Consider the following 53,413-nt stretch of genomic DNA (forward strand, 5'->3'; position numbering starts at 1 on the left):
CCGGCGCTCGATACCCCCAACATCAAGTGGCCTGGTTTTGCGCCGCCCAATGGCCGACTTTTACCCCGCCGTTGACATGTCTCTTGTTTCTCGCATGGAGGCGATACGCGGCTTGAGCGTTGCTACCATCGGCCTGATGGTCTTGAGGCGGGCCATGTCACTCCTGCTGATCGCGCTTGCGGTCATAGGCGCGCTGCTGGGCTTGCCTGCTCTGCTGAGCAGCGGGCTTGCGGGATGGGGGCTTGCGGGGCATGCTACTCAATTGGTTTGGAGGGCCAGGCATGCGCTGGACGCTGCATTACCACGCCACGGACTCGCCAGAGGAAAGCGAGCACTGGTGGACCTTATGCCGAGTAAAGGGCGAAGCCGCATATGTGGAGCACACTTGGCTGATAACAGCTTCTGGAACTTCCTCTGAGGGAACAACCCGATATTCGATCACGCAATCGCTCAAGCGCGCTCCGCCGGAAGCCATCGCCAAGCTGGCAGAAATCCTGGCTACTGAGGACATCAGAGAAGTTGAGGGCCTTCCCAAATCCCCCCACTAGATGAGCATACGCCAATTGGCGAAGCCTGGCGCCCGATGTGGCTCTACGCCGCTGAAACTGATGCGGGGCTTCTGTTGCCAGGTGCCCGCGAACCCCGATGCTGATGCATCATGACGGCAGGGCCTTGCCCCGCTGCGTGCTTGCCACCAGTTACCCCGTGGTGTCGTGAGGCGCGGTATTTGGCTGGTCCGCTCCGTCGAGCCCTCCTGCCTACTGACCGCCTGTCGTCCGCCTCAGGCATCTAAGGGACCGTCTCCCTACTCTGCCCCGGACGCTCCGAGAATCGCTTACCCGGCCAGCTTGTCGGAAGCGCCTGTACCGGGAGTATCGCAGGTTCTGGGCCTGCAATGGAGATTGCGACCGGGTCTGTCGCATTGCCCTTTCGGGTCACTACGGCTTCCACTCGTCGCAAATCGATTGAATTGGGGGCAGCGTATTGCGTCTCTCGACCTGCACGAAACCCCTACGCGCCGCTTTCGCCCTACGGTCAGGTTCGGACTACTCGCGTTCCCCAAACTGAATTGCCGGCCAACATGCCTAGACGGCAAGATTCGCTATCGCCACAATTTAGGACTACGCTCACTCAGCGCCAGCCGATGCGGCGGGCTGGCACTGAGAGATTGAGACCCGACAAGAGGTTAACTTTCGCCGTAACCACGGAAGGAAACGTTATGCCCCATGCGATCTTGTCTGACCGAGTGGCCACCTGCCCTGAATGCCTATCCGACAATGAACTGATCGGAAGCGAACTGGTGCCCGGCATCGAAATCCACTGCTCTCAATGCGGGGCATTGATCGGCCGTTGGTCTGATACGCGAGATAGGCACGTTGACAGTGTCCCGCATCTCGATGAAGCAAAAAGGCCCACCGAAGCGAGCCTTAATCTATAGTCACATTGACCACCAATATCTGATCACTACTATGATTTGGCCCCCTTCGCAAGGGGGGCCAGCGGGGGGCCAGCCTATGCCGCCTCCTCGGTTTGCACCGGATTTCCATCCTCGTCACGAACGATCTCGACCTTGCTTCCGTCGCTCCAGCGGTGTGGCCGGGTCTTGGCTGGCGGGTCGAGTTTGAAGAACACGACAAGTTCCTCGACCGCCGCCAGCAGGTCCGCCTCAGCCTTGCGCCGGGCCTTGCCGCTCTCGCCATATTCGAGCTTGGCCGCGAGCTTGCGAATGGAGGCGCCGCCAATCACCACCATGTCGACGATGCCGGCCGACCGTGTCCCGAGGGCTTTGCGGGCATTGGTCAGTTCGCGCCGCGCATCGTCCTGGGCGCCGCTGATCTGATCTTGCTTCGGGCCCGAGGTATCGACCTTGACCTGTTCATAGTCCGTCGCGCGGGCGCCACCGATCTGGGCGCGGTCAAACAGGTTGCCGTACCGGATGGCGGCGAGCGTCTGGGCCTCGGTCCTCGCCTTCACCCGTGCCAGCCCGCCGATCAGGATGACCATGTTGTGCGGCGTGAACTTGCGCTCCTGGTGCTTGGTCTGAACCTCGCCATTGGCCACCGCCTCCAGCAGTCCCTTGGTGACACTCGGATCGTCCGTCAGGCGGCTGGCGATGACCTTCTTGTCGTCGCCCGTGCCTTTGTTGACGATAGAGACGAGCTCGTTGTATCGGCGGCGGGCCAGCTCGCGCTGGGCAGCCTCTCGCGCCATCGCGTCGTAAAGCTGGCGCAAGTGATCCATGGCCAGCATGTATTCTGGGGAATGCTCGGTTACAGCCGCGCTCAGCGCCGCCTGGGCAGCGGGGAGGGCGGCAAGGGCCTGCTCATAGGTGAGCGGCTTGGTCTTGGGGCCCGAACGGGGCTTAGACATAGATCGACCTCTCGGTTGAATGAGAGGTCGGGCAGTCGAAGTGAGAACAACAATATGGAGCATTCGACTTAACGGATCAAGCGCAAAGCGAATCCGCGAACAATCGCAGGTTATCGACCCCTGGCGCTCGGGAACGCGGTCTGGTCTCCGCCGTTCCGGTGTTCCAACAAAGGAGTTTAGCGACCATGTTCATGCGTGTGGACCGACTGATAACCGACCTGCCGCCTCCCAAAAAGCAGGATCCAAATGCAGCGGCTGCCTTGCAGGAATTGCTCGGGGGCAAGTACGGCGAAATGTCGACGCTCGGAAACTATATGTTTCAGAGCTTCAACTTCCGAAGCAAGGATAAGCTGCGCCCATTCTATAGCTTGGTCGCTTCGATCACCGCCGAGGAACTGGCCCATGTTGAACTGGTAGCCAACGGCGTTGCCATGCTCAACAACGGACCGGAAAAGCCCGGCCAGGATGAGGGAGACGGGGGCGACATCTCCAAATCGCCATTCGAGGCGATGCAGGATATCCGGCTCGCTTCGGCGTTCCTGTCGAATGGCGGCGGCGCGACGCCCGTCAATTCAAACGGCGTATCCTGGAGCAATGACTGTGTGACCACGACGGGTAACGTCCTCTTCGATCTGCTGCACAATTTTCATCTCGAATGCGGGGCGCGCATCCACAAGATGCGGGTCTACGAGACCCTTAGCGATCCGACCGGCCGCGAGGTTTGCGGATATCTCCTCGTTCGCGGCTCGGTGCATGCCCACTCCTATGCGCTGGCGATCAAGAAGCTGACCGGCGTGGAAATCGAAAAGATGCTGCCGACGCCGAATATCCCGCTTGCGAAGATACCGGAATGTCAAAAATACCTGGATGAAGGCTCGCATCGCCGGCTCTACACATGGAGCGAGACTGACTATGCCGAAATCGCCGGCATCTGGTCAAATGATGAGGTCGCGCTGCCTGATGACCCTCCAGGACCGCTAGAGGTTGTCGAAGGAATGCCGGACGGCGGCAAAATACATCAACTGGCTGGCGTACCTTCTGCATTCACGCCCGACTACGCACCAGAGGAGTTTTACGAGATCGCGGCGAAGCTCTACAAGAAGTCGTTGTGAGCATGTTGGCGGCCCTCCCTTCCAGGATTAGGCCGCTTTCCTCTTTTTCCGCGTCTTCCTGAACCACACCGAGGCGAGCGCTCGACCGACCGGCATGCGGTGGGTCTTGGCAAATGCCTTGGCCTCGATGCTGAATTCCTCGCCATTGCCGCTCAGCGCCTCCGATAGCGCGTCGGGCTCGACACTGTGCCGGAACTCGTCATCGGTCATCAGGATTTCCGCTGCCCGAACATGCTCGCCCTTGATCGGTGCGAGTTCGGCTTTCGCCAGAACCTCAAGGATTTGCCGTGCCCGCATGGCGCCGCGCTTGTCGACGAGCGAGCGGATCGCGCTGACGGCCACGGTTTGGCCCGGCTCGTACTGCGCGCCGGGATGACGCATGATCGTGACGCCGGCCCTGTTCGTGACCTGGGCAATGGTCAGAGCCTCAGGATCGTCCGCGGCCAATTCGGCCCAATACATTTCGAGGGGTGAGACGTTCTTGCGGTTGGCGTTGACCGTGACAAACGTTTCAGCCTCGGCAACGGTACCTCCGGCCTCGATGATCGTGCAGGGCACCAGCGTGACGCTGGGATGGCGCTTCGCCGCCTCAAGGCGGTGCTGGCCATCGATGGCGTGATACCGCCCGCCCTCGATCTTGGAGAGGGTCAGCGCGCCGAAACTGCGCCAGGAGAACCAATCGAGGATTTTCTGAACTCGGTTCTCGTCGATCCCGCGTTGATAGGTCGGGTCGACGTCAATAAGGCTCACGTCGATCCAGTCCAGGTCGGGCAGAGGCCCGGGGTCTCGATGAAGTGTCTCGGTCATGATGCACCTCCTTCGGATTTATTGCGCACTTTGGCGAGCATCATCGGATCGACATTATGGAGGTCAGACACCTCTTCCTGGGTCGGGATGCGGGCATTGAAAAACGCCAATACATCGGGGAATTCCCACAAGATATCCTGATGCCCCGATGCGATCACTGCTGAAACAACCTTGCGCAGGAGCTTCGCAGGATCGATGTCGATTTCTCCATCGATACCGAACGGTCGCCCATCTACCATCTGCGAGGAACTGCCCTGCATCATCTTTGCGATTGCTCGGATCGTGATGTCAGCCGGCTGACTGGCGGTCGCTTGCGAAGTAACGGTCGCCGCGTTTCTATGGGCACGCTCCGAACGGCCTTTCCGACCAAGCGCCGTCAGGGCGTCCGCCATCTCGCTACACGTCGCCTGGACGGGCACATCGAAAAGCTGCGCTGCAGCAGCGATCAGATTTTCTGTGGTTGCGAATTGGCCAGTTTTGATGCCAAAGGCGCCTACATAGGCCTCCAACTGCGGGCCTCCCGATTGGGATTTCCAAGGTTTACCTGTCATTTGCAATCTCCGTCTTTTTCGCTTTTCCTAACCTTTAGGGCACTGCATCACCCGCCTAATAGCACTTCCTCCAACGGGTTAAGACCTTGAGGGAAGGTGTCAGGAGACACACTACGCCCAGCGGACTGGGCGCAATGATCGATAAGACCTCTCGGTCGGGACTATCGACGCAGTCGGATACCGTTTGTCCTTGCTTAAGGGCGCGTAGCGGCGGGCTTTGACTACGCATGAACGGCGCTCGCAGGCCGAAGCCTCCCAGCGGCACTCGCAACCAGCCATCCGACCGACAGGGTTGCGCGTCCCCGGCATTATCCGGGATCTAGTGCGGGAACGGGTAAAGCAGTGCCCCTCTTGCTGCGTCCGGCCGCGGTCTCGACCCGCATTATGGCCATGTCACCCCTTGCGAGGGCTTCGACTCTCTTAAGCAGCTATGGCCGATCCTTTCAGGCGATCGGGTTGGCGGCGTTCCATTCCGCCATGCCTTTCAGCTTCCTCGTGGCATTCTGCCTGCCACGTCCCGGAGGGTTCGGGTCCGCTATGGCCTGCCGTTCACCGCTGTCGCGCTACCGGCTCCCGTTGCGGGCGGTCGGGGATCAGCTCATGGCCGCGCCTCCCGGATCAGCTTGGACAAGACACGCTGAACGGCAAAGATGCCCTCCGACTGGTGCATGTCGTTGAAGTCGTCGCCCATCTCAGGCGGAATGGTGTAGGGCCTTTCGGCCTGCCGGGCGAAATATTCCCCTGCCCCCAGCCCGCCGAACTGCTCCGGCTTGACCTTGGGCGGGGCGTCGTGGTCGGCCGCAATAAAACAGCGTCCAGAAATGGCGCGCGCCACCTTCACGATATTGGAAGCTGAGAACCCGACCAGCACGGCATCGTGGCGATTGAGCCCGCGCAGGGCCGCGCAAACCGTCAGCGCGGTCGCATAGCCCTCGCATATCCACGTAACTCTTCCCGAGGCGACCGTATGAAAGGCCCCGGACATTTCGCCGCCGAACAGGAATTTTTTGGTCCCGTCCTCCCAGATCAGTTGTACGCTCGAAATGCGCTTGCCGATCTGGGCCGGCACCACAATCGCCGATCGGCCGCCAGCAGGGACAAGATATTCACCACCAAGGGCCCCGATAATTTCGGCGGAGGCAACGAGCGCTTTTCCCGAAGGAAACCCCTTGGCCGCGAGATAGCCATGCGTGTCGAATTTTGCAGCCCTGATGATCAGGGCTGCGATTGAAGCCGCTCGCGCCGCCCTCTCGCGATCATCGCGCCGGTCCCTGGCTCGGCGCTCTGCGAAACGCTTCTTTTCGGCCGGGGTGAATTCGGATTTCACCCAGACCGTCGCTTTGTCCCCTGTCTGCCAGTTGACGCAGGTAACGCGATCCTCATCACAGATCAGCCGGCCATCACCCTTGCCGTTTTTGGCCGTGGTATCGGCCTGCACCCATCGCCTCATGGTGATCCGCCCTTTTGGGGGCACCACGCCCACCGACGAGCAGGCTTCAACAATGGCCTCTTCCAAAGTCATGCTGCATGCCTCCGATTTTGCTTCCGGAAGCGTTTCACCTCGCGCTCAACCAGCCCATAGTCATCAACCGAGACCTTCTGGGCCTCGTGCTTCATGTCGAAAAGTCCATGCGGGAGCTTGCATCCCGGATAGATGCCAACCCAAATTCCGTAGGCCCACTTCCGCGCGGCCTCCGGGCCCTTGCGAGAATTCGCGAAGCAATAGGTCAACGCCGCGTTCCAGATCCTGCGCGGGTCTTTGAGGCAATCTGCGCGCAAGCCCTTCCGGGGCTGAAAGGCGCTTTTTGTCGAATGCTCAAAGTCGATCAGTTCGCCGGCGACGGTCTGGATTTCGCCGCGCGCCGGCCGCTCCCATCCGCATTCGCAACGATCCGCAGCTGGCTCCATCTGGGTGCCGCACTCTCCACAGAACCGTTCACGCTTAATCTTTTCGGATGGCTCGCGAACCTCGCTGTCCTTCGCTTGTGCGTTCGAGAGGCTGTCGACGCCATATTCGTAGAGCCAGGCCGTGTCGTCGGCGAAGGATATGCAGTTGCCCGAATGATCGAGCCACAGGCCGAATTCCTTGCCGGGCGCGATCCGCATGACGCGCCCCATCTCCTGAATGTGACTGGAAAAGGATTTGCGATACGGGCGGCAGGAAATGCCACAGAGCACGTCAGGGACGTCGAAGCCCTTCGTCAACACCTCACACGACACCAGGCCGTCAATGGCGCTGTCGGGCTTGCGGAACTCCGCAATCTTGTCCTTGCGGTCGGTGGTGCCGTTATCGAGATAGCTGATCTGCTGGAAATTGTACCCGGCCTGGGCGAACTGCCGGCAAAGCTCAGCGCCGTGCTTGACCGACGGAGAAAATACGATCGTCTTGACGGGCCCGCCGAAATGTTTGGCGGTCTGCGCGATCCAGGTCTGAACCACGTCACCAATGATCGTGATGCCGCGCTGCCCGGCCTCTTCCTCCTCGTACTCGCCGCTAAACTTTTTCTTTGCGCCCTTCATGTCGGGCGAGACGCAAGCCTTGATCTTAAGGGGCGCGAGATACCCCTGTTTGATAAGCGCGTTGACGGTGATCGAGTTGACCAGCCCGTCCCATTGCTCCGCCATGCCGGCTGTAAATGGCGTGGCCGTCAGCCCAATCGCTTTGGCGGCCGCGGCGCGCTCGATCAGATCCGTGACCGACTTGTAGCGCGAGTGGCATTCGTCCCAGATGATGAGGTCCGGTAGATCCCGGACCGAGCGCCGACCGAGCGTCTGGGCGCTGACGATCTGCACCTTCTTGCTGGAATCCGTCAGCCAGTGATCAGCCTGCATGACCCCATACTCAATTCCGTAGGGGTCAAATCTCTCCATCGTCTGGTCGACAAGCGTCACCCGGTCGACGATGAACCAGATGCGGGAACCCTTCGCGATCGCTTCCAGGATCAGCTTGATGGCGGTTTCCGTCTTTCCCGAGCCGGTTGGCGAGACAAACACCTGCCGGCGCCTGCCCTGCCTCACCCCATCGCGCAGGCTCTCGATCCCATCTTCCTGATAGGGTCGCAGTTCGATCTGCTTGGGCTTGAACAGCATCATGCCGCCACCTTGGGAGCTTCATCGATCATGCGGCCGCACGTGCCGAGGAACCACGACCATTCAATTTCGGAGACGTGGGCGGGCTTTGTGCGCGTGAGAAATCGGGCAAAGGCTTCGGCCCACTCGCGAGGAGCGCCGGCATCGAATTCGACGATTGCCGCTCGCTCCTCGAACGATGCCTCGCGATCGCGCCGGAGGAGGTCTCCGATGGCCTCCCGATGTTGCGCGAGAAAGGCCCGAGCCTCGGCGGGCAGCTTGCGGCTATTGATCAAACGCAGCTGGTCGCCGTCGAGCACGACGTTGGCACCGAATGACCGGATGCGATCGAGGATGGCGGCAGCATCAGCCATTGCCACCGCCTCTCGGCGCGAGCGGGATCACATCGTCATCGCCATACCCCAGCTTCTCGGCTTCGGTCTTCCAGAACTTGGCCGATTTCATCCAACTGACCTTGTCCGCACTCTCGGTTTCGAGCCGGGTTTGAAGGACGCGGATTTCTTCGTCCTTGTCGGCGATGACCTTCTCGAACCCGCCCCGCTCGAACTGGACCTTCATCTCCTGCCATTTGGCGTTGTCGACCTTGAACGCGGCGACCTCGGCTTCGAGCGAGGCGTTGGCTTCGCGCAGTTCGTCGTTCTCGGCCAAGAGGAATTCGATCCGTTCGGCGTCGTCAGCCTTGGTGGCGCCGCGCGCCGCGATACGCTCAACCTTCCGCGCATTGTAGGCCTTGAGGTGGTCGGGCAGGTTTTCTTGGTTCGCTTCGCGCTGGCGGTCGAACTCGGCTCTTTCGTCCTGACGCTGTGCCTTCTCCGCCTCTCGCCGCTCCTTTTCGGCGGCGACACGCTCAGGGTTCAGGGCGCGCTCGACGGTGGATTTGGAGAGACCCGTTTCATCGGCAACCTTGGAGGCCACGCCTTTCGGTCTGTGTCCCTTTCCGTCCTCCCTCTGACTTTCAATCGCGTCAATTTGCGGCGATTGATGCTCGCGCAATTCGATCAATTCCGCGTATCGCCGGATTTGTTCGTCCCGTTGCTGCTTCGTCAGGCCCGCCCGATGCAGGTTCTCCGCGAGGGCCCACATTTCGGTCAGCACATCGATATCGCCAAATTCCGGGATCGCCCCGTTTTCTTCGAACCGGATGGTTTCGATTTCCGTCCAGCCTAGTGTGCGAGCGGCGGCGATGCGGTGGCGGCCAGTGACCACACGATAGATGAGCCGGTCGTTGCGACCTCGTTCGTCCGTATCGAACCGCTCGAACGTCACGACAACCGGAGTATGCATCCCGATTTCCGACATCGATCGCGCCAATCGCGAAACCGCATCAGGCTCAATAGGACGCGGTCCCTCGTCGAGGACGATATCGGCCAAAGGAACAATCGTGATCTGCCGAGACTTGATCATAGCCGCGCGACCCCGCTCGCATCGCAGAACCGGTTGAGGGCGCGGCGCAATTCCAACTTGGAAAAGGTGCTTTTGGCAAACACGCTGATATGACGCAGGCCGCCGTTCGGCCCAGGAGCGTCAGCGCACGCATCGATGAACTGCACAAGTGCCGCCCTGAGTTCCATCGCCCTGGCCTCACGTGGCGCTATGATTTTCGGCGCAGCTTCGCCGGTCGTGATCTCGTCACGCATTTTTCATCCTCGATGTCTGGGGTCTGGCGCGGATCTCACTTCGACTGCCCGACCCGGTTAAATTCGTGTCAGGCGGCGCGACTTGGCTCCGGCACCATGTCCGGCCACTCCACGCCATCAGGCCAGTGCTCAGCGAACCATCTCACCGCCAACCGATAGCGACCGGTCGTCAGATCGGCACCGCCGCGTAAAAGGGCGAGCTTCTTGCTTTCTCCAAACAAACGGTTGCTTAGGGTCGTTTCTCGAAGACCCGTTGCCTTGAGCCAGATATCGGCTAGCGCGATGATGTGTGAAACATGGGGCATAGCGCCGTTATCGGTTATTTAACCGAGTATGTCAACGGTCTTCTAACCGATGGCGGTTTTAAAACCCATTCAATAGGATGGGCGCCATGTTGAAAGATGTTCTCGACCGGATCGAATCTCGCCTGGATGCGCTGGGGCTTTCAGCGACGGCAGCGTCTCGACGCGCCAATCTCTCACTTGATGCCATTCGGAATATGCGCCGCAAGGTTCAAGCCGGAGACATACACGCCGGGGTGAGTTCGCGCACGATCGATGCACTTGCTCCCGTTCTGGGAACAACGGCATCATGGCTTCTGACCGGCGACGGACCGGCGCCGGAAGGAGCACCTGCTCCGGCCAAGCCCACGACTTCCTTGATCCCGGGGCATGAACTTCTCGGCACCGGGACCATGCCTGTCTATGCTGCCGCGATGGGCGGTGAAGGCCACATCATCGTTACCTTTGATGAGATCGATCGTGTGAAGCGCCCCGCCGAGCTTGAGAACGTCAAGGGCGGCTACGGCCTGCTTATCAAAGGCGATTCAATGGTGCCAGCCTTCGATGAGGGCGATATGGCGCTGGTCAATCCCCATCTGCCACCAGCGCGAGACAAGAATGTGATCTTGTATCACACCCCCCCTGACGGTGCCGAAGCCGAGGCAATGGTGAAGCGCCTCCTGAACTGGACCGACAAGGAATGGACCTTGCGCCAATACAACCCACCGATGGATTTCAAGGAGTTCCGGCAGGAGTGGCCGGTGTGTCATAGAGTGGTTGGAAGGTATGACGGCCGATGACCCCCGAACGCTACGTCCAATGCCTTGAGATATTGCGCTGGACCAACGAGACACTGGCCGAAGCGCTGGGGTGTGATGAAAGCCTGACGGAAGCCTATGCTGTTGGGCTTGCGGAGGTGCCGATGAAGCTGTCTGCCTGGCTGGAAGTTGCGGCGCAGACGCATGAAGCGCTGGAGACCGAGCTGCCGACATCGCTCAAGGGGAAGCGCTTCACCGAACGGGAGCTGTAATCAGTAAGGAGGCCACGTGAACCAGAAGGAACGCGACTGGATTATCATCGGGCTCTTGGGCCTGCTCTGCGTATTGGCAGTCATCCTGATTTTCCTGTTAATCTATGGGTTCCGGTTGTGACCACAAAGCCAGGAGACGGCATGAAACGACTGATCATTGCGGCGGCGTTTATGACGCTGACCATGCCGACGCTGGCGCAGGAGATCCATCCTCCTACAGATACCCAGCCGCGCTGCTGGCTTGGCAGTGCCAGCTTCTCACCGGGCGCAACGGTTAAGGCCGGCAACGCGGTACTGGAGTGTTCATCGGATTACCACTGGATTGCTACCGAACAATGGTCTGCCGGCTGCTATCACAGCGGTGCCTTCTTCAGTACCGGCGCTATTCAGAACTCATCAAATCAGCAGCAAGTGCTCACCCGCTGCGAGCCTGACGGCACATGGGCGATCTACACGCCGGAGAGATGATAGAGCAGCATTTGAGGTAGGCTCCGGCGAGATGTAAATCCGCAGACAGACCTATGGGGGAAATATGCGGTTACAGCAGGTAAAGATCAGTCCTAAGACGGCGATAAAAATTGGCGCGTGGTCGGACGAAAAATTAAAGGCCAAGGATTTTCCGTTATCGAGGAAATCAGGCGGCCGTTATCCGCTGACCCGGCGCTATCGCTGGCAAGTTATAACGTTCGAGTGCCATAGCCGATCGTTTCGCGTACTTTGCGCTTACCACCAGCAAATACCGGAGTTTTTCGCCGTTCTTGCGGAACAGTCTGACGGGGATTGTAAGGTAATCCTGCGCGTGGAATGGCACCAAAGCCATCCAGGCTGGCACATACATTCGGTGTGCGGCCATTTTGAGGACACGGTTTCAGGTATATCTTCACCGAAGCAGATGAAGCGAATCCCCGACAGCAAATCCGGCCATAGAAGGAAAACATTCCTTAACACCGGGCACGTTATGGGGGATAATGTCGCGACTGCCTTAGCCTGCGAGGCGCTAGGCATCCAGTACGACAAGGAACTTTACGTCTACGGCGCTCTATCATGGTGAGCAAGAAAGATATCTGTCAAGCATTCTGCCAGTCCGTAGAGGTTAGCTCCTTTTCGGGCGGCTTGGCCGTGAGTACGCCGTACCTCAACCATCTTGGCGATCCAATCGGCATCTATCTTCTCGGCAACGATGGCGGCCCCTATCGGATCATCGACAATGCAATGACCGTCGCATATCTGGAGGCCGAGGGTGCAACGCTCGATAGCGCGACCCGGCAGCAAGCATTCGTGCAATTGCTCAATCAATACGGGGCATCCTATGACGCTGAGAACGGTGAGTTGTTCATCGACGCCGTGAGTGAGGCAAAAGCGCCAAAAGCGATCCTCGACTTTTCGGCACTCCTGCTCCGGCTCAATGACATGCTTCTGCTAACTCCAGAGCGGGCGGCCAGCACATTTACTGACGATGTGAAAAAGGCCCTTCTGGGAGAACTGAGCGGTAACGTGCCCTACACCGAAGGCGAACCTGTTTCCGACTCGATCAAAGAAGTGATCCCTGACCTTACATTCTATCCTGAAGGCCGGGACCCTGTTGCTTTGTTTATAGTCACATCAGAGCCGAAAGTTTGGCAGGCCATCCATCTCAGGATGGTGGCCGATCATGAGGCGCATGTTCCGCTTTCGATCATGGCGGTACTCGAAACAGACAACTCTGTGACTTCATCGCTCCGGGTTCAGGCGGACAATAGACTAGATGCCGTACCAAGGTTCAGAAACGAACCGCAGCAGGCGCTAAAGCGGATGGTGACTGAGATCGTCGGCAGGCACGCAACGGTTCACTAAGCGCCCACTCAAAGCAGAACCCACCCCGCTCCGGCAGCCTTTCTTTTGCCCGATGGGCGCTGTCAGCGCGAATTGCGCCATGCCTCTATGTCTTTGCAGAAGAACGGAATGATGATGCCGCTTATCACAGGCCGGTCTTGGCCGTCCGGTGTGAACTCATAAATTGCATCGTTCACTGCATCCCATGTCCCGAGGTATTCGCCATCGGCCGTGACGACTGATCCATCATCGAGAAGGTTGATCGCGTATGGAAGGGCTGGACTGGTCATCCAGTCAGAATAACCGACCTATCCCGTTTGTCAGCCCCCCTACCCCAGTCCGCCCCTTACGGGCTTATCGCCTCCAACGAAAGTTCAAGCCCCCCCGCCCTTTACCTCTCGGGCTCAATGGCTAAGCTTGGCAGCGTCATAATGGACGTTTCCTCCCTACCCCGCCCTTTGTGGTGGGGTCTTTTTTAACGGGCCGACCTGCCGATACTTGGGGGCTTCTCGACAGGCCGGCCCTACCCCACGCGTTGGAGGTCCGCCGCAACAGGGGTTGCCATAGGCTCGGAACTGAATGTGGCTATGGTGAGGCCCGCCGGTCGACTCTCCCCGTTCACTATGGTTTGATGGTCCCGGTGTAGTTGCGTGGAGTATGAGTATGGTGAGCCCAACCGATGGCTTTCAGCGAACCCGCTACATTTCCAGGATATCGGTTACCTTGGCTCTCACTGTCGTGGTGACAGTGATTAGCGTTTACCTCGCCATCGATTGGCTTCCGCTCTGAGGGTCAGTGAAGCCCCGGCGTTAGCTCGAACTCCCTCAGCATTTCCTGCATAGCCTCGAGCAGCCATTTCGGCGGATAGCGATCCATTAGCGTTTCGCCTGCCGCGAGCGGCGCAACCCCCTCGCCAATCGTTCCCATCATCGGCAGGACGACAAACTCCTCCTCTTCCGCCAGCGGACCATAGGGCTCCAGATGGAATAGGTAGCCCGGAAATGATCTCCTGAGCCGTTCTATGATCCTTGGGGCAGCATACTCAGCCGCCTTGCCCATGCTGGCCGGCGCGATCACAACGAATTCCGTAATTTCCTGCGTCATCGCCCTACCCCGCCATTTCCATGAGCTCATCCGGCAACGGCCCATATTGCGCTAGGATCACTGCATCCTCCCAATCGCCGGTCGACGGCTCGCCACGCCGAGAGAACGCCACCGCGGCGTGAACGCTGTGCGACAGGCGCTCAGCAAGATACTTGCAATGCGCCTCATCTCGGGCCTGCCTCGGCTGATCCGCGATCAGCACCCCCTTCTTTCCCTTCTGAAACGTCTGAACGACAAAATAGGTGACCATCACCTGCCTCCAGTGTTCTCGTTATGTTCTAATTAAGGCGGAGAACTCCGGAGGAGTCGAGTCCAAAAATCGCAGAAGAGGCAATGTAGGTTAATTAACCGATAACGGTTGACTTCGGTTTAAAAACCGATATGGTTACTGAAGTCTTGCCGCCGAGATAGGGCCGGCGACTAGACGAAAACGGCTCAGGCGGTGCGCTAACACCCGCCTGAGCTTCAACCAAACGACCGTTGGAGGTTCATATGGCTACCAAGGACAATACCCCACTTGTCTGCCCTTCACCAGATGGCCAGTCGATTGCCGATCTGATGGCGGAAGCCGACAAGGTCGCAATCAATATCGATGCGCTTTTGTTTCTGATCGAGGAAGCAGCGTGGAAGATGGTCAACTACAACACAAGCGGTCGCGTCTGTACGTTGGAAGACCACAACCGCGCTGCTGCGCTTCACACAGCCGCCGAAATGGCACGCCGAGACTTCCTGATCGTTCAGGAAGCCGTGTCGGAAGGAGGGCAATTCATCACCGTTCGAGCATCGGGGAGCGCGGACGAGGAAATCATTGCTGCTTATCAAGATTGGGCAGCGGCATATGATGCTCTAGCACTTGCGGAGAACGATACCGAGAACACCGCCTCCTATGAGGCATTTCGGGACGCGGAAGCCAAAGTGCTTGGCTTCGTTCCGACCACGGCGCGCGGTCTGGCTATTCAGGTCACGGTGTTCACCAGCTTCTATGAGTTTGACACCCTAGCCGACAAGCACTTCGACATAGAGGCTCATCTTGAGGCTGTCGCGTCTGTCAAGCGACCGGCGTCCTTCCGCGGCGGCGAGGCCTTGGACCTGGACCTGGAGGAATTGGCATGATCACCGAGGCAGTTGATACCGTCACCGACCAGTTCGACAAGGTCGGCGGCATTATCGATAACATGGAGACGGTTCGGCATCTGAGCGACGTGATCAACGGCAAGATCGAGAAAATCCTGCTGAGCGAGCGCCGCCGCCGAGATGAGCCCGGCGGTTCCGTCGCGGTCAGCTTTACGCTGCGCGAGATCGAGCTTTTACTTTGGGCCACCAGCAAGGCTGTAACTGCGGCGGACACTCTCTCTGCGGAGCTTGATGTTGCCCGCAGCCGCCTGTTGGACGCGTTCAACCAGGATACGAGGGACGCAGCATGAAGCGGCGTGACGCGCTCAAGGGCCTAACGCTTCTCGGGTTTCTCTCGGCTGGCGCACCAGTTCAAGCCCATGAGGTTGTACCGGCGATTTCTGAACCGGAAATATCGCCCGAGCTTCGGAAGCTGTCCAAGGCTCTCGAATTGATGAAGCTGTTCGAGAAGGCCGATGACAAAAATCACCTCGAGATGATCGCTGATCTTCGGGAGAAGGGTAACGAGGGCGTCGCCCGATCCTTCGAGGACTACCGGCGCACGCTCATAGGCGGGAGGGGAATAGCATGACCCGCCGCCAGATCGAAGACGAGATCGAGCGGCTTATCGCGCTGCTCGACCAGATGGACGGCAATCCCGACGCGGAGATCGAGACCGACCACGACCTCAACCCCATCAGCCTTGATTTCGACCGGCGCCCAGAGTGGCGCGTCAGGAGGGCAGCATGAACCCCTTTACGACCGATAGACAAATTCAAGACGTCGCTTCCGATGTGCGCCATGAACTGTTCATTCTCAGCGCCCTGCTGGTGTCGCTGGAAATTTGCTCCGACGTCCAGTTCGAGAACTGCGCCGAAGAGGCCACGTCATTGATCATCGTCGCCCGCGAAAGGCTGGGCGTGCTGCTTACTCACGCGGACAACGCCGTCGCCGGAATGGGAGGCGCAGCATGAGCGCGAAACCTATCGAGGAAATGACAAGCGCGGAGTTGGACGCGGAGTTTGCCCGGCTGCTGCGCCGCCTCCCAGTCGATCAGCTCGAAGAAGTCGCCCAGCGGCTGCATGATCTAGCGGCGGAATACCGAAAGCCGGAAGGGAAGGCAGCATGAGCTACGATCCCATCAAGGTCACACAGGCCGGTGACGCCCTCAATCGTGGCATCCCCATCGTCAACACAGTCTGGCTCGCCCTTGGCAATGCCGAACTGGATCGGGACGTGGATCGCGCCGCAGACACGCTTTTCGAGGCCCGCGCCAAACTGATCGAAGCCCAGCGTCTTATCGGCCTCCATAACGAGCCGGAGCCCGGCGAATGACCAATATCAAGCCCAAGTTCATCGAGATCGACGGCGGCCGGGTTACGTCCGTCAGAATCACTGACGCCGATGGCGAGCGCTTCGCCCACTACGACGGCGACCCCTTCGTGTTCTTTATCGACCTTGTGGATCAGGACGGGGGCCGTACGGGACTGTGGACCGGATCTGACTATCAGGACGCCGTCCGCGAGGCCGAGTTGTGCCGTCGCGAATGGGAAATCGACGAGCCGGTCCACGACCTGATCGCGGGAGGGACGGCATGACTTATGCCACCAAGCAAAACATCACCGACCCTGCGACCACCGCACTCGATATCGAGATCGCGCCGGGCCTGCGTGTCCGCGACCTGTCGTCTCGGGCCGAATGCGCACAAGCCGTCGCCCTTCTCCAGAAGGACGTTAACCGCGTCGTCGGCCAACTGCACAATGCGGAAAAGGAGCGCATCGAAACCGGAAAGCCAATCGACAAGGTTTGGCGCCTCCGCGCGCAGGGCGCCATTGGCCACATGCGGACAGCCATCAAGGCCGTCAACGTCCACGCGGGCACGTTCCCTCGCGAGAAGAAACCGTACGAAATCACCGCGCCGCAAGCCATCCTCGACACGATGCGGGAGGAACTGGGCGATGTCGAGTTCGACCGGCTCAAGGCAATCGCGAAAGAGCGTCGGCCCGAAGCATTCCAGAGGCGGGAGGCCAGACATGACCCAGCCTGATACCGACCATCAGCCCCCGTTTACCCCAGAAACACTTTCGCGGCGCTGGGACTGCTCTCCGCAGCATATTCGTGATTTGGTAGCGGCGGGTCAGCTTCCTGCCTTCCGGGTGGGCCGGTTGATCCGCATCCCAGCAACCGCAGTGAGAGACTTCGAATGTCCGAACTCCGAACCAAGCTCTACCGGGGCACCTGGTACGCCGTATGGAACGATCCAAGTGGCGCCACCCAGAGGCGTTCCCTTCGTACCAAAGATCGTGAGGAAGCCGAACGACGCCTGATCGACCTCAAGGTTGAGATGGCGGCGCCGCCGGGCTCCCTCGTGGGCGAGATCGTCGATGCCTACCTTGCCGAAAAAGAGGGCCGGATCACCGATCACGAGCGCTTAAAATATGGATGGGAGAAGGCCAAATGGCATTTTTCCTACCTGCGGCCCGACCAGATCACGCGCGACGTCTGCCGAGAATATGCCGAGGCCCGAAGAAAAGAAGGGGAAGAAGCTCGGGGACGCCCCACCGGAGATGGCACGATCTTGAAAGAGATCAACATCATCCGCCAGGCGCTCAATTGGCGTGGCGTCCAGGGCGCGGTGTTCGAAGCACCGAGCCAGCCGCCACCGCGCGATCGTCATCTGACGCGTGCCGAGTTTGCAAAGCTCCTCGCTTCATGCGGCATGTCCCACATACGGCTGTTCATGGTGCTGGCATTGTCGACGGCCGGACGCAAATCGGCGATCCTGCAGTTGACGTGGGACCGGGTGGATTTCGACCGGGAACAAATCCGGTTGGCAGTCGTGGGGGAAAGGAACCGCAAGGGCCGTGCCCTCGTGCCCATGACAGATCGTGTCAAAGCCGAACTGCTCGAGGCAAAGAAGGGCGCGGTGACGCCCTATGTGATCGAGTATGCCGGCAGCAAAGTGCTGAACATCAAGAAGGGATTCGCCGCGGCAGTGAAGCGGGCCGGCCTGGAAGATGTCACGCCACATGATCTACGCCACAGCGCCGCTGTGTGGATGGCCGAGCAGGGAATTCCAATGGACGAGATCGCGCAATTCCTGGGCCACTCAGACCCTCGAATTACGTATCGCGTCTATGCCCGATACTCTCCGAAATATCTCAAGAAGGCGGCCACCGCCCTCGAATTCTGACCCAACTGGTTCAATTGAACCACGGTTCACTGTCTGCAAACCGCCCCTCGATGAAAAAATATCAGTAAATTCAAGGGGTTAGATGGTGGGTGTAACTGGGATTGAACCAGTGACCCCTGCCGTGTGAAGGCAGTGCTCTCCCGCTGAGCTATACACCCGTCTGGCCTGGCCGCGTTGGGCTGCGCCGAAGCCTGCCTCCACCAGGGAGGACCAGGAGAGAATGGTGGGCGTAACTGGGATTGAACCAGTGACCCCTACGATGTCAACGTAGTGCTCTCCCGCTGAGCTATACGCCCATATTCTCCTGGAGCGCGCGATGCCACAAGACGTCGCGCAGGGCGGATACACCACAATCGCCCGCCGGGGTCAATAGGGTTTCTCCGATTTGTGACGGCCGGGATCAGGCCGCTAGAAGCCGTTCGACCTCGCCGACCAGTTCGCGCAGATGGAACGGCTTGGAGAGCACCGAAGCGCCCTTCGGCGCCTCGCTGTCGGGATTGAGCGCGACCGCCGCAAAGCCGGTGATGAACATCACCTTGAGGTCCGGATCGAGCTCGGTGGCCCGCCGCGCCAGTTCGATCCCGTCCATTTCCGGCATCACGATATCGGACAGCAGCAGGGTGAAGGGCTCTTCGCGCAGCCGCTCATAGGCCGATCTGCCATTGTCGAAAGCCACCACGTCGTAACCGGCATTTTTCAGCGCCCGGGTGAGAAACCCGCGCATGTCGGCATCGTCTTCAGCCAGCAAAATCCGGTTCATATGTCGTGACCCTCGTCGCTCGATCCCAGGTGCCTGCCGCAGGGCTCCGTGATTCGCAACTTTTTACCAATCCAGCCCGGGGCGCAACACTCACATTCGCGTCTGCGGCACTCCGCGCATGTGGACATTCCCGGCCCGGCCATGCAAATTATACGCTCCATGCCAGCGGCCCCGCGCCCGGAGCGATACGTGCAGTCAGACTATCACGACAGACCGGCTTTCGAGACGATACGCCCCCGGCGTCAGGTCGCTCCCATCGTGGTCAACTCCCCCCATTCGGGGCGCGACTATCCCGACCGCTTCCTCAAGCTCTCCCGCCTCGACGAAACCGTGATCCGCCATTCGGAAGATGCCTGGGTGGACGAGATCTTCGCCCGCGCCCCGCATATGGGCCTGCCGCTGCTGCGCGCCAATTTTCCCCGCGCCTATCTCGACGTCAACCGCGAGCCCTACGAACTCGATCCGCGCATGTTCCGCGATCCCCTGCCCGAGCATTTCAACACCTCTTCGCCGCGTATCGCTGCGGGACTGGGCACCATCGCCCGCATCGTTTCGGAAAACCGCCCCATCTATCGCGAAGCGCTCACTCTCGAGGACGCGCTGATGCGGATCGAAGGCATCTACAAGCCCTATCACAAGACCCTGCAGACCCTTTTGAGCGAGACCCTCTCCCGCTTCGGCGTCGCCATCCTCATCGATTGCCACTCCATGCCGCGCCTCAATCGCGGCAATGACCGCTCGGTCCCCGACGTGGTGCTGGGCGATCGCTACGGCACCACCTGCGCGCCGGTGCTGATGGATACGGTCGAAACCGTCTTCGCCGCCGCCGGGCTCAACGTGGCCCGCAACCGGCCCTATGCGGGCGGGCACACCACACGGGCCTATGGCCGGCCGCAATATGGCATTCATGCCATACAGATCGAATTTTCCCGCCACCTCTACATGCACGAACTGACCCTGCAAAAACATCGCGGGTTCCCGCTCATGCAGCAATTGGCCGAGACGCTGCTCGCCGCGCTGGTGCGCTTCGACGCCATTGCCCTGGCCCGCACCCCACACGCGGCGGAATGAGCCCTGAACGATCCGGAAAGCTGGGGGAGAAAAGAGTGGGCCGCACAAAGCGGCCCAAGTCAAGGGAGGAAACATTGGCAGTTCAGAAACGGAAATCCGCTGCAAGAACCACCAATCCATCATGCAATATTGTGCTTGAACCTTTTTTCCCTTCGGCGCAACCCTGAGCACGCGCCCGGTTTTGCAATGGGACAGTCCTGTTGCAAAAAGGAATCACTTTCTTAAACCTTTTGTTAGGATATTTGGCCAAACCGGCCCTTCCCTGCAGATGAACCCTCTTTTCGCGCAACAAACTGGATCTTCATGACAAATCCGTCATCCGGGCCCCTGGAGCCAATCCGGATCGCCCAGACCCTGGGCGCCTGCGCCGATGCCGCACGCCCGATCACCCTGGCCATGTTCCGTACGCAATTGTCTGTGGATAACAAGCTCGACAAGGGCTTCGATCCGGTGACCGCCGCCGACCGCGACGCCGAGACCGCCATCCGCGCCACCATCGCCGCCGCCTTTCCAGACCATTCGATCATCGGGGAGGAATGGGATGCCAAATCCACCGCCAGCCCCTATTGCTGGATCGTCGATCCCATCGACGGCACCCGCGCCTTCATCACCGGCGTCCCCGTATGGGGCACGCTTGTCGGGCTGACCGAGAACGGCCGCGCCATCGCCGGCCTCATGGAACAGCCCCATAGCGGCGAACGCTGGCTGGCCGTCGACGGCCAGCTCACGGCCACCCGGCACGGCACCCCGTTCCCGGCCCGGGCCAGCGGGGTCACCGAATTGGCGCAGGCCCGCGCCAGCACCACGTCTCCGGAGCATTTTTCCGGGGCCCATCTCGAAGGCTGGGATGCCCTGTGCCGCGAAGTGCTGGTCACCCGCTACGGGCTCGATTGCTATGCCTATTGCCTGCTCGCCAGCGGCCATCTCGATCTCGTCGTCGAGGCTGGATTGAAAAATGTCGATATCGCGCCGCTGGTCCCGATCATCGAGGCGGCCGGCGGGGTGGTGTCCACCTGGAACGGCGAGCGCGCCGAGCAAGGGGGCACCTGCGTCGCGGCAGCCACGCCCCAATTGCACGAGCAGGCCATGAAGATTCTCTCCGACGCCATGCTGCGCTGACCGCCTGCGGCTCAATCGGACTGTTCGGTCACGAAGGCGTCGAAGGCGGCCAGCACCTGTTCGCGCACGGCGTCGGTCTCCATGAACAACTCATGCCGGGCACCGGCGATCACCACGTGGTGGCCGGCCTTGAGCCGCACGCCCAGCGCCTCGGTGGCGGCGGTCGCCACCACGCGGTCGAGCGCCGCGGCGCAGATGAAGACGGGAATTTTGAGGGTGGCGGGAAAACCATCCGCATTGGCCCTCACCATGGCACTCAGCGCCGACCCGATCCAGCCCAGGGTTGGCAGGCCCACCATGAGGTCCGGCCGCGCCGCCAGCACCACCGATATGCGCCCGAACCGCACCTCGTCCCGGGTCAGCGGATTGCCGGCAAAGGCCATGTTGGCCGGGCTCATATCGGCGCCGCGCCCGATCGGCAGGCGTGACAGCCCGAGATAGCGCAGGGCGTTGACCACCCGCGCGCTCCATTTGAGCGACAGGGGCAGGCCCGGCAGCCCGATCATGGGGGAGGACAGAAACACCCGGTCGAACATCAGCCGGTCGCGCGTCGCCGCCAGAAGCCCGATCAGCCCGCCCGTCGAATGGCCGACGAGGTAATAGGGGGGCGGGCAATCCGGCAAGACGATCCCCGCATGGAAATCCCTCAGATCGGTCCAGTAATCGTCGAAATGCTCGACATAGCCCAGCCGAGGATTGCCGATCAGCCGGTCCGAGCCCCCCTGCCCGCGCAGATCGTAGGTCGCGACGGCAAAGCCCCGCTTCTGAAAGTCGGCAATGGTCTCGAAATATTTCTCGATGAATTCCGTCCGCCCCTGCACCAGGACCACCGTGCCCCGCGCCGCTTCGCTCGTGCGGGGAAACAGGGCATAGCGCAGCCGCACCTTGTCGCTGGTGGTGAAAAACCCCGCCCGCGCGCCCGATGGGACGGGATTGGAGTCGAGATGAACCAGGCTGGGTTCGGAGATGGTGGCGGCCATGTTCACGTGTGCGCTCTCCTTGGCGTTGCCGCAAGGATAGCCCAGACGGGCGGTGATGGGAAAGCGGGGGAGGGGGAGGCGCAGACGCCATTGCGGGGGGCGGTGAACGGCGTCTGCGCTGTTTATGACCCCGTCTCCGGGGCCACATGCCCCTTTCTATGGCCAGCCACCTGAACGCGAGCCGATGGCGCCGTTCAGATTCAATTCAGGTGCCGTTGGCCGCGCCCGCTTGTTGATTCCAAACCCCTTGAAGGGCGAAAACGGCTTCCTACCTAATGGCTGTCCGCCGGATGATCCGGGGACGCCGCCCGCCGACCGCTCGCCGCCTCAGGGAGCCATGGCAGGCAGCACTGATCAAACGTTCTTGCTCAATGCCAGGAGAACTTGAAAATGCAACGCTACGATTTTTCCCCCTTCTATCGCTCGACCGTCGGCTTTGACCGCCTGTTTTCGCGCCTCGACAACCTGGTTGCCGAAGACGCCAAGAGCTACCCGCCCTACAATATCGAACGCACCGGCGACGACGCCTACCGCATCACCATTGCGGTGGCCGGGTTCTCGTCCGGCGACATTGCGATCGAGACCAAGGAAAACAGCCTTCAGGTCAAGGGTGCCCGCGACAACAGCGCCAATGACAAGCAGCGCGAATTCCTCCATCGCGGCATCGCCGAGCGCGCCTTCGAGCTGCGCTTCCAGCTTGCCGACCATGTAGAGGTTTCCGGCGCTGCGATCGAAAACGGCCTGCTCCATATCGACCTCAAGCGCGAGCTTCCCGAATCCAAGCGTCCGCGCCAGATCGAGATCAAGTCCGGCACGACCCAGACCATCGAAGACAAGACGGTCAACTAAGCATGCCTATGGCGCGGCCCCATTGGGGCCGCGTCTTTTTGATTCCAGCGGAACCGTCCGGCCGGCTCGGCAATTGTCCGCTCGCTAGCTGTCACAGCAAAAAGGATTTTCATTATGGCCATTCCCTCGATTTCCCTCGGCAAGGACGACAACGCCCGCAAGGTGGTGATCGACATCCTCAACGCCCGCCTCGCCGACGCCATCGACCTGGCGCTGATCACCAAGCAGGCCCATTGGAATCTCAAGGGCCCCGACTTCATCGCCGTCCATGAAATGCTCGATCCCATGCGCGCCGCGCTCGACACCCATGTCGACACCATCGCCGAGCGTGTGGCCCAGCTGGACGGGATTGCGCTCGGCACCTCCCAGATCATCGCCAAGCAGACCTCCCTTGCCGCCTATCCCACCGATATCCGCAAGACCAAGGACCATCTGACCGAACTGGCCAAGCGCTATGCCACGCTGGCCAACAAGGTCCGCGAGGACATCGACGCCACCGACGAAGCCGGCGACGCCGACGCGGCCGATATCCTCACCGCCCTCTCGCGCGATCTCGACAAGAATCTCTGGTTCATCAAATCCCATCTCGAATAAATCCGGTTTTCGGTCTCTCTCGAAAAAGGGGCGTCCCGCACATCGCGGGGCGCCTCTTTGTTTTGGACTGCCTGTCCTCAAAAACCGGACCTGATCGCCCCAAAAGAGGACGGAAATGCCGTGTTGTGCATATTTTTAGGGCAGCATTGCTGTCTCTTATTGACATTTGCCGCATAATCAGTCACAACTCATCTCATCGATGACAAGCGGGATGCCGCTTTCGCCGCTGGGAAGCGCGGCTTAAATTGCTGGGAGCGCCGGTCGCATCGAACCGGGTGCGGCTCCCGAACCCAAATCGCGGGCGCAGCCGTCTCCCGGCCCGGACCCGCGTCACCGCCCGTCCCTCGTCCTGCGAGGCGGCAGGGTTGGATGATCCGCAGCGCGGATTGATTTTGAGTGGCCATTTGGATGCAGTGCCGCTCCATAGGAAAGAACCGGTCTGCTCATCCGAGCCTGCAGCCGTCGCTGCATGCTTCGCACGGGCGACCTGCACGAATGGCGGGCTTCCCCGGCCCGCCCATATTGGCGAGGACCTGGAAATGGGCGAACTGGACCTGAACTGGATCGATACGGCTGCACCGGCGGCGGCCACCACAACGACCGGACGGCCAGAAAAACCCCAGGGCCTATACGACCCGGCCCATGAGCATGATGCCTGCGGCATCGGCATGATCGTCAACATCAAGAACCGCAAGAGCCACGAAGTGGTGCAGAAGGGCCTCGAGATCCTCGAGAACCTGGAGCACCGCGGCGCGGTAGGCGCCGATCCGCTCATGGGCGACGGCGCGGGCATCCTCCTCCAGATTCCCCACGCCTTTTTCGAGAAGGTCGTCGATTTCGATCTGCCCGAACCCGGCCATTACGCCCCCATCATGGTGTTCTATCCCAATGACGGACTGCGCGACCGCTGCGCCGAGCTGATGCGCCGGACCATCGAGGCCGAGGGCCTCGCCATTCTTGGCGAACGCCGCGTGCCCTTCGACAATTCCGCCCTCTCGCAAGGGGTGATCGCCACCCAGCCGATCATCGAGCAGCTATTCGTCGCCCGCCCCGAGGGGGTCGAGGACGTCGACGCCTTCGAGCGCAGACTTCTGATCGTGCGCAAGGTGATCTCCAACACCGTCTATGGTGAAATCCCCGAGGTTCAGGACGACAACGGCTTCTACATCGTTTCCATGTCGGCCCGCACCATCGTCTACAAGGGCATGTTCCTAGCCGACCAGCTCGGCAAGTTCTATCCCGATCTGGGCGACCCCGATTTCGAAAGCGCCATCGCCCTCGTGCATCAGCGTTTTTCCACCAACACCTTCCCCTCCTGGAAGCTGGCCCATCCCTATCGGATGACCATCCACAACGGGGAGATCAACACTATCCGCGGCAACGTCAACTGGATGGCGGCCCGCCAGGCCTCGGTCGCCTCGGAGAATTTCGGCAGCGAGATTTCCAAGATCTGGCCGATCTCCTATGAAGGCCAGTCCGACACCGCCTGCTTCGACAATGCGCTCGAATTCTTGGTGCGCGGCGGCTATCCCCTGCCCCATGCCGCCATGATGCTGGTGCCCGAAGCCTGGGCCGGCAACACGCTGATGGACGAGGATCGGCGGGCCTTTTACGAATACCATGCCGCCCTGATGGAGCCCTGGGACGGTCCGGCCGCCATGGCGATGTGCGACGGCCGCTATGTAGTGGCGACCCTCGACCGCAATGGCCTGCGGCCCGCGCGCTATATCGTCACCCGCGAAGGCCATGTGGTCCTCGCCTCGGAATCGGGCGTGCTCGATATCCCCGAGGAAGATGTGGTCGAGCGCTGGCGCCTGCAACCGGGCAAGATGCTGTTCATCGACCTCGAAGAGGGGCGCATCGTTTCGGACGCCGAGATCAAGAAGACCCTCGCCACCGGCAATCCTTACGCGAAATGGCTGGCCAGGAGCCAGATCGTGCTCGAGGAACTGCCCGAGACGGCCCCCAAGGCGCCCGAACCCACCGACGCCCTGCTCGATAGGCTGCAGGTGTTCGGCTACACCCAGGAAGACATCAGGCTGCTGATGGCGCCCATGGCGATCACCGGGCAGGAAGCCGTGGGGTCCATGGGCACCGATACCCCCCTCTCGGCGCTGTCGGACAAGCCCAAGCTGCTCTATACCTATTTCAAGCAGAACTTCGCCCAGGTCACCAACCCGCCCATCGACCCGATCCGCGAGGAATCGGTGATGAGCCTGGTCTCCTTCATCGGGCCCCGGCCCAATCTGTTCGATCTCGAGGGGCTGTCAACCACCAAGCGCCTCGAAGTGCGCCAGCCCATCCTTACCAATGAGGACCTGGAAAAGATCCGCGCCCTCGGCGACATGGCCGACAACCAGTTCCATACCGCGACCCTCGACATCACCTATCCCGTCGAACGGGGCGGCGAGGGCATGCAGGCGGCGCTCGATCAATTGTGCGAACGGGCCGAAAACGCCGTGCGCAACGGCTATAACATCATCATCCTTTCCGACCGCCTCGTTTCGGCGCAGCGCCTCGACATCCCGACCCTGCTCGCCCTCTCGGCTGTCCACAACCACCTGATCCGCAAGGGGCTGCGCACCTCGACCGGGCTGGTGGTGGAAACCGGTGAAGCGCGCGAAATCCACCATTTCGCGATGCTTGCCGGCTATGGCGCCGAGGCGATCAACCCCTATCTCGCCTTCGAAGTCCTCGCCTCGCTCCATGCCGAGGGCGAGTTCCCCGAGGAGGTCGACGCCAATGAAGTGGTGCACCGTTATATCAAGTCGGTGGGCAAGGGCCTGCTCAAGGTGATGTCCAAGATGGGCATCTCCACCTATCAATCCTATTGCGGCGCGCAGATCTTCGATGCGGTCGGCCTCTCCTCCGAATTTGTCGAACGCTTCTTTTTCGGCACCGCCACCGCCATCGAAGGCATCGGCCTGCGCGAGGTGGCCGAAGAAAGCCTGCGCCGCCACAAGCTGGCCTTTTCCGACGACATGGTGCTGCGCAAGGCGCTCGAGATCGGCGGCGAATACGCCTACCGCAAGCGCGGCGAGGACCACGCCTGGAACGCCGACATCATCGTCGATCTCCAGCACGCCGTCCGCACCAGGGACGAAAGCCCCGAAAGCGCGCAGGCGCGCTATGATGCCTTTTCCCACGCCGCCAATGGCGAGAACGAACGGCACCTGAGCATCCGCTCGCTGTTCGACATCCGCCCGCTCGGCGATCCGGTCGATATCTCCGAAGTCGAACCGGCCGAGGCTATCGTGCGGCGGTTTTCGACCGGTGCCATGAGCTTCGGCTCGATCTCGCGCGAGGCCCACACCACCCTTGCCATGGCCATGAACCGGATCGGCGGCAAGTCCAATACCGGCGAAGGCGGGGAAGACCCCGACCGCTTCCGGCCGCTTCCCGATGGAACCATGAACCCTCAGCGTTCGGCCATCAAGCAGATCGCCTCGGGCCGTTTCGGGGTGACCACCGAATATCTGGTCAATGCCGACATGCTGCAGATCAAGGTGGCCCAGGGCGCCAAGCCCGGCGAGGGCGGGCAGCTTCCCGGCCACAAGGTCGATTGGGTCGTGGCCAAGACCCGCCATTCGACCCCCGGCGTCGGCCTCATTTCCCCGCCGCCCCACCACGATATCTATTCCATCGAGGATCTGGCCCAGCTCATCTACGATTTGAAGAACGTCAATCCCGAGGCCGATATCTCGGTCAAGCTCGTCTCCGAGATGGGCGTGGGCACGGTGGCGGCGGGCGTCGCCAAGGCGCGGGCCGACCACATCACCATTTCGGGCTATGACGGCGGTACAGGGGCTGCGCCCCTCACCTCCCTCAAGCATGCGGGCGGCCCGTGGGAAATCGGCCTCGCCGAAACGCACCAGACCCTCGTCCTCAACCGCCTGCGCTCGCGCGTCGCCCTGCAGGTCGATGGCGGCTTCCGCACCGGGCGGGACGTGCTCGTCGGCGCCTTGCTGGGGGCCGACGAATTCGGCTTCGCCACCGCGCCGCTGATCGCGGCAGGCTGCATCATGATGCGCAAATGCCATCTCAACACCTGCCCGGTCGGCGTCGCCACCCAGGACCCGGTGCTGCGCAAGCGCTTCAAGGGCACGCCCGAACATGTCATCAATTATTTCTTCTTCGTCGCCGAGGAACTGCGCAACCTGATGGCCGGACTCGGCGCACGTTCGCTCAACGAGATCGTCGGCCGCTCCGACCTGCTGCGCCAGAAGCGGCTGGACAGCCACTGGAAAGCCAGGGGCCTCGATTTCAGCCGCCTGTTTTTCAAGCCCGAGCCCCTGGGCGGCGATGCCATCCATCACACCGAGCGCCAGGACCACCATCTGGAGGCCGTGCTCGATCGCCAGCTCATCGCGGCAGCCCGCGACGCCATCGACACCCGGCAGCCGGTGCAACTGGACATGCCGATCCGCTCGCTCAACCGCTCGACCGGCGCCATGCTGTCGGGCGAGGTGGCCAAGGCCCATGGGCACAAGGGCCTGGCCGAGGACACCATATCGGTCACCTTCCGCGGCACGGCGGGGCAGAGTTTCGGCGCCTTCCTCGCCAAAGGGATCAGCTTCGACCTCATCGGGGACGCCAATGACTATGTCGGCAAAGGCCTTTCGGGCGGCCGCATCGTCATCCGGCCCTCGGACAAGACCCGCACCATTCCGGAAAATTCGATGATCGTGGGCAACACGGTGCTTTACGGTGCCATTGCCGGCGAGTGCTATTTCCGCGGCGTTGCCGGCGAACGCTTCGCCGTGCGCAATTCCGGCGCCATCGCGGTGGTCGAGGGCACCGGCGACCACGGCTGCGAATACATGACCGGGGGCGTTTGCGTGGTCATCGGCCAGACCGGGCGCAACTTCGCCGCCGGCATGTCGGGGGGCGTCGCCTATGTGCTCGATGAGGACGAAACCTTCCGCTCCCGCTGCAACCTCGCCATGGTCGATCTCGAACCGGTGACCGAGGAAGAAGAGCTGATGCGCAAGATCCACCACCATGGCGGCGATCTCGAATGGCATGGCCGCGTCGACGTCTCCGGCGACATGACCGGGCACGACGACGAACGTCTCTATCAGCTCATCTCGAACCACCTGCACTATACTGGCTCGGACCGCGCCCGGACCATCCTCGACCATTGGGAGGAGTACCGGCCCAAATTCGTCAAGGTCATGCCAGTCGAATACCGCCGCGCCATGCAGGAAATGGAAGCTCTGAAAACGGGCAGGGCGCGTCCTGCCGCGACGGAATAAGGGGAAAGCGAATGGGCAAGGTCACAGGCTTTCTTGAAATCGACCGCCAGGAACAGCGTTACGAACCCGCTTCGGACCGCGTCAGGCATCATCGCGAGTTCACCCTTCCGCTCACCGAGCCGGAGGTGCGCAAGCAGGCCGCGCGTTGCATGGATTGCGGCATTCCCTATTGTCATTCCGACAAGGGCTGCCCGGTCCACAACCAGATCCCCGACTGGAACGACCTGGTCTACCAGGACGATTGGGAAGCGGCGGCGCGCGATCTCCACTCGACCAACAATTTCCCCGAATTCACCGGCCGCATCTGCCCCGCCCCGTGCGAGGAAGCCTGCACGCTGAACCTCGAGGACAGTCCGGTGGCCATCAAGACCGTCGAGCAGGCCATCGCCGACAAGGCGATCCGGGTCGGACTGGTGCGTCCGCAGATCGCCGCCCACAAGACCGGAAAGTCGATCGCCATCGTCGGGTCCGGCCCGGCCGGGCTGGCCGCGGCCCAGCAACTGGCACGCGTCGGGCACGCGGTCCACGTCTATGAACGCGAGCCCCGGGCCGGCGGCCTGCTGCGCTACGGCATTCCCGACTTCAAGATGGAAAAGCACCATATCGACTTCCGCCAGGCCCAGATGGAGGCCGAGGGCGTCGTGTTCCATTTCGGCGAGAATATCGGGGTTTCCCGGCCCCTAGCCGAGTTGCAGGAGCGTCACGACGCGGTGCTTCTCTGCGGCGGTGCGGAATTTCCGCGCCATCCGGGCTGCGAGGGCAGCGACCATGCCGGCGTCCACTATGCCATGCCCTATCTGGTGCAGCAGAACCGCCGCAATGGCGGCGAATCGGTCACCGAGGAGCCCATTCTCGCCGCCGGCAAGCATGTGGTGGTCATCGGAGGCGGCGACACCGCTTCGGACTGCGTGGGCACCGCCTTCCGCCAGGGCGCCGTCTCGGTCACCCAGCTCGACATCCGTCCCCAGCCGCCAATCAAGGAAGACAAGCTCACCTCCTGGCCCAATTGGGCGATCAAGCTGCGCACCTCGTCCTCCCAGGCAGAAGGCGCCAATCGCGAGTTCCAGGCCGGCACCATCGAGATCGTCGCCGATGAGCGCGGCCACGTCGCAGGCGTCAAATGCGCCCGCGTGGGTACGGACCGCCACCCCCTGCCGGGCAGCGATTTCCTGCTGCCGGCCGACCTGGTGCTCATGGCCATCGGCTTTGCCCATCCCGTCCATGAGGGCATGCTGGAGCAATCGGGAGCCAGGCTCGACAGGAGGGGCAATGTCCTCGCCGACACCTTCAGCTACAAGACCTCCGTCGAAGGCCTTTACGCGGCCGGCGACATGCGCCGCGGCCAGTCCCTCGTCGTCTGGGCCATTCGCGAAGGCCGCCAGGCGGCCCGCGCCATCGATCTCGACCTGATGGGGGAGACGACACTGCCCCGCTGACCCAGAGCGCTTACCGGCCCCGGGGGTTTTCGATCACCCGGGGCAGGGCCCCGAAGGCGTCGATGCGGCCCGGTGGCGGGTCGAGCATGTCGGTCAGCGCAAAGCTCTGCGTCCCCGCCGTCTGCGCCCCTGCAACGATCAGGTCGCCGGCCCTTTGCGCCGCGGCGCCCAGATCCTGGATGATGCTGGCCATCTCGACCAGACGCATCTGTTCGAGCCCTTGATAGGGCGGCCGGATCATGCCCGCCGCGTCAGTTCCCGCCAGAAGGTCGGCGACCTCCACGGTGCTGCCCGAGAGGCTGACCCGCGTGCCCCCGCTTCCCGCCGCCAGCGCGCGATCGACATAGAAGGCCAGCTTGTCGGCGCCCTGCGCCGAAAAATGGATGCCGTCGCCCTTGCGCATGGTGGCGATATTGCCGTTGAGATCAGGCCCATCGGCGCTGTAGCGCCCGTCCTCGCCCAGATAGCGCTCATAGGTTTCGACCCACTCCCCCCGCGCTGCCGCGACCGCGGCCTTGTGGATCGAGGAGATCTGCGCCATCGCCGCGCCATAGCTCGGCTGCTGCATGGGGGGCAGTTCGATCCAGACGATCCCCTTGCCCGCATCGTTGAGCGCCGAGAGGAAGCCGTCGATCCGCGCCCGATAGGCCTCGCGCCATCGATCGGACAAAGCCTCGGCACCGCCCAGCGCCTGCCGGTCGTTGATCCCGATCGCGATCACCGCCACGTCGAAGCTGTCGGCAGCGATTTCCCGCCCGATCGCCGCGTTCCAGTCGAAGAAGTCGTCGCGCACGAACCCAGACGACCCCACCGCCTCGTCGAGAATGCGAATGTCGCGGTTGTCGCTATAGAGCCGCTCGAGCGCCCGGGCCAGGTCCACCCCGAGGGAATCGCCGAACACGGCGACCCGCTGCGCAGTTTCGGCCTTGTCCGCCGTCTGGGTCGCGGGCTGTACCGATGGCGCAGGGCTTGGAGCAGGTGCCGGCGCGGGGCGCGGAGCCTGGGGTTGCGGCTGGGGCGCCGGTTGCGGCGCCGGCTGGCTTTGCTCGTTCTGGCTGCCGAACAGGAATTCGAACAGCGTCCGGCTCGAGCGATCCTGTGCGGCGGCCAGCGATACCGAGAGCGCCAGCACCACGAGAACCAGCACCAGACGGGCAGCCAGGGAACGCATCAATAGATCGAGGGCCTGTCGTTTCGGGTGTCGAGATATTTCTCCCAACGATACGCCATTTCGACGATTCCGGCCAGATCGTCATAGCGGGGCGTCCAGCCCAGCGCCTTGATCCGGTCGGCGCTGGCGACGATGGAGGCGGGATCGCCCGGGCGGCGCGGCCCGTGCTCGACGGCGAAATCGATGCCCGTCACGGCCTTGACGGTCGAGACCACCTCATCCACCGAGAAGCCGCGCCCATAGCCGCAATTCATCGTCGTGCTTTCCCCGCCCTTGCGCAGATGGTCGAGCAGGAGCGCATGGGCCGAAACCAGGTCGGCGACATGGATATAATCGCGCACGCAGGTGCCGTCCGGGGTCGGGTAATCGTCGCCGAACACGCTCATCTTGTCGCGGTGGCCCAGCGCCGTCTGCACCGCCACCTTGATCAGATGCGTCGCCCCGGCCGTCGATTGCCCGGCCCGCATCTGGGGATCGGCCCCCGCCACGTTGAAATAGCGCAGCACCCCGCAGGTCATGGGATGCGCCGCCGCCACGTCGGCCAGCATCCATTCGGTCATCAGCTTGGACTTGCCATAGGGCGAGACCGGATGGAGCACCGCATCCTCGGACACCGGCTCGAGCCCCACCATGCCATAGACCGCCGCGGTCGAGGAGAAGATGAAATGCTTGACCCCGCCCTTGACGCAGGTCTCGATCAGGTCCCGCGTCGCCGCCGTGTTGTTGCGATAATATTTCAGGGGATTGTCCACGGATTCGGGCACCACCACCGATCCGGCGAAATGGATCACCGCATCGATGTCATGATCCCCGATTACCTTCGCAACGAGATCGGCATCGGCGACATTGCCTTTGACGAAGTGCACCCGGTGGTCCACAAGCCACTCGAAACCCGTCACCAGATTGTCGAGCACCACCACCGTTTCGCCGGCATCGGCCAGATTGAGAACCATATGCGAGCCGATATACCCCGCGCCGCCGGTAACGAGTACGCCCATGATGTTTCCTCTTTCCGGCATTATGCCGATCTGTCACATGCCCATGCTTGCATCGGGCTGTTGAATTTGTGTTAGTCTATTGAGCAATAGTTTCAAGGAGTAAGACGTGACGCGCAGAGTCCGTACAGCAGTTTTCCCCGTCGCCGGTCTGGGGACGCGCTTTTTGCCCGCCACCAAGGCCATGCCCAAGGAGATGCTGACGGTCGTCGACAGGCCCGTCATCCAATACGCCGTCGATGAAGCCCGTGAGGCTGGAATCGAACATTTCGTCTTCGTCACCGGCCGCAACAAGGGCGTCATCGAAGACCATTTCGACCGCCAGTTCGAGCTCGAAACCACGCTCGAAACCCGCGGCAAGCATGAAGCGCTGGAGCAATTGCGCCGCGACCTGCCCAAGGCCGGCCAGACCAGCTTCACCCGGCAGCAGGAGCCGCTCGGCCTCGGCCATGCCGTATGGTGCGCCCGCGACATCGTGGGCCGCGAACCCTTTGCGCTCCTCTTGCCCGACATGATCTTCAAATCCGAGCCCGGCGTCCTCAAGCAGATGATGGATGCCTATGAGCAGACCGGCGGCAATGTCATCGCCGTCGAAGAGGTCGACCCGTCCGAAGTCTCCTCCTATGGCGTCGTCGCGCGCGGCAAGGGCGACGATAAGAGCTTCGAGATCACCGGTATGGTGGAAAAGCCCAAGCCGGCGGACGCGCCATCCAACCTCATCATTTCCGGCCGCTATATCCTCCAGCCGGAAATCTTCGCGCTGCTCTCCGAGCAGACGGCGGGCGCCGGCGGGGAAATCCAGATCACCGACGCCATGCAGCAGCTCATGGACATGCAGAGCTTCACCGGCGTCAAATATGACGGACGCTCCTTCGACTGCGGCTCCAAGATCGGCTTTTTGACCGCCAATGTGGTGTTCGCCCTCGACCGCTCCGATATCGCCGAGGCCTTCATGGCCGAATTGCGCGAACTGACCGGGGAAATCCCCATCAGTATCGAAGAGTGACGCCGCCGCTGATCCGGTGCTCGTCGCGAGGCGGCGCGGCCGGATCGCCATCGTCGCGCCAGCCATAGCCATAGTCGAACTCGGCGCTGGCATGCGGGCCGATCGCAAGCTCGGTTCCCAGCCCCGCGCCATAGGTCCGCGCGGTGGCCGAGCCATCCACCGGCACATCCCACTGCGCCGAGGCGCTGGCCCGCAAGGCCAGCCAGGGATTGATCCGGTGATGGGCCGCAAGGCTGGCAAGATAGACCGCATCGGCCCCCGAAGCCCCGCTGCCGGCCGCAAGTTCGGTCTCGAACCCGGCGGTGAATTGCGTCGTCGACGTGGGCGCAAAGCCCAGCGACACCCCATAGAGCCAGGCCTGCGCGTCGCGGACCAGCGGGCTGTCGTAATCGCGCCAGCTCGTCCCGATCGACGCTTCGGCGGTGATCACGTCCGACCAGTTCCCGGTAACCCCCGCCCGGAGGCTCGCAACCATGCCCGAGCGCGAAGCGAGGAGGTCGGGATCGGCGGCCAGATAATCCTCGCGACCGATCTCCCCCGAAACGAAGGTGCCCAGGATCGGGGTAGCCGCATAGCCGAGGCGCAGGCCGCCCTCATAGGCGAGGGCGCTCCGGTACGCATTGTCCCGCATCGTGCCATCGGCAAGCAGGGTCGGCTCCATCCAGCGGTTGGAGAGCCCGGCCGACAGGGTAAGGTCGAATTGCCCGAAGCGCTGGCCATAGGCGGCCGATACCCCGCCGGATAGCGTGGTCGGCGCCTGCGCGACATTGGCTTCATCCACGCCCAGCCCGTCGGGCGCATCCTGCTCTATGTCCAGATCGGCGTTGAAGACCAGCGCGGCACCCGGCGCCAGCCGGTGCTCGATAGTGCCCGAGACCCCCGCCCCACCCAGCCGCATATCGCTGCTGTCGGGCGCGACGATCGTGGCATTGGCATCGAAATCGTACCGCGTCGCCGCCGCAGCGCGCGAAAAGGAAATCTGCGGAATGGCCAGAAGCTCGAACCGCTCTTCCGACCCGGTCCGTACATAAGCCCCCCGCAGCCCGAGGGCGTAGGCCCCCTCCCACTCGGTTCGCGGCTGGATGGCGCCCGCTTCGATGGGGAGCATCGGAAGGGTCGCCGGCATCGCCGCGACCGGGGGCAAAAGCGGGGCTGGGGCGACGGCAGGCGCCGCCGGCAGCGGCATGGGCCGGACAATGGGCGGGGCGAACAGGTCGACCTGGGGAAAATCGCACAGCGTACCCGGCGCGCAGCCGGCCGCATAGGAACCGCGCAGGAGGTCGGGATTGTCGGTGCCCGATCCCTCTCCCTGCGCCAGGGCGAGGGCGGCAAAGCCCGCGCTCCCGGTCCCGGCCAGGCACAGAACAGCGAAGATATGCGCGGGGCGAAGCACGGCTGGGCGAATCCGGAACGTTGCGCGCCAAGGCTTTCAATTTAAGGTTAACAAAGCCTTACCGAAGGCGCTTTTACCGGACCGGTTCGACCTCCAGCACCGCGCCGCGCGCGCCGGTGATCCGCACCGTGGTCCCTTCCGGCAGTTCGGGACCCGAAACCCGCCACACCGTATCGTCCACGCGAATCCGCCCCACCCCGTCGCTGATCGGCTCGATCAGTACGCTTTCGCGGCCCAGAAGCCGCGTCGTCCGCGCATTGAGCTGCGGCTCGGTGCCCTGGGGCGCATTGGCGTCGCGATAGCGCGAATACGCCAGCCAGCCAGCAACCAGGGCCAGAGAGAGCACGCCGAACAAGCCCCATTGCAGGGGCCAGCCGATGCCGACCTGCAACACGGTCAGCCCGGTGAGGATGGCCGCTCCGCCCAGCCAGACCATGAACACGCCGGGCACCAGCAATTCGAGGGCCAGCAGGGCCAGCCCCAGAATGATCCAGGCCCAGGGGGCGTTTTCGGCAATCAGCGCGATCAGATCCATCGCCTATTCCTCGCGGGTCGTCGCCGGCGGGCGGGTCGATGACCGGCGCGGCGCTTCCCCGCCGAACGCCTCCCGGGCGATTTCCGCCACCCCGCCCAGCGCCCCGATGACATTGGCCGCCTCGACCGGCAGCATCAGCACCTTCTGGTTGGGCGCCGAGGCGATCTTTTCCAGCGCCTTGACGTAATTGTTGGCGACGAAATAGTTGATGGCCTGCACGTCGCCCTTGGCGATGGCCTCGGACACCATCTGGGTCGCCTTGGCTTCGGCTTCCGCCGAACGTTCGCGCGCCTCGGCGTCGCGGAACGCCGCTTCCCTCCGGCCTTCGGCCTCCAGAACCTGCGCCTGTTTTTCGCCCTCGGCCTTGAGGATCTGCGACTGCCGCTTGCCCTCCGCCTCGAGGATCGCGGCCCGGCGGTCGCGCTCGGCCTTCATCTGCCGGCCCATGGCGTCGACCAGATCCTTGGGCGGGTCGATGTCCTTGATCTCGATGCGGGTGATCTTGACGCCCCAGGGCGCCACGGCGGCATCCACCACCTTGAGGATGCGAGTGTTGATCTCGTCGCGATGGCTGAGCAATTCGTCGAGATCCATCGATCCCATGACCGAGCGGATATTGGTCATGGTGAGGTTGAGCACCGCCTGTTCGAGATTGGCGACCTCATAAGCCGCGGCCGGCGCATCGAGCACCTGGTAGAAGGTCACCCCATTGGCGGTGATCGACGCGTTGTCGCGGGTGATCACCTCCTGGTGCGGCACGTCGAGCACCTGCTCCATCATGTTGAGCTTGCGCCCGATGCCGTCGATGAAGGGCACGATCAGATTGAGGCCGGGCGCCAGGGTCCGCGTATATTTGCCGAACCGCTCGACGGTGAAATTATAGCCCTGCGGCACGGTCTTGAACCCGGCCAGCAGCACCAGCACGGCCAGAACGCCGATAACGATCAAAACGATTGACAACCCGTCCAGCATGTTTCGTCCTCGTGATGAGTCGGCCCCTGCCGAACTGGGAGCAGATTACGGGCGACAGGGGCGGGTGACAACGGTTTTGCGGATGCGGGAGAACCGGTCTCTACAGCCAGCCGCCGAGTTCCCGGCGCACGATGTCCTCGAGCATCGCCATGCCGTCATCGGTATCGTTGAGGCAGGGGATATAGGCATAGTGCTCGCCCCCGGCCTGCAGAAATTCCTCGCGGCCGCCGATGGCGATCTCCTCGAGGGTCTCGATGCAGTCGGCCGAAAAGGCCGGCGCCAGGATGGCGACCTTCTTGATGCCCTTGCCCGGCAGGGATTTGAGCGTCACGTCGGTATAGGGCTCGAGCCATTGCGTGGGGCCGAACCGACTCTGGAACGTCACCATCATCCGGTCCTCGGCCCAGCCGAGCCTTTCGCGCACCAGCCGCGTCGTCTTATGGCACTGGCAGTGATAGGGATCGCCTTTCTGGAGATATTCGAGCGGCATGCCGTGATAGGAGGTGATCACCAGATCGGGGGTGAAATCGAGCTTTTCCACCCCTTCGCGGATCGAGCGCGCCAGGGTCTCGACATAGACGTCCTGCTCGAAATAAGCCGGGACCGTGCGCACCGCCGGCTGCCAGCGGATTTTCTGCAGCGCCCTGAAAGCCTGATCGTTGGCCGTTGCCGTGGTGGTCGCCGAATATTGCGGATAGAGCGGGAACAGCAGGATTTTGTCGCAGCCCTGCGCAATGAGCGAATCGATGGCGCTGCGGGTCGAAGGATTGCCGTAGCGCATGCCCCACTCCACCGCGATGCCGTCTCCGGCCAGCGCCGCCCCGAGCTTTTCCGCCTGGCTGCGCGTGATCACGCGCAAGGGGCTTTCATTGCGCTCCTTGTCCCAGATAAGCGCATAATTGGCCCCGGTCGCCTGCGGCCGGAACGAAAGGATGCCCAGGTTGAGGATCGGCCACCACTTCCATTTCGGCGTCTCGATGACGCGCGGATCGGAAAGGAATTCCTTGAGATAGCGCCTGACGCTCCAATAGTCGGTCGCATCGGGCGTGCCCAGATTGAGCAGCAGGACCCCGACCTTTCTCGGCTTGATGGTCGGATGATCGGAAGGCAGGGGAGCGTTCATCTTGATCCTGGAATACGGGATGTGAGGCAGGGCTTTTTCTTGGCGCGCACAATAACCTCAATGGAGCGAGGGGCAACACTTGCGCGCCATTATGCGGCCATTTGCCCAGCAGAATATGGACCGAACCCCCTCCTAGAGCGCGGCGAAGAGCAGGATCAGGCCGAAAGCCATGACCAGGAGCGCCCCGGCCAGTTCCATCCACCACAGCACTATGCCCGCCGCCGCTCCCCCGCCGCTGAGCCGCATGGCGCCCCCCTTGAGGGCCACGGCCAAAGAAGCGAGGGCCGAAACGGTGATCGCCGTGCCCAGCCCCATGAGGAAGGTCGCAAGAATCCCCGCAGCGAGGAGGTTCTGGCTGAGGGCAAAGACCAGCACCACCAGCGCCCCCGAGCATGGCCGCATGCCCACCGTCAGCACAACCCCCAGGGATTCGCGCCAATTGCCCGAGGTCTGCTCGGGCCGCACCATGTGATGGTCACAGGCATGGTCATGGCCGTGATCATCATGATGGTGGTGGTCATGATCATGATAGCCATGACCATGGGCGTGCCCGTGGTGATGGCCGCGGGGAGACAGGATTTTCCGGCTGGCCAGCCAGGCGCCGAGCAAGGCCACCATGGCGTAGGAAATAATCTCCATCCACCAGGCGGCCGCGCTCATCGCCATCGACGTCAGGCGCAGCAGCCCCGCGGCCACGAGGATGAAGGCCACGGCAACCACCGCCTGCATCATGGCCGAGAGAAAGCTCAGAACGATTCCCCGCCGCAATTGCCGCTCGCTGGCCAGCACATAGGAGGAGATCACCACCTTGCCATGCCCCGGGCCGGCCGCATGGAAGACGCCATAGAGAAAGCTCAGCCCACCCAGAACCCAGAAGGCGTTGCCATCGGTACGCAGGGCGCCCAGCGCGTCGGTCATGGCGCGATAGAACCCGCGCTGCTGCGCCGCGATCCAGCCGAAAAACCCGCCCTGGGTCGGCACCAGCGAGGTTTCCGCCGGCGGCGCGGCGAAGGGCGTGGGCGGGCGCTGGGTCGTTACCGTCTCGATCGCATCCAGCGCCGTCACCGGAACCGTTCCCTCGCAGGTGATGGTCACCAGATTGGCGAGATCGCGCGCCGCCTGCCGCAAATCCTCGGGCAGCACGGTAACCTCCGGCCCCAGCATCCACAGCCGTTCCTCGAGTTTGGGATCGATGGGCAGCGGTTCCTTGGCGATCACCGAACAACTTTCGGGCGCCCCTTGCAGCGTCACCGATTCGGCGCCCGGAAACGTGAAGGCGGCGTAATATTCCGGATCGCCCACCTCGATGTCATAGACCTCATTGACCCACTGCGGCTCGGCAAAGCCCATGGTGAAGCTCAGCGTCACCCGTCCATCGGCATAGACCATGGACGGATCGCGCGCGCCCGCCACCGCCGCATGGCCGTCAAAACCCTCCGGGTCGGCGAAGGTGTAGTAGGAATAATAGTCCAGCCCCTCGATATTTTCCTCGGCCAGCGGCTGCAGTTCCTCGGGGGTCAGTACCCCGTCGCCATCCGCATCCAGTCCCTGGATGGCCCAGGCGGAGAAATACTGGTCAAACGTCCAATGGTGGCGCATGCCGACGATGGCGCCGCCCTCGAACAGCACTTCGCCCGCCGCGTCGATCCACACATGGGGATGCGCCCCGGCCGCCCCGGCTGCGCCCGCAAGCGCCGCCGCGCCCAGCACCAATCGGCAAAGCGCCCTGAAAACCGTGTTGATCATCGCTTATGTGTTGACCGAATTGGTTTCGAACCACTCGACGAGGAAATCGATCAGGGCCCGCACCTTGCCCGACAAATGCCGGCGATGCGGATAGACCGCCTGCAGGAAGGGACGTTGGGGCAGGAAATCGGTCAGGACGGGCACCAGTTCCCCTTTGCTTATGGCCGAATCGGAGAGGAAGCTGGGCAATAGCGCGAAACCGAGGCCCTTTTGTGCCGCCACCAGTGACCCCACCGGAGAGTTGACCTTGACCGGCCCGTCCACATGCACCGTCACCGTGCGCCCATCCTCGACGAACTGCCAATTGGCCTGTCCGGTCATGTTGGTGTCGACGATGCAGGGCACACCCTTGAGCGCTTCGGGGGTTTTGGGCGCCCCATAGGCGCGGATCACCCCCGGCGTCGCGCATACGGCCACCGAGGTCTCGGCGATCTTGCGCGCGATCAGCGAGGTGTCGGGCATGCGCGAGATGCGCAGGGCCACGTCGATCCCCTCCTCGACCAGGTCGACCATGCGATCCTCGAGCCGCAGGTCGAGCGTCACGTCCGGATGCTGGCGGGTGAATTCGAACAGGGGATCGAGCAGGGTCCGCTCGCCGAAATTGCGCGGTGCCGAGACGCGCAGGATGCCGCGCGGCGCGGCGCTCTGGTCGGTGATGGTCGCGTCGAGATCGTCGAGCTGGCTGAGGATTTCCCGCACCTCGCGGTAATAGGCCTCCCCGGCCTCGGTCAGGCTCAGCTTGCGCGTGGTGCGGTTCATCAGCCGCACTCCGAGATAATCCTCGAGGTCGGTCACATATTTTGAGAGCAGCGCCTTGGAGCGCCCGTGAATACGCGCCGCGGCGGAGAACCCGCCCGCATCGAACACCTGAACGAAAGCGCGGATACGCGCCAGATCCTGGGTCATTGCCGCCCCTCTTGCCTGTCCCGCCCCGCCAGCCGGTCGAGATCGAACCGCTCGACATCCTCGAGCAATTGCGCGAAGCTCGTAAGAATATGCTCGGCGAGCGCGGCGCCCTTGCCGGCGCTGGCCGCTTGCGCATCTCCCACCACTCCGGCCGGATTGAGATCCGAACTCAGCCAGCCGAACCGATGCCGCCCGAAAGCGCTGAGATGGTGCATGCCGGCCTCGATTTGCGCAAGGGCGGACCCAAAATCTTCGGCCTGCTCCATGGCGACCAGATGCGGCGCATAATGCAGCATCAGCGATGTCTCTATCGCCCCCCCATGGATGCCCAGCCGCCGCTCGGTATCCGAAAACAGCCCCTCGGGCTGGCCGAACCGCAGCCAGGCCGTTCCCACCGCCAGCATACCAAGCTCCGCCCGCGCCTTGAGGATGACGCTGTCGACCACCGCCGAATTGCCCCCATGACTCGACACGAACACCGCCCGCTTTCCACCCGCCTCGGCGATACTGGCCGCAATGGCGAACCAATCGACGATGAGATCGCCCTCTTCCCGGCTCCGGGTCCCGGCGAACTCCAGATGCTCGCGCGACGCACCGATGCGTTGCACCGGCAGGACCACGGCATCGATGGACGCCGGCAGATAAGCGGCGAGCGCTCCCAGATGCCCCTCGGCGATGTCGCAATCGGTGGAAGCCGGCAAATGCGGCCCATGCGCCTCGGTCGCGGCAACCGGAACGATCGCGATGCTGCGCGCCCCGAGGCTCACGCCGTCGAGTTGATCGATTTCGTCGAGCCTGACCAGGGACAAGAGGGACGCTCCATCACAAAACATTTTCCCTTGTGACCCCGATCGCGTTTTCGGGCAACCTTTTGCCCGGCCGCACAGTTGATTTCCCATCGGTTTTGCAACCACCGGAGGCGGGCCCATGGTGCGCCCGGTTAACTTTCCCGCCAAAGGCGATTCGACGGAGAGCCCGGATTTGGCTAGATCGATATCCATGTCCAAGTCCGCCGCCGGCTCGACCCTTTACCGCCTGATCGAGGCGGGCCACCTGGCCCGGCAGGCCCTGCTCGCCCCGCTTGCGGCGCGCGGGCTTGAGGCGGGCGACGATGCCGTTCTCCTCGGCCTTGCCGAACCGGGCGGCGCGGCATTGGAGTCGCTCTCGGCCTTCACCGGCCTCGACCCCGATCACCTGGCCGCGCGCCTTGCCAAGCTCGAGGACCGGGGCCTGTTGCTGCGGTTGGCCGTGGGTCCGGAAATGGAGCCCGGCGCCCGCCTCTCCCAGCAGGGCCAGGCCATGCGCCAGGCCATCGAGGAGCATTGGGTCCATCTGGAAGAGGCACTGGCCGAGGATCTGGGCACCAGGCGTCACAAGAACCTGCGCAAGGGCCTGAAACGCATCACCCAATTGCTCCGCCTCTGATTTCGCCCATTTTTCGCCCATGGACGGACTAGGCTCTGCCGTCCCGCCAAAGGAGGCCGATATGAAGATCGCGCTACCCGTCCTTCTCGCGGCCCTTTTGGCCACGCCAGCCCCGGCGCAGGTTTCGAGCGCGTACACCCGCTATACGCTCCCCGACGACTGCACGCGCATCGCGGCGTCGGATGGGGAAGGCGACTGGGCCGATTTCGTTTGCCCCGGCTTTGGCGGCTATCCCTTCGTGATCCGCTACGGTGATGGGCGCGAGAGCATCACCTATGGTTTTGCCACCGCCAGCGGCATGTCCACCTTCGCCGCCTTCAATTATGCCAACGAAACGGTGGAATGGCGCATCATCGAGAACGGCGAGACCGTCCGGCCCTTTGCCGCCATTCAGCGCTGGCGTCTCGCCAATTCCGAAGGCGAATGGGCCCATCAGATGCTTGTGGTCTCCCGAGTCGGCCAACCCTCGGATGGAGGGGCGTGCCCCATCGCCTTCGTCGCGCCGACCGATGGAGCCAATGACCGTGCGCGCGACTATGCCGATAGGCTGGCGGACGACTTCCATTGCGGCACCGACATGCCGGTGATCGAGGACCTTATTTCTCCATTTGTCGGCCCTCCAAACTGATTTTTTCGGCGACGGCTGTCGGCTGCGGTGGTAAACAGGCGTCCTTGCGGCGCGAGGGTTGGCCGGCCGGCAGACCCCAAAGGCCGGTCTGGACCCCAAATGAGCCCCTTTCATCTGATTCTCGGCAACAATCTCGTCGCCAACATCACCAATTTCACGGTGTGGTTCGCCATCACCTTCTGGATCTTCATCGAGACCCAGTCGGTGTTCGCCACCGGCATGATCGCGGGCATCTATCTGGTCTTCACGGCGGGGTTCGGCTTCTGGCTCGGTTCGATCGTCGATCACAATGCCAAGCGCGACGCCATGCTCGCTTCGAGCGCCGTGTCGCTGATCCTTTACGGCCTGGCCTTCGCCATGCTGCTGTTCGAACCGGACGGCGCGTTCTCCGATCCCTATTCCCTCTATCTGTGGGCCTTCGTCTTCGTCGTCATGCTGGGGGTGATCGCCGGCAATCTGCGCTCGATCGCCCTGCCCACCCTGGTCACCATCCTCATCCCCGAAGACGAGCGCGACAAGGCAAACGGGCTGGTGGGCATGGTCACCGGCATCGGCTTTCTCACCACCTCGGTGATCTCGGGCTTTCTCGTCGCCTGGGGCGGCATGTATTCGACGCTGATCCTCGCGCTGGTGCTGACCGCCATCGTCCTTCTCCACCTCGCAACCGTCAGGATCGACGAGGGGCGGGTGGTGCCGACCGGCGACGCCCCGTCGCTTCCCAGGCGGGTCGACATCGCCGGGACCATCGCGGTGATCGCCGCCGTGCCAGGGCTTTTCGCGCTGATCTTCTTTTCCACCTTCAACAATTTCCTCGGCGGGGTCTTCATGGCCCTGCTCGACGCCTATGGCCTGTCCATGGTGTCGGTCGAGGTCTGGGGCCTTCTGTTCGGCGCCCTCTCCTCCGCCTTCATCGTCTCGGGCCTCGTCATCTCCCGCTTCGGGCTCGGCAAGAACCCGCTGCGCACGCTGCTGCTGGTCAACCTGGCGCTGTGGACGGTCAGTTCGCTCTTTGCCATCCAGCCCTGGCTGTGGCTGCTGGTCGCCGGGTGCTTCGTCTGGATGTTCCTCGGACCCTTCGCCGAAGCGGCCGAGCACACCACGCTGCAAAAGGTCGTGCCGCTGGAACGCCAGGGGCGGGTATTCGGCTTTGCCCAATCGGTGGAACAGGCCGCCTCCCCGCTGACGGCCTTCCTCATCGGGCCCTACACCCAGTTCGTGGTCATCCCCTTCATGACCGATGGCGCGGGCGCGCGGACCATCGGGACCTGGTTCGGCACCGGCCCGGCCCGCGGCATCGCCCTGGTCTTCACCGTCGCCGGCCTCATCGGCGTGCTGGTCACCATCCTGGCGCTCAATTCGCGCCCCTATCGGCGGCTGTCGGCCTTTTACGCCCGCACCCCCGATCCAATGGAAACGGCGGAAGAGATCAAGCCGGCCTGAGAAGGGTCAGGCGGCGCGGAGCGGCTTCAGCGCCCGGGCCCATTTGGCCAGTTCGCCCAGCATCAGGTCGGCGCCCTCTTCCATCTGCGCATTGGGCGTGAAGACCCCATCGGCGATGAATTGCGGGAAGAACGGCACCGGCACCGATTGCGGCAGCGCGTGCACATTGACGTTGCCCAGCAATTGCCGCAGCCCCTGAGCTCCCCGGAGCCCGGCTGAAACGCCGCCAAAGCTCATCACCCCGGCCGGCTTGTACGCCCATTCCTTGAGCACCACCTGGATCGCGTTGACGAGGGCGGCGGGCGGGAAATAATCGTATTCGGGCGTGACGAACACATAGGCGTCCGCCGAGGCCACGCTGGCGCTCCAGCGCTTTGTCGGCTCGTTCTGGTAATTCTGCAGGCGAGGGTGGCTCTCTTCGTCGAGCAGCGGCAGGTTGAAATCCATCAGGTCCACCAGTTCGACCTCGAACGCGTCATGGCCCCTGGCCCGCGCGGCGATCCATTTGGCAAGGATCGGGGCCACGCGGCCCGGGCGGGTGGAGCCGATGATGATGTTGAGCTTGATGGTCATGACTGGTCCTTAAAATCCGAAAAGCGCCGCGAACATAGGCAGGCGCGCCCGATCCGCAAGACGGCACACCGATGTAACCGGACCAACGATTAGGGCTGGATACGCGACACCTTGCGGTCCGCGCTCATGGTCAGCGCCAGGACGACAAAGGCAAAGACCAGCATGCCGAAGGCGATGATATGGGCTTCGGTCCAGCGCAACTGCTCGACATAGTCGAAAATGGCGATCGAGAGCACCTTGGTGCGGCCGGGAATATTGCCCCCGATCATCATCACCACGCCGAATTCGCCCACCGTATGCGCAAACCCCAACACTGCGGCGGTGAGATAACCCGGCCGGGCCAGCGGCAAGATGACCAGCAGGAAAGCCTTGGGGAAACTGAAGCCCAGCGAATAGGCCGCCTCGAGCGGCCCCGACCCGAGCGCGACAAACGTATTGCGCAGGGGCTGTACGACGAAGGGAAGGGAATAGAACACCGAGCCGATCACGAGGCCGGGAAAGGTGAAGGCGAGCGTCCGCCCGCCCCACAGCCCGGCCAGCCATCCCCCCGGGCCGTTGGTGCCCAGGAGGATCAGCATGTAAAAGCCCAGCACCGTAGGCGGCAGCACCAGCGGCAGCGCCACCAGCGCGTTGACCACCACCGTCCAGCGCGATTTCGACCGCGCCAGCCACCAGGCCATCGGGGAGCCGATGACGAGGAGGATGACCGTCGTGACGAAAGCCAGCGTCAGCGTGAGCTGCACCGCTGGCCAGATATCGACGAGAAGACTCACTCGCCGGCGAACCCGTAGCCATAGGTCGCGATGATCGCCCGGCCGTCTTCGCCCTGCATGAATTCGAGGAAGGCCCGCGCGACGTCATTGTCTGCATTGACCAGCACCGCATCCTGCGCGATCGGCGTGTAGAGATCGGCATCGACGATCCAGCGCGACCCGTCCTCCCGCTCGATGATCTGCGACAGCGCTACGAACCCCAGTTCGGCATTGCCGGTATCGATGAACTGGTAGGTCTGGGAAATGTTCTGCCCCGTCACCAGCCTGTCGGCAACGGCCTCAGTCAGGCCCAGGGCCACGATGGTTTCCACCGCCGCGGCGCCATAGGGCGCGGCCGCCGGCTCGGCGATGGCCAGCTGCGTGAAATCGCCCTCCAGGCTTTCCGGACCGGTCACCCGGTCGGGCTCGATCGAAAACAGCGCCAATTGGCCGATGGCATAGGTGAACAGGGTATCGCCTTCCGCCAGCCCTTCCTCGACCAGCATGGCCGGCCGCTCGTCATCGGCGGCGAGCAGCGCATCGAACGGCGCGCCCTGGGTGATCTGCGCATAGAGCTGGCCCGTGGCCCCGAAGGAGAAACCGATTTCGTGACCCGTTTCCGCGCCGAAAGCGGCGGCCAGTTCCTCGGCTGCGGCGGTGAAATTGGCCGCGACGGCGATCTGTGCGTCCTGCGCGCTGGCGGCACCGGCAAAGCCCAGTCCTAGAGCGGCCAGTACGATGGAAGAAGCAATGCGCATGAAAGTCCTCGATATGTCTGAATGAATAGGTCGAGCCTTGCACAGCCCGCCTCAGGGATCAATCGATATGTTCGCACGGAAATATCGCTCGTCGGAATTCTCCGGCCTCAGAGCAATTTGCGCAGGGCCGTGACATCCTCGGCGATCGCCGCCTCGGTCTTTTGCTCCATGGCGCGATAATAGGCGAGCACGGCCTTGCCGGTTTCGGTCAGATGCGCCCCGCCCTGCGCGGCCCCGCCGCGCATGGTCTCGACCAAGGGCGAGCCGAGGCCGGCATTGAGCGCCTGCACGAGGCTCCAGGCGCGCTTGTAGCTCATGCCCATCGCCTTGCCCGCCGCCTGGATCGATCCGGTCGCGGCGATCCCTTCGAGCAGGTCGGCCCGGCCCGGCCCAATATAGAAGTTTTCGCTGAGGGTAATGCGCAAATGCCCCAGCCCCGAACGCGGTACGGGCCGCCGCATCAGGCGGAAAGCTGGGCGGCCTGCGCGGCCAGCGAGCGGATGGCGTCGAAATCGCCCGCCGCGATCGTCTCGCCCGGCACCACCCACGACCCGCCGACGCACACCACATTGGGCAAGCGGAGATAGGTCTTTGCCTTCTCCAGATCGATCCCCCCGGTGGGGCAGAACGAAATGTCGGGCAAAGGCGACGCGAAGGATTTGAGCACCGGCGCCCCGCCCATGGCCTCGGCGGGAAAGAATTTGAGATAGCTATATCCCATGAGCGAAGCCGCCATGGCTTCGCTGGGCGAGGCGATGCCCGGCAGCAGCGGGATGGCGATGTCCTCGGCCGCCTCGAGCAGCGCCACCGGCGCGCCGGGCGAGACCATGAACCGGCAGCCCGCATCGCGGGAGGCCTCCATGTCGGCCTTCTTGCACACCGTGCCCGAGCCGACCACGGCGCCCGCGACCTTGGCCATTTCCGCGATGACCTTGAGCGCATTTGGCGTGCGCAACGTCACCTCCAGCGTGGTGAGCCCACCCGCCACCAGCGCCTCGGCGAGGTTGCGCGCGCTCGCCACGTCGTCATGGATGATCACCGGTACGACCGGAGCAGCCGTGAGAATGGATTTGAGTGTCGCGGCATCCTGGGCCATGGCGGTCTCCGTCGAAAGTCCAACTCCGTGGTGACCCTCTAGCACGGGCTTTATTGAATTGGGAACCAAAACTCCCTAAGTGGACCCGGCGGCACTGACGTCGCATCGTATATTCGCCGCGCGGGGGACCCCCATATGATCCAGCAGATCAACGCCACGACGCCCATCGATGAGGCGCGCGCCGTGCTCGCCGCCGATTTCGACCTGAAATATTCAAAGGCGATCGAGACCGAGACCAGCCCGATCTTCGAGAAGCTCAAGGACCGCATCCCCGACATCGAATGGCCCTTCTATGCGCCGCTGATCTTCCAGATCAATCGCCTGAAGCGCGAGAAGAACGCCGTCATCCTGGCGCATAACTACCAGACGCCGCAGATCTATTACGGCGTCGCCGACGTGGTGGGCGACAGCCTGCAACTGGCCGTCGAGGCGACCCGGGTCGATGCCGACATCATCGTCCAATGCGGCGTGCATTTCATGGCCGAGACCTCCAAGCTGCTCAACCCGCAGAAGACGGTCCTGATTCCCGACAGCCGCGCTGGCTGCTCGCTGGCCTCCTCGATCACCGCCGAGGACGTCCTCGCCATGCGGGCGCAATATCCCGGCGTGCCTGTGGTCACCTACGTCAATTCCTCCGCAGCGGTCAAAGCGGTCACCGATGTGTGCTGCACCTCGTCCAATGCCCTGCGGATCGTCGAGGCGGTGGAAGGCGACACGGTCATGATGATCCCCGATCAGTATCTGGCCCGCAACACCGCCAAGAAGACCAAAAAGAAGATCATCACCTGGGCCGGCGCCTGTGAGGTGCACGAGACCTTCACCGCCGCCGACATCGCCGAACTGCGCGCCGCCTATCCCGGCGCCAAGATCATCGCCCATCCCGAATGCCCGCCCGAAGTGATCGACGCCGTCGATTTCGCCGGCTCGACCTCGGGCATGATCGATTGGGTCAAGAGCGAAAAGCCCGCCAAGGTGGTGATGGTCACCGAATGTTCGATGAGCGACAACGTCGCCGCCGAGACCGAGGGCGTCGCCTTCCTGCGCGGCTGCAACATCTGCCCGCACATGAAGCGCATCAACCTCGAAAACATCCTTTGGAGCCTGCACACCGGCACCGAGGAAGTGACCATCGCCCCCGAACTGATGGAGCCGGCCCGGGCGGCGGTCGAGCGCATGATCGAGATGTCCGCCCCTAAGGGTTGAGCGCGCACATACACTTCAGTAGTGCTTGCCAACCGGCTTAGCGGGCCATAAACCTCCCCCAACTGCAGGGGACCGATGGACATTTTCGATAACGTCTTCAACGCCGAGGGCGTGGTGATCGTGGGCGCGGGCCTGGCGGGCTTGTTCTGCGCGCTCAAGCTCAGCCCCCGCCCGGTCACCGTGCTCTCGCCCATGCCGCTGGGCTCCGGCGCCTCCTCGGCCTGGGCCCAGGGCGGGGTTGCCGCCGCGGTGGGCGAAAACGACAGCGCCAGCGCCCATGCGCGCGACACCGAGATGGCCGGGGCCGGCATCGTCGACCATGGCGTAGCCGAATCCGTCACCGCCGAGGCCGCCGCCCGCATCGACGACCTCGCCCGCTGGGGCACCCCCTTCGACCGCGATGCCCTGGGCCAGTTCATCCTGTCGCGCGAAGCCGCCCATTCGGCCAATCGGGTGGTGCGGGTGTCCGGCGACCGGGCCGGCCACGCCATCATGCAGGCGATCATCGCCAAGGTGCGCGCCACCCCGTCCATCCGCGTGGTCGAGGGCATCACCGCCGTCGATCTCGCCCATGCCGAGGGACGCATCATCGGGGTGTTCTGCCGCCGGCTGGGCGATCGCTATGTGGAGCCGGTCTTCATCCGCGCCCGCGCCACCGTGCTCGCGGCGGGCGGGCTGGGCGGGCTCTATGCCACCACCACCAATCCGCCCTCCGTGCGCGGCCACGCCATGGGCATGGCGGCCCGCGCCGGTGCGGTGATCGCCGATCCCGAATTCGTCCAGTTCCACCCCACGGCCATCGTCACCGGCCGGGACCCGGCGCCCCTCGCCACCGAAGCGCTGCGCGGCGAAGGCGCCGTCCTCGTCAACGATCTGGGTGAGCGCTTCATGCCCGCCATCCACCCCGATGCCGAACTGGCCCCGCGCGACATCGTCGCCCGCGCCAATTTCCGGCAGATCCAGTCGGGGCGAAAAGTGTTCCTCGATACCCGCGAGGCGCTGGGCGCGGCCATCCTCACGGCCTATCCCACGGTCGCCCAATATTGCCGGATGGCCGGGATCGATCCCGTGACCGAGCCCATCCCGGTCACCCCAGCCGCCCATTACCACATGGGAGGCGTCAAGGTGGACGAGGACGGCCGCTCCTCGCTGCCCGGCCTCTGGGTATGCGGGGAAGCCTCCTGCACCGGGCTGCACGGCGCCAACCGCCTCGCCTCCAATTCGCTCCTCGAGGCCATCGTCTATGGCGCACGCATCGCCGAGGATATTTCGGGGCTCGAGCCGGCCCGCGCCCTCCTGCCGCCCTTTGAAGGCATCGGGTGGGACGCCGATCTGGGCGCCCGCGCCGAGGACGTCTTGCGCAATCTCAAGGCAGTGCGCGACCTGCGCGCCGTGATGACCGCCGATGTCGGGGTGGAGCGCAACGCCGAGGGGCTGAGGCGCGCGCTGCGCACCATGCGCGAACTCGAGGAGACCGCGATCGAGGTCACCCGCGCCTATCTCAACATGACCACCTCGGCCACGCTGGTCGCCGCTGCCGCCCTCAAGCGCACCGAAAGCCGCGGCGGCCATTTCCGCACCGACTATCCCCAGTCCTCCGAGAACTGGCAGAACCATACCGAAATGACCCTCGCCGAGGCCCGGGCCATCCGCGACCTGTAGAGGGTTTCCAGGAAAAGTGGCACCGGTTTTCCGGTTCGGAAACGCGATAAAATAAAAACTTAGGGCCGTTGCTCAGCCTTGGGCCAGCACGGCGTCCACTTCGGCCCGGCTCGGCGGATTGCAGCCGATATAGCCGCAATTGAGCCCGGCGGTTATCGCTCCGAAGCGGAGAACCTCCCCCAGCGCCGCGGCGTCGAGGCGTCCCATCACGCCGGGCTTCAATGCGTCGCGGTCGGCGAGCGCGGTGAGAACGCCCGCCATCAGGCTGTCGCCCGCCCCTACCGTGTCGCCAAATTGCGCGGGACGATGGATCGGCGCCCGGGCTTCCTCGGTCGCCGTAAAGGCGCGCGAGCCCCCCTCCCCCAGCGTCACGACCACCAGCTCCACATGCGGCCGGGCCAGCAATGCGCGCGCATGCGCCTCGATCGATTTGCCCGGGTCGAGCGCCGCCAAATCCTCGTCGGACACCTTGACCAGATGCGCCAGGTCGAGAAAGTCCGACAGCCTCTGCCTATAGCCCGCGAAGTCGGAAATCAGCGACGGGCGCACATTGGGGTCGATCGACAAGGTGGTGCCCCGCGCCGCCACGGCCTTGACCACATCGAGCCAGATCGCCGCGTCCTCCGCCTCGATGGGCAGAAAGCCGCCGATCTGGAAGAGATCGATCCGTTCGGGCAACGCCGCCAGCAGCATGTCGCGCGAGATGTCGCGCTCGGCGGTTCCCTGGCGGTAAAAGCTGTAGGCGGGCAATCCCCTGGCGTTGCGCGTCACCACCGCCAGCGTCGTATTGCACGCCGACCGCTCGCCGATCAGCGTCTCCACCCCCGCCGCTTGGAGCGGCCCCAGCAGCAGGTCGCCGAAGCTGTCCTTGGAGATCGGGCACAAAAAGCCGGCCTGGCCTCCCAACCGCGCCAGCGCGATGGCGCAATTATAGGGCGAGCCGCCTTCATGGGCTTCCATTTCCATGCTCGCGCCATGCGCATGCGGCCGCGCCACCAGATCGATCAGGCTTTCCCCGGCCACCACGAACATAGATGCTCTCCCTCACCATTGCCGGTTCTCTAGCCCAGATGCTGGCATTCGCCAAGATGGCGGGCGGATGCCAGGAACTGCAACCTTTACAGCCGCCTCCCGTTCTGCAAATCAGGGCGCAAAGCCGCCCATCAACGAGGGAACCTCAATGGATACCATAGAAATCCGCGTCGATCCCTTTCCGGGCCAGCGCGAATTGTCCGACCTGTGGCGGGCGACCTGGGAAATCGATGGCGTCGCCGATTTCCAGTCGGTCCTCACCCGCAGCCTCACCCATGTGGCCGCCTATCTCAACACCCAGGTGATCGGCTTTGCCAACATGGCCTGGGATGGCGGCGTGCATGCCTTTCTGGTCGATGTCTGCGTGCATCCCGACTACCGCGACCTCGGCATCGGCCAGTCCATGGTGCAAAAGGCGATCGCCATCGCCCATAAGCGGGGCATCGCCAAGATCCATGTGGATTTCGAGCCGCATCTGCGCGAGTTCTATCTGTCCTGCGGCTTCACGCCCACCGATGCTGGCGTGCTCACCATCCAATAGGTTTCCCAATGAACGACGACAGGCTGACGGCGCTGGAAGAGCGCGTGGCGCACCAGGACAAGACCATCGAGGAACTGAGCGAATTGATCGCCGCCCAGTGGCGGGAGATCGACCGGCTGAAACGCCAGCTTCAAATGGTCGACGACCAGCTCGCCTCCGTCGAGCAGCTGGCCCGCAGCGGCCGCGCCGAGCCGCCCCCGCCCCATTACTGATCCGGCCTAGACCGACAGGCACAGATATTTGATGTTGAGGAAATCCTCGACGCCATATTTGCTGCCCTCGCGCCCGAAGCCGGACTGCTTGACCCCGCCAAAGGGAGCCACTTCGGTCGAGATGAGGCCGGTATTGATGCCCACAATGCCATATTCGAGCGCTTCGGCGACCCGGGTGATGCGGGATACGTCGCGGCCGTAGAAATAGGCGGCGAGTCCGAATTCGGTGGCATTGGCGAGTTCGATCGCCTCCTCCTCGGTGTCGAACCTGAACACCGGGGCCACCGGTCCGAAGACTTCCTCGCGGGCCAGCCGCATGGTCTTGTCCGCTCCGATGATGAGGGTGGGCGGATAAAAAGTCCGCTCCCCGGTCGGCGCACCGCCCATGGCGATATCGGCGCCCTGCTGGCGCGCATCGGCCACCAGTTCCTCGACCTTCTCGACCGCCTTTTCCGTGATCAGCGGGCCGAGCGTCACGCCCTCCTCCATGCCGTTGCCGACCTTGAGCCCGGCCATCTTCTCTCGGAGCTTTGCAACAAAGGCGTCATGAACCCCGGCCTGCACATAGATCCGGTTGGCGCAGACGCAGGTCTGCCCCGCATTGCGGAACTTGGACACCATGGCGCCCTCGACCGCCGCATCCAGATCGGCATCGTCAAAGACGATGAAAGGGGCATTGCCGCCCAGTTCCATGCTCATGCGCTTGATCCCGTCGGCGCATTGCCGCATGAGGATCTTACCCACCTGGGTCGAACCGGTGAAGCTGATTTTGGCGACATGGGGATTGGCGCACAATTCCTGCCCGATCGCCGCCGAATCCGTGCCCGGTACCACATTGAACACCCCCGCGGGGAAACCGGCCCATTCCAGCAGCCGCGCCATCGCCAGCGCCGAGAGCGGGGTCTCCGAGGCCGGCTTGGCCACCACGGTGCACCCCACCGCCAGCGCCGGCGCCAGCTTGCGCGCCAGCATGGCATTGGGGAAGTTCCATGGGGTGATGACGCCGACCACACCGACCGGCTGCTTGATCACCGAGATCCGCGCCTGCGGCGTATGGCCGGGGATCGTGTCGCCATAAACCCGCCGCGCCTCCTCGGCGAACCATTCGACGAACCCGGCGCCGTAAAGGATTTCTCCCTTCGCCTCGGCCCAGGGCTTGCCCATCTCCAGCGTCAATATGGTGGCTAGGTCGTCGGCATGCTCTACCATCAGCCGATGGAGCACCTTGAGGAGGTCCGCCCGTTCCTTGGCCGATCTGGCCGCCCAGTCGCGCTGCGCCTTGCGCGCCGCGGCGATGGCGTCCCGCGTCGCCTGGGTGGAAAGATCGGGCACCTGCGCCAGCACCTCGCCCGTCGCCGGATTGTCCACCCGGAACACCTTGCCCCGCGAGGACACGGTGTTCCATTTCCCGCCGATGAACCCGCCGGCCACCAGCAGGCGCGGCTCTTTGAGCTTGTCGGTCAAGGCGGCTGTGAGGGTCATGGCGTACTCCTTTAAGACCGTGTCCTGCCCGCTCGCCGGAGGCCGAAATCGGGACCTCTGCAGCCATGCGACTTTTCCGGCGGGCGGAAATGTGTACTTTATATTGAATTTGCGCCCGGATGGGCCACGATGACACTATATTTTTTACGAGCTTCATGACCAGCGCCGATCAAACCTACGCCTTTCTGACCCCCAATCCCGAGCTTCCGCGCGGTAGTCTCACCAATCATGTGACACAACAATTGCGGCGCGCCATTATCGGCATGCGTCTTCGGCCCGGCACCATGATCGACAAGGCCGAGATCTGCGCCCGGCTGGGGGTGTCGCGCTCGCCGGTGGCCACCGCCTTTGCCCGGCTGGAAGGCGAAGGGCTGCTTGAGATCATCCCCCAGCGGGGCACCATGGTGTCCTATGTGTCGTTTGACGCGGTGCGCGAATACGTCTTTATCCGCAAGGCGCTGGAAGGGGAGATTGTGCGCGCCCTGGCCAGCGCCCACGAGCCCGGCCTGCTCGACCGCCTCCACGCCAATATCGCGCAGCAGGAGGCGTGTACCGAGCCCGAGGACCGCGAGCGCTACGACCGTCATGATCTCCAGTT

At 63.0% G+C, this 53,413-nt stretch carries 62 protein-coding genes, 2 tRNA genes and 1 pseudogene (1 of these 65 cut by a window edge); 33 read left to right on the forward strand and 32 right to left on the reverse strand.

The window, feature by feature from the left end; genetic code table 11:
• Window positions 1-281 precede the first annotated feature (281 nt).
• Window positions 282-548 carry a hypothetical protein gene (locus DVH29_RS16205; RefSeq protein WP_147276071.1) on the forward strand — a complete coding sequence of 89 codons (267 nt, stop codon included), beginning with the start codon at window positions 282-284 and terminating at the stop codon, window positions 546-548.
• A 964-nt stretch (window positions 549-1,512) separates the two neighbouring features.
• Here DVH29_RS16205 and DVH29_RS11575 read toward each other — a convergent pair.
• A complete protein-coding gene (locus DVH29_RS11575; protein ID WP_114646341.1) occupies window positions 1,513-2,370 on the reverse strand; it encodes a hypothetical protein in 858 nt (285 codons plus the stop codon).
• A gap of 185 nt (window positions 2,371-2,555) precedes the next feature.
• On the opposite strand from DVH29_RS11575, the gene DVH29_RS11580 reads away from it, so the two are divergent.
• Window positions 2,556-3,482, forward strand: a complete 927-nt coding sequence (locus DVH29_RS11580; RefSeq protein WP_114646342.1) for a manganese catalase family protein — start codon at window positions 2,556-2,558, stop codon at window positions 3,480-3,482.
• Window positions 3,483-3,509: 27 nt separating this feature from the next.
• On the opposite strand, the gene DVH29_RS11585 is transcribed toward DVH29_RS11580, so the two are convergent.
• The 8 genes from DVH29_RS11585 to DVH29_RS16210 all read right to left on the reverse strand — a co-directional run bounded on the left by DVH29_RS11585 (window position 3,510) and on the right by DVH29_RS16210 (window position 9,872).
• On the reverse strand, window positions 3,510-4,289 hold the full coding sequence (locus DVH29_RS11585) for a ParB N-terminal domain-containing protein (RefSeq protein WP_114646343.1): 780 nt from the start codon (window positions 4,287-4,289) through the stop codon (window positions 3,510-3,512).
• On the reverse strand, window positions 4,286-4,840 hold the full coding sequence (locus tag DVH29_RS11590) for a hypothetical protein (protein ID WP_114646344.1): 555 nt from the start codon (window positions 4,838-4,840) through the stop codon (window positions 4,286-4,288). Before DVH29_RS11590 ends, DVH29_RS11585 begins: the two co-directional genes overlap by 4 nt.
• Before the next feature lie 598 nt (window positions 4,841-5,438).
• Window positions 5,439-6,362 (reverse strand): toprim domain-containing protein, encoded by a 924-nt coding sequence (locus DVH29_RS11595; RefSeq protein ID WP_114646345.1) that lies wholly within the window; start codon window positions 6,360-6,362, stop codon window positions 5,439-5,441.
• Entirely contained in the window at window positions 6,359-7,933 is a 1,575-nt protein-coding gene (locus DVH29_RS11600) for a DEAD/DEAH box helicase (protein WP_114646346.1), read from the reverse strand. Before DVH29_RS11600 ends, DVH29_RS11595 begins: the two co-directional genes overlap by 4 nt.
• Window positions 7,930-8,283 carry a hypothetical protein gene (locus DVH29_RS11605; protein WP_114646347.1) on the reverse strand — a complete coding sequence of 118 codons (354 nt, stop codon included), beginning with the start codon at window positions 8,281-8,283 and terminating at the stop codon, window positions 7,930-7,932. Before DVH29_RS11605 ends, DVH29_RS11600 begins: the two co-directional genes overlap by 4 nt.
• Complete coding sequence (locus DVH29_RS11610; RefSeq protein WP_114646348.1) at window positions 8,276-9,334, reverse strand: ParB/RepB/Spo0J family partition protein; 1,059 nt, start codon at window positions 9,332-9,334, stop codon at window positions 8,276-8,278. The genes DVH29_RS11605 and DVH29_RS11610 overlap by 8 nt, the downstream gene beginning before the upstream one ends.
• Complete coding sequence (locus DVH29_RS11615) at window positions 9,331-9,567, reverse strand: hypothetical protein (protein WP_114646349.1); 237 nt, start codon at window positions 9,565-9,567, stop codon at window positions 9,331-9,333. The genes DVH29_RS11610 and DVH29_RS11615 overlap by 4 nt, the downstream gene beginning before the upstream one ends.
• A gap of 68 nt (window positions 9,568-9,635) precedes the next feature.
• Window positions 9,636-9,872, reverse strand: a complete 237-nt coding sequence (locus DVH29_RS16210) for a hypothetical protein (RefSeq protein WP_147276072.1) — start codon at window positions 9,870-9,872, stop codon at window positions 9,636-9,638.
• Window positions 9,873-9,958: 86 nt separating this feature from the next.
• Between DVH29_RS16210 and DVH29_RS16615 the strand changes: the two genes are divergently transcribed.
• The 5 genes from DVH29_RS16615 to DVH29_RS11635 all read left to right on the forward strand — a co-directional run bounded on the left by DVH29_RS16615 (window position 9,959) and on the right by DVH29_RS11635 (window position 12,711).
• Window positions 9,959-10,648, forward strand: coding sequence for a S24 family peptidase (locus tag DVH29_RS16615; RefSeq protein WP_245944964.1), 690 nt, complete (start codon window positions 9,959-9,961; stop codon window positions 10,646-10,648).
• Window positions 10,645-10,878 (forward strand): hypothetical protein, encoded by a 234-nt coding sequence (locus tag DVH29_RS11625; protein ID WP_114646351.1) that lies wholly within the window; start codon window positions 10,645-10,647, stop codon window positions 10,876-10,878. Before DVH29_RS16615 ends, DVH29_RS11625 begins: the two co-directional genes overlap by 4 nt.
• Window positions 10,879-11,019: 141 nt before the next feature.
• Window positions 11,020-11,346 (forward strand): hypothetical protein, encoded by a 327-nt coding sequence (locus tag DVH29_RS11630; protein ID WP_147276073.1) that lies wholly within the window; start codon window positions 11,020-11,022, stop codon window positions 11,344-11,346.
• A 64-nt stretch (window positions 11,347-11,410) separates the two neighbouring features.
• The gene (locus DVH29_RS16215; RefSeq protein WP_147276074.1) at window positions 11,411-11,929 is read left to right on the forward strand and encodes a hypothetical protein; all 519 of its coding nucleotides are present in this window, start codon (window positions 11,411-11,413) and stop codon (window positions 11,927-11,929) included.
• On the forward strand, window positions 11,923-12,711 hold the full coding sequence (locus tag DVH29_RS11635; protein WP_114646353.1) for a DUF1828 domain-containing protein: 789 nt from the start codon (window positions 11,923-11,925) through the stop codon (window positions 12,709-12,711). Before DVH29_RS16215 ends, DVH29_RS11635 begins: the two co-directional genes overlap by 7 nt.
• A 62-nt stretch (window positions 12,712-12,773) precedes the next feature.
• On the opposite strand, the gene DVH29_RS16220 is transcribed toward DVH29_RS11635, so the two are convergent.
• The 3 genes from DVH29_RS16220 to DVH29_RS11645 all read right to left on the reverse strand — a co-directional run bounded on the left by DVH29_RS16220 (window position 12,774) and on the right by DVH29_RS11645 (window position 14,044).
• Complete coding sequence (locus DVH29_RS16220) at window positions 12,774-12,980, reverse strand: hypothetical protein (protein WP_147276075.1); 207 nt, start codon at window positions 12,978-12,980, stop codon at window positions 12,774-12,776.
• 502 nt (window positions 12,981-13,482) lie between these two features.
• Window positions 13,483-13,794 (reverse strand): hypothetical protein, encoded by a 312-nt coding sequence (locus DVH29_RS11640; RefSeq protein ID WP_114646354.1) that lies wholly within the window; start codon window positions 13,792-13,794, stop codon window positions 13,483-13,485.
• A gap of 4 nt (window positions 13,795-13,798) precedes the next feature.
• On the reverse strand, window positions 13,799-14,044 hold the full coding sequence (locus DVH29_RS11645; protein ID WP_114646355.1) for a hypothetical protein: 246 nt from the start codon (window positions 14,042-14,044) through the stop codon (window positions 13,799-13,801).
• A 242-nt stretch (window positions 14,045-14,286) separates the two neighbouring features.
• Here DVH29_RS11645 and DVH29_RS11650 point away from each other — a divergent pair, with 242 nt between their 5' ends.
• The 11 genes and pseudogenes from DVH29_RS11650 to DVH29_RS11685 all read left to right on the forward strand — a co-directional run bounded on the left by DVH29_RS11650 (window position 14,287) and on the right by DVH29_RS11685 (window position 18,100).
• Window positions 14,287-14,907, forward strand: coding sequence for a hypothetical protein (locus tag DVH29_RS11650; protein ID WP_147276076.1), 621 nt, complete (start codon window positions 14,287-14,289; stop codon window positions 14,905-14,907).
• Window positions 14,904-15,218, forward strand: coding sequence for a hypothetical protein (locus tag DVH29_RS11655; protein WP_114646357.1), 315 nt, complete (start codon window positions 14,904-14,906; stop codon window positions 15,216-15,218). The genes DVH29_RS11650 and DVH29_RS11655 overlap by 4 nt, the downstream gene beginning before the upstream one ends.
• The gene (locus tag DVH29_RS11660) at window positions 15,215-15,499 is read left to right on the forward strand and encodes a hypothetical protein (protein ID WP_114646358.1); all 285 of its coding nucleotides are present in this window, start codon (window positions 15,215-15,217) and stop codon (window positions 15,497-15,499) included. Before DVH29_RS11655 ends, DVH29_RS11660 begins: the two co-directional genes overlap by 4 nt.
• On the forward strand, window positions 15,496-15,657 hold the full coding sequence (locus tag DVH29_RS16410; protein WP_158541651.1) for a hypothetical protein: 162 nt from the start codon (window positions 15,496-15,498) through the stop codon (window positions 15,655-15,657). Before DVH29_RS11660 ends, DVH29_RS16410 begins: the two co-directional genes overlap by 4 nt.
• On the forward strand, window positions 15,654-15,881 hold the full coding sequence (locus DVH29_RS11665; RefSeq protein ID WP_147276077.1) for a hypothetical protein: 228 nt from the start codon (window positions 15,654-15,656) through the stop codon (window positions 15,879-15,881). The genes DVH29_RS16410 and DVH29_RS11665 overlap by 4 nt, the downstream gene beginning before the upstream one ends.
• Window positions 15,878-16,036 carry a hypothetical protein gene (locus DVH29_RS16415; protein ID WP_158541652.1) on the forward strand — a complete coding sequence of 53 codons (159 nt, stop codon included), beginning with the start codon at window positions 15,878-15,880 and terminating at the stop codon, window positions 16,034-16,036. Before DVH29_RS11665 ends, DVH29_RS16415 begins: the two co-directional genes overlap by 4 nt.
• Complete coding sequence (locus DVH29_RS11670; protein ID WP_114646360.1) at window positions 16,033-16,242, forward strand: hypothetical protein; 210 nt, start codon at window positions 16,033-16,035, stop codon at window positions 16,240-16,242. The genes DVH29_RS16415 and DVH29_RS11670 overlap by 4 nt, the downstream gene beginning before the upstream one ends.
• Complete coding sequence (locus DVH29_RS11675) at window positions 16,239-16,505, forward strand: hypothetical protein (RefSeq protein WP_114646361.1); 267 nt, start codon at window positions 16,239-16,241, stop codon at window positions 16,503-16,505. The genes DVH29_RS11670 and DVH29_RS11675 overlap by 4 nt, the downstream gene beginning before the upstream one ends.
• Window positions 16,502-16,954: a hypothetical protein gene (locus DVH29_RS16420; protein ID WP_158541653.1), complete on the forward strand. Its 453-nt coding sequence runs from the start codon at window positions 16,502-16,504 to the stop codon at window positions 16,952-16,954. The genes DVH29_RS11675 and DVH29_RS16420 overlap by 4 nt, the downstream gene beginning before the upstream one ends.
• A pseudogene (locus DVH29_RS16735) lies at window positions 16,941-17,096 on the forward strand (helix-turn-helix domain-containing protein); the annotation flags it as partial. The gene DVH29_RS16420 and the pseudogene DVH29_RS16735, both read left to right, overlap by 14 nt.
• Before the next feature lie 14 nt (window positions 17,097-17,110).
• Window positions 17,111-18,100, forward strand: a complete 990-nt coding sequence (locus DVH29_RS11685) for a tyrosine-type recombinase/integrase (RefSeq protein WP_114646363.1) — start codon at window positions 17,111-17,113, stop codon at window positions 18,098-18,100.
• Between the two features lie 83 nt (window positions 18,101-18,183).
• Here DVH29_RS11685 and DVH29_RS11690 read toward each other — a convergent pair.
• The 3 genes from DVH29_RS11690 to cpdR form a co-directional block, all read right to left on the reverse strand.
• Window positions 18,184-18,258 (reverse strand) — tRNA-Val (locus DVH29_RS11690).
• Window positions 18,259-18,321: 63 nt separating this feature from the next.
• Window positions 18,322-18,396 (reverse strand) — tRNA-Val (locus DVH29_RS11695).
• Between the two features lie 104 nt (window positions 18,397-18,500).
• Complete coding sequence (gene cpdR, locus DVH29_RS11700; protein WP_114646364.1) at window positions 18,501-18,860, reverse strand: cell cycle two-component system response regulator CpdR; 360 nt, start codon at window positions 18,858-18,860, stop codon at window positions 18,501-18,503.
• 159 nt (window positions 18,861-19,019) lie between these two features.
• On the opposite strand from cpdR, the gene DVH29_RS11705 reads away from it, so the two are divergent.
• Window positions 19,020-19,931 carry an N-formylglutamate amidohydrolase gene (locus DVH29_RS11705; protein ID WP_114646365.1) on the forward strand — a complete coding sequence of 304 codons (912 nt, stop codon included), beginning with the start codon at window positions 19,020-19,022 and terminating at the stop codon, window positions 19,929-19,931.
• A gap of 303 nt (window positions 19,932-20,234) precedes the next feature.
• Window positions 20,235-21,050: a histidinol-phosphatase gene (hisN, locus tag DVH29_RS11710; protein ID WP_114646366.1), complete on the forward strand. Its 816-nt coding sequence runs from the start codon at window positions 20,235-20,237 to the stop codon at window positions 21,048-21,050.
• Window positions 21,051-21,061: 11 nt separating this feature from the next.
• On the opposite strand, the gene DVH29_RS11715 is transcribed toward hisN, so the two are convergent.
• On the reverse strand, window positions 21,062-22,030 hold the full coding sequence (locus DVH29_RS11715) for an alpha/beta fold hydrolase (RefSeq protein ID WP_114646367.1): 969 nt from the start codon (window positions 22,028-22,030) through the stop codon (window positions 21,062-21,064).
• A gap of 390 nt (window positions 22,031-22,420) precedes the next feature.
• Here DVH29_RS11715 and DVH29_RS11720 point away from each other — a divergent pair, with 390 nt between their 5' ends.
• From DVH29_RS11720 to DVH29_RS11735, 4 genes are all read left to right on the forward strand, one after another.
• Window positions 22,421-22,879 carry an Hsp20 family protein gene (locus tag DVH29_RS11720; protein ID WP_114646368.1) on the forward strand — a complete coding sequence of 153 codons (459 nt, stop codon included), beginning with the start codon at window positions 22,421-22,423 and terminating at the stop codon, window positions 22,877-22,879.
• 114 nt (window positions 22,880-22,993) lie between these two features.
• The gene (gene dps / locus DVH29_RS11725; protein ID WP_114646369.1) at window positions 22,994-23,473 is read left to right on the forward strand and encodes a DNA starvation/stationary phase protection protein Dps; all 480 of its coding nucleotides are present in this window, start codon (window positions 22,994-22,996) and stop codon (window positions 23,471-23,473) included.
• 539 nt (window positions 23,474-24,012) lie between these two features.
• Complete coding sequence (gltB, locus tag DVH29_RS11730) at window positions 24,013-28,728, forward strand: glutamate synthase large subunit (RefSeq protein WP_114646370.1); 4,716 nt, start codon at window positions 24,013-24,015, stop codon at window positions 28,726-28,728.
• Between the two features lie 11 nt (window positions 28,729-28,739).
• Window positions 28,740-30,164 (forward strand): glutamate synthase subunit beta, encoded by a 1,425-nt coding sequence (locus tag DVH29_RS11735; protein WP_114646371.1) that lies wholly within the window; start codon window positions 28,740-28,742, stop codon window positions 30,162-30,164.
• 10 nt (window positions 30,165-30,174) lie between these two features.
• Here DVH29_RS11735 and DVH29_RS11740 read toward each other — a convergent pair whose 3' ends face one another.
• Both DVH29_RS11740 and galE read right to left on the reverse strand, forming a co-directional pair.
• Window positions 30,175-31,335, reverse strand: a complete 1,161-nt coding sequence (locus DVH29_RS11740; protein ID WP_114646372.1) for an SGNH/GDSL hydrolase family protein — start codon at window positions 31,333-31,335, stop codon at window positions 30,175-30,177.
• The gene (galE, locus tag DVH29_RS11745) at window positions 31,335-32,333 is read right to left on the reverse strand and encodes a UDP-glucose 4-epimerase GalE (protein WP_114646373.1); all 999 of its coding nucleotides are present in this window, start codon (window positions 32,331-32,333) and stop codon (window positions 31,335-31,337) included. The genes DVH29_RS11740 and galE overlap by 1 nt, the downstream gene beginning before the upstream one ends.
• Window positions 32,334-32,439: 106 nt before the next feature.
• Between galE and galU the strand changes: the two genes are divergently transcribed.
• Window positions 32,440-33,336, forward strand: coding sequence for a UTP--glucose-1-phosphate uridylyltransferase GalU (gene galU / locus DVH29_RS11750; RefSeq protein ID WP_114646374.1), 897 nt, complete (start codon window positions 32,440-32,442; stop codon window positions 33,334-33,336).
• Here galU and DVH29_RS11755 read toward each other — a convergent pair.
• From DVH29_RS11755 to DVH29_RS11785, 7 genes are all read right to left on the reverse strand, one after another.
• Entirely contained in the window at window positions 33,320-34,729 is a 1,410-nt protein-coding gene (locus DVH29_RS11755; RefSeq protein WP_114646375.1) for an outer membrane beta-barrel protein, read from the reverse strand. The genes galU and DVH29_RS11755 overlap by 17 nt on opposite strands.
• 73 nt (window positions 34,730-34,802) lie before the next feature.
• Window positions 34,803-35,264: an NfeD family protein gene (locus tag DVH29_RS11760; protein ID WP_114646376.1), complete on the reverse strand. Its 462-nt coding sequence runs from the start codon at window positions 35,262-35,264 to the stop codon at window positions 34,803-34,805.
• A 3-nt stretch (window positions 35,265-35,267) separates the two neighbouring features.
• On the reverse strand, window positions 35,268-36,236 hold the full coding sequence (locus tag DVH29_RS11765; RefSeq protein ID WP_114646377.1) for an SPFH domain-containing protein: 969 nt from the start codon (window positions 36,234-36,236) through the stop codon (window positions 35,268-35,270).
• A gap of 100 nt (window positions 36,237-36,336) precedes the next feature.
• Window positions 36,337-37,359, reverse strand: a complete 1,023-nt coding sequence (gene hemH, locus DVH29_RS11770; protein ID WP_114646378.1) for a ferrochelatase — start codon at window positions 37,357-37,359, stop codon at window positions 36,337-36,339.
• Between the two features lie 132 nt (window positions 37,360-37,491).
• Complete coding sequence (locus DVH29_RS16495; RefSeq protein ID WP_114646379.1) at window positions 37,492-39,105, reverse strand: HoxN/HupN/NixA family nickel/cobalt transporter; 1,614 nt, start codon at window positions 39,103-39,105, stop codon at window positions 37,492-37,494.
• A 3-nt stretch (window positions 39,106-39,108) separates the two neighbouring features.
• Entirely contained in the window at window positions 39,109-40,011 is a 903-nt protein-coding gene (locus DVH29_RS11780) for a LysR family transcriptional regulator (RefSeq protein WP_114646380.1), read from the reverse strand.
• Window positions 40,008-40,820: a creatininase family protein gene (locus DVH29_RS11785; RefSeq protein WP_245944966.1), complete on the reverse strand. Its 813-nt coding sequence runs from the start codon at window positions 40,818-40,820 to the stop codon at window positions 40,008-40,010. Before DVH29_RS11785 ends, DVH29_RS11780 begins: the two co-directional genes overlap by 4 nt.
• A 190-nt stretch (window positions 40,821-41,010) precedes the next feature.
• On the opposite strand from DVH29_RS11785, the gene DVH29_RS11790 reads away from it, so the two are divergent.
• The 3 genes from DVH29_RS11790 to DVH29_RS11800 all read left to right on the forward strand — a co-directional run bounded on the left by DVH29_RS11790 (window position 41,011) and on the right by DVH29_RS11800 (window position 43,504).
• The gene (locus DVH29_RS11790; RefSeq protein WP_114646382.1) at window positions 41,011-41,436 is read left to right on the forward strand and encodes a winged helix DNA-binding protein; all 426 of its coding nucleotides are present in this window, start codon (window positions 41,011-41,013) and stop codon (window positions 41,434-41,436) included.
• 61 nt (window positions 41,437-41,497) lie between these two features.
• On the forward strand, window positions 41,498-42,064 hold the full coding sequence (locus DVH29_RS11795) for a hypothetical protein (RefSeq protein WP_147276079.1): 567 nt from the start codon (window positions 41,498-41,500) through the stop codon (window positions 42,062-42,064).
• A 99-nt stretch (window positions 42,065-42,163) separates the two neighbouring features.
• A complete protein-coding gene (locus DVH29_RS11800; protein WP_114646384.1) occupies window positions 42,164-43,504 on the forward strand; it encodes an MFS transporter in 1,341 nt (446 codons plus the stop codon).
• A gap of 6 nt (window positions 43,505-43,510) precedes the next feature.
• Here DVH29_RS11800 and DVH29_RS11805 read toward each other — a convergent pair whose 3' ends face one another.
• The 5 genes from DVH29_RS11805 to eda all read right to left on the reverse strand — a co-directional run bounded on the left by DVH29_RS11805 (window position 43,511) and on the right by eda (window position 46,683).
• Window positions 43,511-44,077 (reverse strand): NADPH-dependent FMN reductase, encoded by a 567-nt coding sequence (locus tag DVH29_RS11805; RefSeq protein ID WP_114646385.1) that lies wholly within the window; start codon window positions 44,075-44,077, stop codon window positions 43,511-43,513.
• Window positions 44,078-44,166: 89 nt separating this feature from the next.
• Window positions 44,167-44,850, reverse strand: a complete 684-nt coding sequence (modB, locus tag DVH29_RS11810) for a molybdate ABC transporter permease subunit (RefSeq protein ID WP_114646386.1) — start codon at window positions 44,848-44,850, stop codon at window positions 44,167-44,169.
• A complete protein-coding gene (gene modA / locus DVH29_RS11815) occupies window positions 44,847-45,587 on the reverse strand; it encodes a molybdate ABC transporter substrate-binding protein (RefSeq protein WP_114646387.1) in 741 nt (246 codons plus the stop codon). The genes modB and modA overlap by 4 nt, the downstream gene beginning before the upstream one ends.
• 107 nt (window positions 45,588-45,694) lie before the next feature.
• The gene (locus DVH29_RS11820; protein ID WP_114646388.1) at window positions 45,695-46,048 is read right to left on the reverse strand and encodes a winged helix-turn-helix domain-containing protein; all 354 of its coding nucleotides are present in this window, start codon (window positions 46,046-46,048) and stop codon (window positions 45,695-45,697) included.
• Complete coding sequence (eda, locus tag DVH29_RS11825) at window positions 46,048-46,683, reverse strand: bifunctional 4-hydroxy-2-oxoglutarate aldolase/2-dehydro-3-deoxy-phosphogluconate aldolase (protein WP_114646389.1); 636 nt, start codon at window positions 46,681-46,683, stop codon at window positions 46,048-46,050. Before eda ends, DVH29_RS11820 begins: the two co-directional genes overlap by 1 nt.
• A gap of 135 nt (window positions 46,684-46,818) precedes the next feature.
• On the opposite strand from eda, the gene nadA reads away from it, so the two are divergent.
• Window positions 46,819-47,886, forward strand: coding sequence for a quinolinate synthase NadA (gene nadA, locus DVH29_RS11830; RefSeq protein WP_114646390.1), 1,068 nt, complete (start codon window positions 46,819-46,821; stop codon window positions 47,884-47,886).
• A 75-nt stretch (window positions 47,887-47,961) separates the two neighbouring features.
• Window positions 47,962-49,548, forward strand: a complete 1,587-nt coding sequence (locus tag DVH29_RS11835) for an L-aspartate oxidase (RefSeq protein ID WP_114646391.1) — start codon at window positions 47,962-47,964, stop codon at window positions 49,546-49,548.
• A 72-nt stretch (window positions 49,549-49,620) separates the two neighbouring features.
• Here the strand turns inward: DVH29_RS11835 and DVH29_RS11840 are convergent, their stop codons facing one another.
• Entirely contained in the window at window positions 49,621-50,580 is a 960-nt protein-coding gene (locus tag DVH29_RS11840; protein ID WP_114646392.1) for a carbohydrate kinase family protein, read from the reverse strand.
• A gap of 148 nt (window positions 50,581-50,728) precedes the next feature.
• Between DVH29_RS11840 and DVH29_RS11845 the strand changes: the two genes are divergently transcribed.
• Together DVH29_RS11845 and DVH29_RS11850 are read left to right on the forward strand one after the other, a co-directional pair.
• Window positions 50,729-51,121, forward strand: coding sequence for a GNAT family N-acetyltransferase (locus tag DVH29_RS11845; RefSeq protein WP_114646393.1), 393 nt, complete (start codon window positions 50,729-50,731; stop codon window positions 51,119-51,121).
• 8 nt (window positions 51,122-51,129) lie between these two features.
• Complete coding sequence (locus DVH29_RS11850; protein ID WP_114646394.1) at window positions 51,130-51,333, forward strand: SlyX family protein; 204 nt, start codon at window positions 51,130-51,132, stop codon at window positions 51,331-51,333.
• A gap of 6 nt (window positions 51,334-51,339) precedes the next feature.
• Here the strand turns inward: DVH29_RS11850 and DVH29_RS11855 are convergent, their stop codons facing one another.
• Window positions 51,340-52,815 carry an NAD-dependent succinate-semialdehyde dehydrogenase gene (locus DVH29_RS11855; protein WP_114646395.1) on the reverse strand — a complete coding sequence of 492 codons (1,476 nt, stop codon included), beginning with the start codon at window positions 52,813-52,815 and terminating at the stop codon, window positions 51,340-51,342.
• Window positions 52,816-52,970: 155 nt separating this feature from the next.
• On the opposite strand from DVH29_RS11855, the gene DVH29_RS11860 reads away from it, so the two are divergent.
• A protein-coding gene (locus DVH29_RS11860) for a GntR family transcriptional regulator (RefSeq protein ID WP_158541656.1) crosses the window boundary here: on the forward strand, window positions 52,971-53,413 show its 5' portion. The gene runs 274 nt beyond the window's last position; only the first 443 of its 717 coding nucleotides appear in the window; its start codon is at window positions 52,971-52,973; the stop codon falls past the right edge of the window.

Origin of the sequence: Pelagibacterium lacus (genome assembly GCF_003345525.1) — a bacterium.
GTDB classification, from domain to species: domain Bacteria; phylum Pseudomonadota; class Alphaproteobacteria; order Rhizobiales; family Devosiaceae; genus Pelagibacterium; species Pelagibacterium lacus.

What these genes read in the sequence shown, in the direction of transcription:
- DVH29_RS16205 (WP_147276071.1), top strand. Translation starts at nt 282, where the DNA reads ATGCGCTGGACGCTGCATTACCACGCCACGGACTCGCCAGAGGAAAGC.
- DVH29_RS11575 (WP_114646341.1), bottom strand. Translation starts at nt 2,370, where the DNA reads ATGTCTAAGCCCCGTTCGGGCCCCAAGACCAAGCCGCTCACCTATGAG.
- DVH29_RS11580 (WP_114646342.1), top strand. Translation starts at nt 2,556, where the DNA reads ATGTTCATGCGTGTGGACCGACTGATAACCGACCTGCCGCCTCCCAAA.
- DVH29_RS11585 (WP_114646343.1), bottom strand. Translation starts at nt 4,289, where the DNA reads ATGACCGAGACACTTCATCGAGACCCCGGGCCTCTGCCCGACCTGGAC.
- DVH29_RS11590 (WP_114646344.1), bottom strand. Translation starts at nt 4,840, where the DNA reads ATGACAGGTAAACCTTGGAAATCCCAATCGGGAGGCCCGCAGTTGGAG.
- DVH29_RS11595 (WP_114646345.1), bottom strand. Translation starts at nt 6,362, where the DNA reads ATGACTTTGGAAGAGGCCATTGTTGAAGCCTGCTCGTCGGTGGGCGTG.
- DVH29_RS11600 (WP_114646346.1), bottom strand. Translation starts at nt 7,933, where the DNA reads ATGATGCTGTTCAAGCCCAAGCAGATCGAACTGCGACCCTATCAGGAA.
- DVH29_RS11605 (WP_114646347.1), bottom strand. Translation starts at nt 8,283, where the DNA reads ATGGCTGATGCTGCCGCCATCCTCGATCGCATCCGGTCATTCGGTGCC.
- DVH29_RS11610 (WP_114646348.1), bottom strand. Translation starts at nt 9,334, where the DNA reads ATGATCAAGTCTCGGCAGATCACGATTGTTCCTTTGGCCGATATCGTC.
- DVH29_RS11615 (WP_114646349.1), bottom strand. Translation starts at nt 9,567, where the DNA reads ATGCGTGACGAGATCACGACCGGCGAAGCTGCGCCGAAAATCATAGCG.
- DVH29_RS16210 (WP_147276072.1), bottom strand. Translation starts at nt 9,872, where the DNA reads ATGCCCCATGTTTCACACATCATCGCGCTAGCCGATATCTGGCTCAAG.
- DVH29_RS16615 (WP_245944964.1), top strand. Translation starts at nt 9,959, where the DNA reads ATGTTGAAAGATGTTCTCGACCGGATCGAATCTCGCCTGGATGCGCTG.
- DVH29_RS11625 (WP_114646351.1), top strand. Translation starts at nt 10,645, where the DNA reads ATGACCCCCGAACGCTACGTCCAATGCCTTGAGATATTGCGCTGGACC.
- DVH29_RS11630 (WP_147276073.1), top strand. Translation starts at nt 11,020, where the DNA reads ATGAAACGACTGATCATTGCGGCGGCGTTTATGACGCTGACCATGCCG.
- DVH29_RS16215 (WP_147276074.1), top strand. Translation starts at nt 11,411, where the DNA reads ATGCGGTTACAGCAGGTAAAGATCAGTCCTAAGACGGCGATAAAAATT.
- DVH29_RS11635 (WP_114646353.1), top strand. Translation starts at nt 11,923, where the DNA reads ATGGTGAGCAAGAAAGATATCTGTCAAGCATTCTGCCAGTCCGTAGAG.
- DVH29_RS16220 (WP_147276075.1), bottom strand. Translation starts at nt 12,980, where the DNA reads ATGACCAGTCCAGCCCTTCCATACGCGATCAACCTTCTCGATGATGGA.
- DVH29_RS11640 (WP_114646354.1), bottom strand. Translation starts at nt 13,794, where the DNA reads ATGACGCAGGAAATTACGGAATTCGTTGTGATCGCGCCGGCCAGCATG.
- DVH29_RS11645 (WP_114646355.1), bottom strand. Translation starts at nt 14,044, where the DNA reads ATGGTCACCTATTTTGTCGTTCAGACGTTTCAGAAGGGAAAGAAGGGG.
- DVH29_RS11650 (WP_147276076.1), top strand. Translation starts at nt 14,287, where the DNA reads ATGGCTACCAAGGACAATACCCCACTTGTCTGCCCTTCACCAGATGGC.
- DVH29_RS11655 (WP_114646357.1), top strand. Translation starts at nt 14,904, where the DNA reads ATGATCACCGAGGCAGTTGATACCGTCACCGACCAGTTCGACAAGGTC.
- DVH29_RS11660 (WP_114646358.1), top strand. Translation starts at nt 15,215, where the DNA reads ATGAAGCGGCGTGACGCGCTCAAGGGCCTAACGCTTCTCGGGTTTCTC.
- DVH29_RS16410 (WP_158541651.1), top strand. Translation starts at nt 15,496, where the DNA reads ATGACCCGCCGCCAGATCGAAGACGAGATCGAGCGGCTTATCGCGCTG.
- DVH29_RS11665 (WP_147276077.1), top strand. Translation starts at nt 15,654, where the DNA reads ATGAACCCCTTTACGACCGATAGACAAATTCAAGACGTCGCTTCCGAT.
- DVH29_RS16415 (WP_158541652.1), top strand. Translation starts at nt 15,878, where the DNA reads ATGAGCGCGAAACCTATCGAGGAAATGACAAGCGCGGAGTTGGACGCG.
- DVH29_RS11670 (WP_114646360.1), top strand. Translation starts at nt 16,033, where the DNA reads ATGAGCTACGATCCCATCAAGGTCACACAGGCCGGTGACGCCCTCAAT.
- DVH29_RS11675 (WP_114646361.1), top strand. Translation starts at nt 16,239, where the DNA reads ATGACCAATATCAAGCCCAAGTTCATCGAGATCGACGGCGGCCGGGTT.
- DVH29_RS16420 (WP_158541653.1), top strand. Translation starts at nt 16,502, where the DNA reads ATGACTTATGCCACCAAGCAAAACATCACCGACCCTGCGACCACCGCA.
- DVH29_RS11685 (WP_114646363.1), top strand. Translation starts at nt 17,111, where the DNA reads ATGTCCGAACTCCGAACCAAGCTCTACCGGGGCACCTGGTACGCCGTA.
- cpdR (WP_114646364.1), bottom strand. Translation starts at nt 18,860, where the DNA reads ATGAACCGGATTTTGCTGGCTGAAGACGATGCCGACATGCGCGGGTTT.
- DVH29_RS11705 (WP_114646365.1), top strand. Translation starts at nt 19,020, where the DNA reads ATGCCAGCGGCCCCGCGCCCGGAGCGATACGTGCAGTCAGACTATCAC.
- hisN (WP_114646366.1), top strand. Translation starts at nt 20,235, where the DNA reads ATGACAAATCCGTCATCCGGGCCCCTGGAGCCAATCCGGATCGCCCAG.
- DVH29_RS11715 (WP_114646367.1), bottom strand. Translation starts at nt 22,030, where the DNA reads ATGGCCGCCACCATCTCCGAACCCAGCCTGGTTCATCTCGACTCCAAT.
- DVH29_RS11720 (WP_114646368.1), top strand. Translation starts at nt 22,421, where the DNA reads ATGCAACGCTACGATTTTTCCCCCTTCTATCGCTCGACCGTCGGCTTT.
- dps (WP_114646369.1), top strand. Translation starts at nt 22,994, where the DNA reads ATGGCCATTCCCTCGATTTCCCTCGGCAAGGACGACAACGCCCGCAAG.
- gltB (WP_114646370.1), top strand. Translation starts at nt 24,013, where the DNA reads ATGGGCGAACTGGACCTGAACTGGATCGATACGGCTGCACCGGCGGCG.
- DVH29_RS11735 (WP_114646371.1), top strand. Translation starts at nt 28,740, where the DNA reads ATGGGCAAGGTCACAGGCTTTCTTGAAATCGACCGCCAGGAACAGCGT.
- DVH29_RS11740 (WP_114646372.1), bottom strand. Translation starts at nt 31,335, where the DNA reads ATGCGTTCCCTGGCTGCCCGTCTGGTGCTGGTTCTCGTGGTGCTGGCG.
- galE (WP_114646373.1), bottom strand. Translation starts at nt 32,333, where the DNA reads ATGGGCGTACTCGTTACCGGCGGCGCGGGGTATATCGGCTCGCATATG.
- DVH29_RS11760 (WP_114646376.1), bottom strand. Translation starts at nt 35,264, where the DNA reads ATGGATCTGATCGCGCTGATTGCCGAAAACGCCCCCTGGGCCTGGATC.
- DVH29_RS11765 (WP_114646377.1), bottom strand. Translation starts at nt 36,236, where the DNA reads ATGCTGGACGGGTTGTCAATCGTTTTGATCGTTATCGGCGTTCTGGCC.
- hemH (WP_114646378.1), bottom strand. Translation starts at nt 37,359, where the DNA reads ATGAACGCTCCCCTGCCTTCCGATCATCCGACCATCAAGCCGAGAAAG.
- DVH29_RS16495 (WP_114646379.1), bottom strand. Translation starts at nt 39,105, where the DNA reads ATGATCAACACGGTTTTCAGGGCGCTTTGCCGATTGGTGCTGGGCGCG.
- DVH29_RS11780 (WP_114646380.1), bottom strand. Translation starts at nt 40,011, where the DNA reads ATGACCCAGGATCTGGCGCGTATCCGCGCTTTCGTTCAGGTGTTCGAT.
- DVH29_RS11790 (WP_114646382.1), top strand. Translation starts at nt 41,011, where the DNA reads ATGTCCAAGTCCGCCGCCGGCTCGACCCTTTACCGCCTGATCGAGGCG.
- DVH29_RS11795 (WP_147276079.1), top strand. Translation starts at nt 41,498, where the DNA reads ATGAAGATCGCGCTACCCGTCCTTCTCGCGGCCCTTTTGGCCACGCCA.
- DVH29_RS11800 (WP_114646384.1), top strand. Translation starts at nt 42,164, where the DNA reads ATGAGCCCCTTTCATCTGATTCTCGGCAACAATCTCGTCGCCAACATC.
- DVH29_RS11805 (WP_114646385.1), bottom strand. Translation starts at nt 44,077, where the DNA reads ATGACCATCAAGCTCAACATCATCATCGGCTCCACCCGCCCGGGCCGC.
- modA (WP_114646387.1), bottom strand. Translation starts at nt 45,587, where the DNA reads ATGCGCATTGCTTCTTCCATCGTACTGGCCGCTCTAGGACTGGGCTTT.
- DVH29_RS11820 (WP_114646388.1), bottom strand. Translation starts at nt 46,048, where the DNA reads ATGCGGCGGCCCGTACCGCGTTCGGGGCTGGGGCATTTGCGCATTACC.
- eda (WP_114646389.1), bottom strand. Translation starts at nt 46,683, where the DNA reads ATGGCCCAGGATGCCGCGACACTCAAATCCATTCTCACGGCTGCTCCG.
- nadA (WP_114646390.1), top strand. Translation starts at nt 46,819, where the DNA reads ATGATCCAGCAGATCAACGCCACGACGCCCATCGATGAGGCGCGCGCC.
- DVH29_RS11835 (WP_114646391.1), top strand. Translation starts at nt 47,962, where the DNA reads ATGGACATTTTCGATAACGTCTTCAACGCCGAGGGCGTGGTGATCGTG.
- DVH29_RS11840 (WP_114646392.1), bottom strand. Translation starts at nt 50,580, where the DNA reads ATGTTCGTGGTGGCCGGGGAAAGCCTGATCGATCTGGTGGCGCGGCCG.
- DVH29_RS11845 (WP_114646393.1), top strand. Translation starts at nt 50,729, where the DNA reads ATGGATACCATAGAAATCCGCGTCGATCCCTTTCCGGGCCAGCGCGAA.
- DVH29_RS11850 (WP_114646394.1), top strand. Translation starts at nt 51,130, where the DNA reads ATGAACGACGACAGGCTGACGGCGCTGGAAGAGCGCGTGGCGCACCAG.
- DVH29_RS11855 (WP_114646395.1), bottom strand. Translation starts at nt 52,815, where the DNA reads ATGACCCTCACAGCCGCCTTGACCGACAAGCTCAAAGAGCCGCGCCTG.